The organism is Bacillus cereus group sp. BfR-BA-01330 (assembly GCF_022663885.1).
GTDB classification, from domain to species: domain Bacteria; phylum Bacillota; class Bacilli; order Bacillales; family Bacillaceae_G; genus Bacillus_A; species Bacillus_A cereus.
In genome coordinates this window covers 288358-346028 of sequence record NZ_JAKUGK010000007.1, presented here as the reverse complement: position 1 = coordinate 346028, position 57671 = coordinate 288358, and the positions used below count along the sequence as shown (strand labels likewise).

Below are 57671 nucleotides of genomic sequence, written 5' to 3'. Positions count from 1 at the left end.
GAGTCAAAAACGGAAGCCAAAACTGTATGTTTAGATCCATGTAAAATGAAGTTCATCCAATCCCTCCAATTAGTAACAATCGATAAGTTAGCCTTCTTGAACTTATTATGTGTAGATAATTAAACAAATACCAATGAATACTGTTACTATACACAATATAATAGTTGTTGCAGTATCTAGCAAAATGCTTACGGCTAGGAAAATTATTGATTTAAGGGCAAAAGAAGGTCCTTTTTCTTTCCATTGCCGATAGATTTGTATCATTGCATAAATTAATGGAATCATACCACCTATAATCAGAATAATCCCTATTATTTTCTCCATGTTTCCTCTCCTTTTAAAGATTCGAATCAATAAATATACTATATAATCATACGCCCTCAGAATATATCCTTATATTTTTGGAGTTATTCTACACATGCAAAACTCTCTAATCATAGCTACGCTCGTATTAAGCGCATTGTTAAAAATTATATAATCTTTCATTCTGTAATTAACGGAACTTTCCATCTGCTAAAAACGTTGCCATATAGCTTAACATTTTCTAAGGTATTAAATTTCCTAAGATATCAATTAGCTCTTCTAATGCTCTTCCCAAATCGTTTATATTGTCTCGTTCATCAAAACCTTTTTCCATTAATTCATCTACTATAATATCTCTCAATTTATTTATTTTTTCAGTTTCTATCATACTTAAGTCTTCATAAACATTTAACCATAGTAAATGTTTATTTTGTGATTCTAATGTCTGTTTCAATAAAATCTGCATCTCTTTATTTAATTTAAACAACCTTATCTTCTCCTTTCCCAGTTTATTTTGAACCCTTAGCAAAAGTTGTAATTACTTTACCTTTTTTATTTAAAACTACTACAGCCTGTTTACTAGTAGATTTAGTTCTACCGCCACTTTGTATAACTTTTTCGCCAGTTTTAACAGCATTTAAAATGGCCTTAGATGATACTCCTACACCATTACGACTAATTGCCTATACCATTTCTTTTCTTTCATAAACTCACCTCGCTGAAATATTTTTTAACACAATAATGTTACATATCCAAATCTAAATAAAATAAAGAGTAAAGTAAATACAGTTTAAAAATAAATACATCTATCATAAAAAAGAAAAGACGATTTCTTTTCTCATTAATGCTTGTAGTATCCCAATCCATTTAACGATTGATAAAATAAGACAAGGGCTTTTTTGGAATCATCGGTTAAACTTGCAATTTAGTTGAAGAAGGAACGTAACTGATGATGCGGAAAAACGTAGTATATAGAAGACTATGTAAGGAGTTTGTCATATGATTGATAACAGAATTTCGAAAGATTATGATCATGAAATAGATGATTCTTTAAAAGAAATTACAGATACAACCATCTTACTTAATTTTCAAAAAGCGATTGTAAGTTTATACCCTCATCTAATACCAATTCATGCTTTTGCCTATGACGCATGGGATGATATTGTAATGCCATTGTTTTATGAAATGGTATATAAAACTTTTGCTTTTAAATACGGGATAGATATTAACTTTAAAGAAACTCATACCTATATGTTTTCGCTTAATAGTTATAAAGGAATACATCACATCGAGTGTGTTCCAAAGTGCACGACATTTAAGATTTATATTAACGAAGAATGGATTGAAATGGATAATAAAAGTTTGAAAGAAAATGTATTTGTATTTAAGTCATTTGGGGATGGATTGCATTTTCTAACTGGTGAAATTGAAATTGAAGATGCTTATCGTGTAGGATTTGACCTTGTTGAGGTTGATATTGTTTCTACCATAACAGGTCTTCCATCTAAAACAAGTATTTTTATTGATAAAGAGCGTGTAGACTTTGTGTTTGTCGCAGAAACATATGATACAAATATCCAAAATTAAAAATTTTATGTAAGAAAGTAAGAGGAATCTCTTCATTACTACTCGTACCAAATAGTTGTGTGAACACGCTCCGCTATTATATATGCAAACTTCCGACTACATTTCATATGAGAAAAGTTATTACGATAAACAAAGAAAAGGTCTCCTAAAATATCTTTTAGGAGACCTTTTCTTATTAATAGATTTTGTAATTTAAGAGTGAACACTCTTAAATTACAAAATCCTCCGGAATAAACACTTTCACTTCTTTCGGCTGTACGTATACGAAATCACCCGCTTGAATGTTCAGCTGCTTGAACTGTTCTTTCGTAATTTCTGCTTCTAAATATTCATCTGTTCCGTCTCGTTTTAATTCTACATATACGATATTTCCGACTGCGTGAGAATAAGATACTTTTGCCGGGATTGCATCTATGCTCTGTTTCGTACGAGAGATTGATAAGTCATGCGGCCTTACGTAGGCTATTCCGTCTACGTTGGAAACGTGCTTATGCTCTGGTGCTTCTAGTTCGACCGATCCTACATTTAGCTTTCCTTTATGAACGCGGCCGTGAAATAAATTTACATTTCCTAAAAAATCGTAAACGAACGGGCTTGCTGGGTTTTCATATACTTCTTCCGGTGTTCCCATTTGTTCAATGCGACCTTCATTCATTACAACGATACGGTCTGCAACGTCTAACGCTTCTTCTTGATCATGCGTTACGAATACGCTCGTAATTTGAAATTCGTCATGTAATTTTCGGAGCCATCTTCGTAATTCTTTTCTCACCTTTGCATCGAGTGCACCGAACGGTTCATCAAGTAATAAAATTTTCGGTTCGACTGCAAGTGCCCGGGCTAGTGCAATACGTTGACGTTGTCCACCAGATAATTGCGCTGGATAACGTTTAGCAAAGCCATCCATTTTTACGAGCTTTAATAATTCTGTTACCTTTTCTTCTATCGCTTCTGCTGACGGTCTTAAGCTTTTCTTTCTTACTTTTAAACCGAAAGCGACATTCTCAAATACATTCATATGTTTAAAGAGCGCATAGTGCTGAAAGACGAAACCGACTTGCCTGTTTTTCACGTGAATGTCTGTTAGATCTTCCCCATCAAATGAAACAGAGCCTCCATCCGCTTCTTCTAATCCTGCAATAATGCGTAATAACGTCGTTTTCCCAGAACCTGACGGGCCTAATAAGGCAACAAGTTCACCTTTTGGAATATCCAAATGAATGTCTGTTAGTGCTTGAAATGTACCATATTGCTTTGATACACCTTGAATTTGAATACTCACCGTAATCCCCCTCTTATTGTCGTTTTTCCATTCGCCATTCAATCCAGTTTTTTATAACGAGTGTAAACACTGCAATTAATGACATTAACGTCGCTACTGCAAATGCTGCTGAAAATTGATATTCATTGTACAAAATTTCAATATGGAGCGGCATCGTGTTCGTAATGCCACGCACGTGACCTGATACGACAGAAACGGCTCCAAACTCACCGATAGCACGGGCATTACATAGAATCATGCCGTATAAAAGACCCCATTTTATATTTGGAAGCGTAACGCGCCAAAACATTTTCCAGCCACTTGCGCCAAGTGATAAAGCTGCCTCTTCTTCACTTTTCCCTTGCGCCTGCATAATGGGAATTAATTCACGTGCAACGAACGGGAAGGTTACAAAGATTGTTGCGATAATAATGCCTGGTACAGAGAAAATGAGTTTCACTCCATGTTCAAGTAACCATTCGCCAAGAGCACCCCTCGGTGTGAAAAGTAAAACGAATACTAATCCTGCGATAACTGGTGACACAGCAAACGGCAGTTCAATAAGAGAGAGTAATACTTGTTTTCCTTTAAACTGAAACTTTGTAATAAGCCATGCGGCCGCTACCCCAAATATCGTATTAAGCGGCACAACGATTAACGCAACGAGAAGCGTTAATCTAATTGCTGAAAATGCTTCTTGATCTGTAATAGCGGCAATGTATACATCCATCCCTCTTTCAAAGGCTTTTAGAAAAATAGTTATGAGTGGCAGTAATAGAAAGAGAGATAAAAATAAAACTGTAATCGCAATTAATATGCCTGGTACAAGCTTAGATTCTTTTTTAGCTGATACGCTTTTTACTATTTTCTTTTCTAATAATGTTGGTTCCATTTTCTCTCCCCCTATTCACTTTTTAGTTCATGCCTTCTACTCCAGCTTTGAATCATATTAATCAGAAGAAGGAAAAGGAGGGAAATAATAAGCATCACGGTCGCTACAGCTGTTGCCCCCGCGTAATCATATTGTTCTAGTTTTGTCATAATCATGAGTGGTGCAATTTCTGTTTTCATCGGCATATTACCTGCGATGAAAACGACAGATCCGTATTCTCCTAATGCTCTTGCAAATGCGAGTGAAAAACCTGCAAGAAGAGCGGGAAAGATTTCTGGTAAAATGATTTTCACAAATATTTGCAAGCGGGATGCACCTAAGCTCGAAGCTGCCTCTTCTACTTCTTTATCAATATTTTGCAGCACTGGTTGCACCATTCGAACGACAAATGGTAAACCGATAAAAGTAAGCGCAACGATAATTCCGAGTGGTGTAAAAGCTACTTTTATATGCAACAGACCAAATATTTTCCCAATCCATCCATTTTCCGCATAAAGCGTTGTAAGTGTAATACCAGCTACAGCTGTCGGAAGTGCAAACGGTAAATCAATGAGTCCATCTAATAGTCGTTTCCCTGGAAATTTGTAGCGTACGAGCACCCAAGCTATTAATAAACCGAAAATGGCATTTACAATAGCCGCTACCAATGAAGTTGTAAAACTAACTTGATAGGAATGCAACACACGCTCGTTCGTTATAACCCCAGCGAACTTCTTCCAACCTAACTGTGAAGTTTGAATAAATACGATAGAAAGTGGTATAAGTACGAATAAACTCATGTACAACATTGTAAATCCAAGCGATAATCCAAACCCTGGTAAAACACGCTTCTTCCTCATCCTCTTTCACCTCTTCCCCCTTTAGCAGTGCATTATTTTTGATAAATTTTATCGAATACGCCGCCGTCATTAAAGTGTTTTTCTTGTGCTTTTTTCCAACCACCAAATAGTTCACCTACTGTAAATAATTGAACTTTCGGAAATTGGGATGCATATTTTTCTGCTACTTTTTCATTACGCGGACGATAAAAGTTTTTCGCCGCAATTTCCTGTCCTTTTTCTGAGTACAAATATTCAAGATACCCTTCTGCTACTTTTTTCGTTCCTTTTTTATCAACGACTTTATCTACAACCGCTACTGGTGGTTCTGCAAGTACACTAATAGAAGGGGTTACAATTTCAAATTTATCTTTTCCAAGCTCTTTTTGAGATAATAACGCTTCATTTTCCCATGCGATTAATACGTCACCAATTCCTTTTTCAACAAATGTTGTCGTTGCTCCGCGCGCTCCTGAATCTAATACTTCTACGTTTTTATAAATTTGGCTAACAAACTCTTTCGCCTTATCTTCACTATTATTATATTTTTTCAATGCGTATCCCCACGCCGCTAAATAGTTCCAACGTGCTCCGCCTGATGTTTTTGGATTTGGTGTAATGACAGACACACCTTTTTTCGTTAAATCATCCCAGTCTTTAATTCCTTTCGGGTTTCCTTTTCGAACAAGAAATACAATTGTTGACGTGTATGGAGTGGAATTATTCGCAAGTCGCTTCTGCCAATCTTCTGCTAGTTGTTTTTTCTTACTAATGGCATCAATATCATAAGCAAGTGCTAGTGTAACAACGTCTGCTTCTAAGCCATCAATAACAGAACGCGCCTGACTTCCAGATCCCCCGTGTGATTGTTTTACATTTACTGTTTGCCCGTGCTTCTCTTTCCAATACTTCGCAAAATCTTTATTAAAATCTTGATATAACTCCCTAGTTGGATCATAAGAAACATTTAAAAGCTCAACTGTTTTTTTATCCCCACTTCCTTCAGAATTACTAGTGGATGTTGCCGAACCACACCCTGATAAAAGTACAACTGCTGATAATAAAACACCTGTACTTTTCATAAACGCTGCCTTACCCCACTTTTTCATCGTTAAGCCCCCTTAGTTTATACAATAGAAAAAGGCACACAATATATTCACAAATGTGAACATTGTGCGCCTTCAGTTTATCTGATTAGCTTCTAATGTATTGTATTCGATTTCTTTTCATTTTAATTCTGTAATTCATACGTGTCAACTTGGATTTTAAATTTTCTTGCTAAACTAAAATATTGGCATACTTCGAGCCCAATGATTTTTCAAATCAGCAAATTCTTTTGGTAACTTACTATTTTCATTCCATTCTAATTTATATGCATTTACTAACACCGTAGCCATTGATTCACGGTTCATTACTCCATTTTGATTAAAATTACCGTTCTTATCATTTTCAGAGTTCATCCATAATTTCACAAATAAGATATTGCACTCGCCGTAAGCGTTAATCCCTTCTGTTCTATGTATATCTCCTCCTTGTTGGTCATATGAAGCTTTAAATATATGGCACCACAGCTTAATCAATGCACAAAAAAATGAGGCAACCACCTTCAAAGATGGTTGCCTCATTTTTACACTTGCATCGCTTTCTCTCTCAATGCTCTTCTTAACAACTTACCAGTCGTATTCTTCGGTAATTCTATTAAAAACTCAATGCTTTTCGGCACTTTATATTTCGCTAAATGTAACGTGCAGTAATGCATTAGTTCTTCTTCTGTTACGTTTGCTTGCTTCAAAACGACGTACGCCCGCACAGCTTCTCCTAAGTTTTCATCAGGAACACCGATTACAACAACTTCCGCTACTGATTCGTGCGTATATAATACTTCTTCTACTTCACGAGGATATACGTTATAACCGCCAACTAAGACGATATCTTTTTTACGATCAACGATATAGAAGTAACCTTCTCCATCCATTTTCGCCAAGTCACCTGTATATAGCCAGCCGTCTTTCAATGTCGCAGCTGTATCTTCTGGTGCATTATAGTATCCTTTCATAACGTTAGGTCCGCGAACGATTAATTCGCCGACTGCGCCGACAGGTACTTCTTCCCCAAGTTCATTTACAATTTTATTTTCTACATGCCAAATATTTGTGCCAATCGACCCTGGTTTACGAGGACGATCTAGCGGATTGAAACAAGTAACTGGTGATGCTTCTGATAAACCGTATCCTTCTGAAACAATAACGTTAAAACGTTTTTCAAAGTTTTGTAGAAGAGCAACAGGCATCGATGCGCCACCGGAAATACAAAGACGAAGCGTCTTCACATCTTCTGCGCTTGCTTCTTCAAATAAATATAAATAATTGTACATCGTCGGTACGCCAGCAAAGATCGTTGGTTCGTACGTACGACAAATACGGAATACTTCTTTCGGACTAAATTTCGGTAACATTAAAATCGATGCCCCGTTCACAATCGGTGCATTTACCGCCACTGTTAAACAGAATACATGGAACATAGGCAGTGCCGCAACAACACGGTCATCAGCCGTATATTGTAAATACGAAGCCACATCGCTCGCATTACTATATAAATTTTTATGTGTAAGCATAGCGCCTTTCGGTTTTCCAGTTGTGCCCGAAGTGTATAGGATAACCGCTACATCTTCTTCATCTAGTTCAGGACCTTCGTAAGTTGTATCTCCAGTCCCCACAAAACTAGTAAACGTTTTCATTTTTTCGGTTTCTGTATGGTTAAAATCTGATGAGGTTTCGCATATGATGATGTTTTCTAATGAAGGAAGTCTTGTTGTAAGAGATTGTATAACAGGTAGAAGGACGTCGAGTACGATGATTGTTTTTACATCTCCATTTTGTAAAATATAATGCATTTCGTCTGCTGTATAAATTGGATTAACTGGAATAACAGTTGCTCCGGCTTTCATTGTTCCGTATAAACCGACCAAAAAATGTGGTGAGTTCCCAACAACTAATGCGACATTGTCCCCTTTTCCAATGCCCATTTCTGCTAAATTGCCAGAAAACCTTGTGACCATTTTGTTTAATTGGTCATATGAGACCGACTGATCCATAAATATATAAGCCGGTTTATCCCCCTTCTTTTTTGCCGTTTCAGCCAAAGATTGAACGAGATTCACAAAAACCCCACCTTTATAAAATTTAGAATATTTAAAAATTCTAAATTAATTATATTAAAAGAAAATTAAAGTGGCAAGTGATATTCTATTAACTGCATATAGACAGACCACCTACTCTTAGTTTACTTTGGAAGAATAAGGGGATTTTATTTGTAAGTAATTTATGAAACTAGACCAGAAATCATTTTAGGATAATATGCATTCATCTTTTCTCTAAGTTTATTAAGTTCCTCTTTATTTAACGTCGTATGCTCGCCGTGCAAGTTAAGAGCGTCCGCTCCATCTTCATGAAAATACACCGTAACATATAACGTCGGTAACCCTTTGTTGTTTTCATCTATTGATAAGACGACATCTGGTGTTTTATTAACAGTGCTGAATGTTTCATTTCTTTTCCACTTCTTATTTTGAAACATGTCTTGTATATCATGTATCTTTCGTTTGTTATCTGTATGCGTAAAATATATAACATTATCCTCAGCCGGTTTTCCGATAGACAAAATTGTACGACTTGAGGGCAATCCACTGTTACACGCTGTCATTCCGATGACGAAGCTGAGCAATAATATAACGTACATTACCCTTTTCATTTCGATTCGCCTCCTTTTGAATATATATATTCCTTTACGAGGGGCAAATGTCCTGTGATTTTATGTTTTTTGGTAAATGAAATTATATGAGCGATTTTTCAGTTATATCAGCGCAACTCAATTTATATCGGCGATTTTCCAAATATATCAGCGCAACTCGGTTTATATCGGCGATTTTTCAAATATATCGACTTACCGACAAAACCTGACAATCTACGCAAAAAGAAAGAGGCTGCCCGTTATGGAAGCCTCCCTCATTTTTAGAAGAATAAATGTAAGAAATCTTCTGTTGTAATGTTACCGAAGTAGCGTGCAATATCTACGCCTTCTAAAGCTGCAGTGAATGCATCTTTATCGAACTGAACGCCTGTTAGACGCTCTTCGATATCATGAACATCTAATGAACCGAAGAAGTCGCCGTAAATTTTACATTCTGTTACTGTTCCTTTTTTCACTTCAAGACGAACATCAACTTGTCCAACTGGGAAGCGGTGTGAATGTTGTAAGTTGAACTTCGGTGATTTTCCGTAGTTCCAATCCCAATTTTGGTAACGTTCTTCAGAAAGTTTGTGGATCTCTTTCCAATCATTTTCTGTTAATTCATACGTTGGGATTTCTGTTTCTCCTTCGAAAATTGTTTCTAGAAGAAGTTGTCTAAACTCCTCTGTCGTCATTTCTTCGTTTAGGAACTCTGTAATGTTCGCAACGCGGCTACGGATTGACTTAATTCCTTTTGATTGAATCTTATCCATTTTTACTTTTAACGCTGATACGACGTGATCGATTTCAGAGTCAAATAGTAACGTACCGTGGCTGAACATACGACCTTTCGTTGCGAACTGTGCGTTACCTGAAATTTTTCTGCCTTCAGCTAAAATGTCGTTACGACCACTTAGTTCTGCATTTACGCCTAATTTACTAAGCGCTTTCGTTACAGGCTCTGTGAATTTTTTGAAGTTGCTGAAACTGTCTCCATCATCTTTCGTAATAAAGCTGAAGTTTAAGTTTCCTAAATCGTGATATACTGCGCCTCCGCCTGATAGACGACGAACGACATGAATACCTTTTTCTTTTACGTAATCTGCATTAATTTCTTCTACTGTGTTTTGGTTTTTACCAATGATAATCGAAGGCTCATTAATGTAAAACAGTAAATATGTTTCGTTAATATCTAAATTTTTCACACAATATTCTTCAATTGCTAAGTTTATTCTAGGGTCTGTAATTCCTTTATTATCAATAAATAACATCGTATCACCTCATGAGTTCCATACGTAGCCACTATGCGCTAGCGTAATGTGACCACTGAAAATTTGTTTTGCTTCTGTTACTAAATCAGATGGGTTGCCTGTATGCGGTAAGTGCGTTAATAAAAGTTCTTTTACATTCGCATCTTTTGCAATACTTGCTACTTCTGTACTATTCATATGCCCTGCTTTTGCAGCCTCTTGATGTGCATACATATTACACTCACAAATGAAAAGATCAGCATCTTTTGTGAATGGAATGAATTCAGGAATATAACTTGAATCAGCGCTGTATACTACAGCATCATCTCCAGCTGTAATACGCATCGCAAAGCATGTAACAGGATGAACAGTTTTTAAGAATGAAATCGAGAACGGTCCAATTTGAAGTGTTTCTTCTGGATTGTACGGGATTCCTTTCGTATGCGGTTCATGCGTTAAAGAATGGAATCCATTCTCATCAAATGTATGACCGTATATTGGTAGTTCTGGTAGTTGCCTTGTTGTCGCACTCGTAATTAGTCTCGCATATTGCAATACCCCAATGTCTGCAACATGATCGTGATGATAGTGCGACAGTACAACTGCATCTATATCAGACGGTGTTATATATTTTTGAAGCTGTGCTAGTACACCACTACCACAGTCTACAAGTAAACGAAAACCATCGTGTTCAAACAAATACCCCGACGTTGCTTCTCCCGCTTCTGGAAAGCCGCCCCAAAAGCCGACAACAGTCATTTTCATATGTATCCATCCTTTCTAAAACCGAGTAGAAATGCATGTTTTGCTTACATCCTACATTGTTAACTATAATCCATTTCCTAAACTTTTTCATTAATTTTCAATTTTGTTATAAAACAGTTGTTGACTTTTATTTTTTGTACTAATACAATAATAGTAAGAAATGGAAATGGAGGGATTGACATGATCGATCAACCAATGGAGTTTTTCAGAAATTTACCGACGAAAACTTGTGCGCACTGCGGGAAAGAAATTGATGAGCAGCACGAAGCATACCATAACAAATGTGATGATTGCGTTCACGAAGAATAGTAGTTTGTGAACATAAAAAAAACCTAGCAGATATAGTCTACTAGGCTAATAACATCTTATCCTTCATCGTTGAACCTTTCACCAAGAGCTCCAGTTCAAACTCATACAATTCTTTTTTTCGATAATTTTTCGTATGGATTTTATCCATCATTAGGTCGACAACTTTTCGGGCCATTTCATCAATTGGCTGTTCAATTGTCGTAATACCTGGTTCTGTAATCTGCGATAATATTTGATTATCAAAACCGATAACAGCGAGATCATCTGGAATGCTCCAGTTATGACGTTTCGCCTCTGAGATAATTCCAGCTGCTACCTCATCGCCTCCTGCCAAAATCGCGGTAGGATTTTTTTTGTCCTTTAATACTTCATGGAATATTCGTTTTCCATCTTCCCAAGAGAAAGCGTTTTCAAGAAAGTCAATCGCTTCTACTTGGCGGCTCTTCTCAGTTATTGCACGTAAAAAGCCCATTTTTCGCTGCTGGCTAACGACTTTGGTTTCGTTACCACGGCAAAAAATAAGATTACGATATCCTTGATCTAACACATGCTTCGCAGCTATGTATGCTCCTTGCGCATGATCAAACTTCACTGTTGGAATATTTGCTTCCTCAATATATTCATTACACAACACGATTGGACCGTGCTGTAAGTATGGCTCTACATCTTCCCACGGATTTTCTAGTGAACATAGAATAATCCCATCTACTTGTTTCGTAGATAATAATTGTAAATACTCCATCTCTTTTTCCGGTAAATATCTTGTTTGACAAATAATCAGTTTATATTTATGTTCAGAAGCAGCAATCTCGATTGCTTCGATAAATCTACTGAAGAAAGGATTTGTAATCCTTGGAACGAGCACCGCAATTGTTTCCGTTTTTTGTTTACGAAGCCTTCTCGCCGCAGAATTAGGAACAAAGCCTAAATGCTTCATTGCTAATTGAACCCTTTTTTTCTTCTCATCTGAAACATATGGATGATTATTAATCACCCTAGAAACCGTTGTCCTTGATAACCCCGCTAATTTCGCCACGTCCTCTATAGTCGACACGAAATTCTCCCCCTTTGCATGAAAACGTTTTCTTAAATTGATTATATAGTATATTATTGGAAACTGCAATATCGGTTGTTATGATTTTACTATATTAATATTATACATAGGTAAAAGTCTGTTAATGCAGGGGAATTTATACTGCTTTTAGAAGTTTACAGTAGGTATATTTATAAAAATTTGAAGGTGATATTCCATGAATCGGACAGATCGTTTATTAGCTATATTAATTGAATTACAAAGAAGACAAACTGTTACAGCACAAAGCTTGGCTAAAAAATTCGAAACTAGTATAAGAACTATTTATCGAGATATGGATGCACTTAACGAATCGGGTGTTCCTATTTATTCAATGCCTGGCTACGGCTATTCATTAATGGATGGTTATTTCTTACCACCCATTCAGCTTACGCCTGAAGAGGCTGTTACTCTTTTATTAGGCGGTGATTATATCGAGAAAACTTTCACTTCTTCTTTTTCTGTACATGCACGATCAGCAAAAGAGAAACTTGAAATTGTTCTCCCTGCTGATCAACAAAAGAAAGCCCGGGAATTACGAGGAACTTTTCGTTTTCTTTCTCCTATATTTTCGCAGCAACAACCTGAACAAAAAAAACTTGAAAACCAACTGATTCTGTTGCAAGAATCTATACAAAAAGAACAAGCTGTCTCTTTTTCTTATCGTAAACCGAGGGAAAATACAAAAATGCAGCGGACCGTCCATCCTTACGGCTTAGTCAATATTTCGGGAATTTGGTACATCGTTGCACATTGCTTACTTCGAAAACAAATACGCAATTTTCGTTTAGATCGTATGGATACGTTACAGCAAGAACAAGAATTCTTTACAAAGCCAAAAGACTTTTCTTTACAAAACTATAAACCTGAAAGCAATCGGACTGTTACGGTTCATTTACTATTTCCATCACATATTGCGCATAAGATTATTGAATCCCGCTACTTTTTTATAGATTCATACGAGCATAGAGATAGCAGTTTTCACGTTTTTTTGAAATCAAGAAACATAGACGAAGTATTTCAGTGGGTATTGAGCTGGGGAAGCCAAGTAAAAGTACTTGAGCCAAAAATTCTTTCTGAGAAAATTCGTGATGAAGCAAAAAAAATGTTAAAACTTTAATTTCACTACTGACATAATGTTGTCAGTAGCCATCCTTTATATTAGGTATTAACAAATACATTTTTATAAAAAGGAGTTAACACTATGAAGAAATTTGAGGAGTTAGCAACGTATTACATAGAGGAATTAGAAAAGTACTCTATAGAGCAATTTAGGATGAAGCCTTCTAGTGAGGAATGGTCTCTTGGTCAAATGTATAATCATTTAATTGCCTCCACATACATGCAGTTAAATGCAATCACAAAATGTAAAATAGAAACACCATCAATAACTAACATAAAAACAGAGATGGGTGAAAAAGTATATAAACTTGGTGCTTTCCCAAATATACAAATTAAAGTACCAAATCATCCTGGATATACACCTGAAAATCCAGCCACCAAAGAAGAAATGCAGAAACAATTTCTAGAATTAATTACAATTGTAAAAAATACAGAGCTAACACTTTCTTCTATTCCAAGTGATTGTAAAGTCGAACATCCTGGGCTTGGTTACTTAAATGCAATAGAATGGTTTCAACTTATTTCTATGCATTTTGCTCATCATCTTCGTCAGAAAGAAAGATTGGAACTTAAGATTCGCTAAATTTTAACATTTTCACTAAAAAGAGACTGCCAATATTGGCAGTCTCTTCACTAAAATATGTACCGCCTATACAATTACTCATAAATTCCCACTTTCTATCAATAGAATACTTCTCTTTTTTATTCAATATAAAACCCCATCAATACGTCATCTCCATATGATCCATCTTCATATTTAATTTGCTTTCGTTGTCTGCCTTCTTCTACAAAGCCCATACGTTTGTACACTTTAATTGCCCGATCATTAACAGAAACTACACCTAAACAAATTTTCTCTAAACCTTTCTGCCCTTTCGCCCAACTAATAAGAAATTCAATTAATTTCGTGCCGATGCCTTGATTACAATACGCCTCTTTAATCCCCATTCCCATTGTGCCTGCGTGTTGTAACCGTTCTAGTTCATATCGGTTGAAAATTAAAAAGCCAACTACCTTCCCATCTACTTCATACACGATATAAAGATTACCTTTCTCATTACTTTTCCGTATCTTTTCTCTTTCTGCATTCATATCATTCGGTAACTTCTTTGGGGATACTATGAAAAATTTTGTAGTAGTTTCCGATAATATAATTTCTTTTCTAATATTCATAATTGCTTCTGCATCAGTCTCTTTTACTAACCGTATCATTGAATCACCTCGTACTTTTTCTTTTTAAAAATAATATTACAACTATAAAACGGCCAATATGCAATATTACATATTGAGAATCTTTTTACTCTTGATACAATATTCATATATCAAAATAAAAGGAATGTATACAATGAATCCAATCTTAACAGCTGCAAAACAACTATTACATAAAGAAGAAAAAATTTTATCTACTTTAAAATGTTCACTTACTGGCTATATGATTACGCATAAAGTCCCGTATCCTGGCATGTTACTTGCTACTAATCAAAGACTTCTCTTTTTTAGCCAATATAAAAACACATTCATTGCCGAATTTGATTATGAAAAAATTCTATCCATAGAAACGAAGAGAAGAATCTTTGACAAAAAAATAATATTTTACTATGAAGATGAATATATAACGCTTGGATACATTACAAGTTCGAATGTTGAAGCGTTCATAGACTTACTACATAGAACGTAAGTATTCCAAATGCATCTTTCATACTTGTATATACTTCTTTATCAAACAATATAGGTGAAAGGGCAAACAAGAAAGATTATTAGCGGATTTACGATAAAATAATAAGTAAGATTGCCTTTCATCATATCAACTCCTCTACCCTATGTTTCTCTGTAAATTGTTGTAATTCCTTTTCTTTCGTTTCTATAGCTTTTAGAAAGATTTATAGATGAACTAAGGAAAAGATGTGCCCTCTATTAAAATAAAAAAGCACCAAAAAGGTGCTTTTTTCTATGCTTCAACCGATTGATTTTCAGCAACATTTCTAAATTGTCGTTTGTGCATCCAAGTTAATGAAGCGATTGTTCCAAGGGATAATACAACGATAAAGATCATAAGTACTCCAATGTTTTGCCACATGAAGTTAAAGTCTCCACTTGATACGACTGCTTTCAATCCTGATACAGAGTATGTCATTGGTAGCCAAGCATTAAAATGTTGTAAAAACTTCGGAATTAATTCTAGCGGGAATGTTCCTGCACTAGTTGTAAGCTGCATAATTAATGTTAGGATTGCAATGAAACGGCCCGCATCACCGAATGCTGTTACTAAACATTGAATTAATGCGATAAATGCTAAGCTTGTAACGATGCTAAAGAGTATGAAATACGGAATACTTTGTACTTCTACACCTAATCCGAACAGTAATATAACATCTGCTACTATCGCTTGAATAATACCGACCGATAGTAAAACACCGAACTTACTAATAAACCAGCTAAACCCTGATTTTGGAACACCGACTGTATCACGTAATGGATATACAATTGATAATAGTAATGCCCCAACAAATAAACCGAGTGATAGGAAATACGGCGTAAATCCGGTTCCGTAGTTTGGCACTTCCGCCATTTTCTCCGTCTTCACTTTTACAGGACTTGCAAACATATCATACGTTTTATCCGTCCCTTTTACTTCACCAGTTTTTTCTGCTCCTTCGCCAAGTTTCTCTGCAAGTTCACCTGAACCATCGTTTACTTTCACTAGTCCATCAGTTACTTTTCCTGATCCGTCTGCTAGTTTATTTACTCCGTCGATTAGCTGGGTTGAGCCGGTTGACATTTTATTTAGGCCACCATTTAGAGTACCTAAGCCAGTTGTTACTTGATTAGATCCATCTGCTAATTGATTTACGCCACCTGCCATTTGGTTTGCTCCTACAGATAATGTTCCTAAACCATCTGTTACTTGGCTTGAACCATCTGCTAATTGATTTACGCCACCTGCCATTTGGTTTGCTCCTGCAGATAATGTTCCTAAACCACCTGTTACTTGGCTTGAGCCATCTGCTAATTTCGTTACACCTACAGATAATGTCCCTAAACCGCCTGTTACTTGACCAGACCCATCTGCTAATTTGGATACTCCTGCAGATAATTGACCTAATCCTGCTGTCACTTTTCCAGAGCCACTTTGTAATTGCGTTACTCCATCAATTAATTGAACTGATCCATCTTTTAATTTATCGGCACCTATTTTTGCATTATCTAATCCCTCACCAAATCCATGAAACTTACTAACAAATTCATTTTGTGCGCTCGTTAGTTTCTCAATACCACCTGCTAGAGTTTTTATCCCTGCTGGATTTGGTAAGTTTTTTTGCAACCCATTTGTTGTTTGATGTATTTCGCCCTTTAATTGTTTTACTTCTTCATTTAGTTTATTTGTTCCACCTGCTACTCCGGCAGCCTTTTGCTGAACTGTCGCTGTACTTTTTACAGCACTTGTTATGAACGGTTGTAACTGCTCTTGATATTCTTTTGGTAAACTTTCAATTTGCTTTTGTAAATTCGCTACCTCTTGTGCTGCATTTTTTGCATCTCCTGCTGTTGATTGTGTAAGTTCATTTAACTGATTTACATTCGCCCCAGCTCCATCTATTTTTTCATTTACTGTATTCAATATAGAAGGAACTTTCGACTGCATTTCCTCTAAGCCTGCAGCAGACTTTTGTACGTTACTATTTAACTCTTGCAATCCCTTTTGAATTTCTCGAGACCCTTTTTCTAATTGACTTTGCCCTTCAACAAGTTTTCCCATACCATTTGATAGGTCCGTTGTTCCTGTTTTTAATTCACCGGATTTACTTACTAATTTGTTCAAGCCACCGGTCACTTTCTCAGATCCATCACGCAACTCACCCGTTTTACTATTTAACGTATTTAAACCGTCTGTTACTTTGCCCGATCCGTCTACTAATTTCCCTATACCTGCATTGCTATTTAATGCATGTAAACCATCTGTTACTTTACCTGATCCATCTACTAGTTTCCCTATACCTGCATTGCTATTTAATGCATGTAAACCATCTGTTACTTTGCCTGACCCATCTACTAATTTCCCTATACCTATCTGCATTTCACCTGTTTTGCTATTTAGTGTATTTAAACCATTTGTTACTTTGCCTGACCCATCTACTAATTTCCCTATACCTACCTGCATTTCACCTGTTTTACTATTTAGCACATTTAAACCGTTTGTTACTTTGCCTGACCCATCTACTAATTTATTAGATCCATCCGCTAATTTCTGAACTCCATCCTTCATCTCCCCAGATTTCCCTTGAAGCGTATGAAGGCCATCCGTCACTTTACTTGAACCATCATGCAATTCACTTGATCCGTCATGTAGTTTATTTGCTCCTTCCGCCCCATCTGCTAATCCTTTTGAGACATCTTTAATAGAATCAAACATTTTCTCTGCATATGTTTTCGTTAACGTGCTTGATACTTCAGTTTTAATCTTTTCAATGGCTGTTCCTCCAATTTGTGAAGATAAGAAGTTTAAACTTTCGTTTGGAATGTACTCTAAGTTTAATGGCTTTGGATTGTCTTTTAGTAACGTTGTAGCGTTACTGGAGAAGTCATCTGGAATGCGCACTAACATGTAATACTTTCTACCTTCCATTCCTTTCTTCGCTTCTTTTTCACTTACGAACTCCCATTTAAAACTTTTATTATCTTTTAAATTATCAACGAGCCCTTTTCCAACCTCAATTGGTTTTCCATCAAATACTGCGCCTTTATCTAAATTGACTACTGCAACTGGTAAGTCATCTAACTGTTTATACGGATCCCAAAAGGCCCACAAAAACATCCCTGCATATAAAATCGGTACGAATAAGACCGCAATAATTGGAATTAATATTTTTTTACTTTTTATAATTTCCGTGAACTCTTTCCGAAGTAACTGATTCCCTTTCATAATTCCTCCCCCTTTTATAAAATGACCAAAATGTTCATATAGTCATTTTTACCCAAACAAAAAGGCTATACTTGTTCATACATATGCCTTATTCCCGAATTTATTACTATGCAACTTTTTCTCATTATGATTATAATTTTTCTATATCCCCCCTTAACTTAAATATATGACCATATTGTTCATTCGGTCATTTTTTATAAAATTAAAAGGATTATCTTAGTTTGACAATCCTTTTAGTAAATAAAGTTCAAATAACTCTGCAATTTTTTCTTTTTCTAGCGGTTCATGATTTTTTTCCCAATCAAAAATAAGCGATACATATAGACGAAGCATAATAAATGCTGTAATTTCTGGATCACATTTGCTAATTTCACCTTTTTCAATCGCAATCTTTAAATACGATTGAATAACAGAAACGATTTCCACATCAACTTGTTGCATAACTTCTTGTACTTCTTTCGTTCCCATATCGCGCTCTTCTTGAATTAATTTAATCATAAGCTGATGTTCTTTTCTAAATTCCAAGATGCTATATAATGCTCTATGTACATTTTCAAAAAATGAAACATCTGAACGAATTGCACTTTCTGCAACTTGCTTCATTTCTGTAATTAAATTAGAAATAATTTCACCAAATAGCTCTTCTTTATTTTTGAAAAAAGTATAAATCGTTCCTTTTCCTACATTCGCTAACTTCGCTACTTGATCCATCGTTGTTGCTTTATAACCGAACGCTGAAAAAGACTTTGTTGCAGCTTCAATAATAGAACGTTTTCGATCTATCGCCACATTGTCACCTCCAAAAATGACCAATTGGATAATATAGTCAATCAGTACATCTTTGATATTACCACACGCTTACATTCTATACAAGTTCTCTTTTTATTATTTCCAGTATAAAAAAATTTCAGTCAAGTTATATCATACTGTCCATAGTTTATCAAAAAGTATACTTGTATGGAAAGCTAGAATATATTCGTAAATAATTGCTGACTAGATCCCACTAGAAACTTAATAAAATAGACAGTGTTCTTAAAACCAAAGTTTTAAGAACACTGTCTATTATTTTGACATAGAAAGTAATATTTTCTCCATCTCTTTCTTAGTTAGATCATCATCAATTATCTCTTCGTATATCTTTGTATCTCTTGTAAAAATATCATTTACTATGACAATTTGATAATCACTATTCTTACCTTGTGCTGGTACAAACATTTTGAGTCCTTTTAACTTACTCTCTCCTTGAGAATATTTATTATATACCATTTCTTTCCCGTCTAAACTATAACTTTCTAGATTCTCTTCTCCAGGCATCATGTAGTGTAGTGGATCCTTACCACCATTAACATTACCATCCATATACATCCTTGACTGGTAAATTGTAAAACCATATTTCCCTTTTGTATATTCTGATTTAATAACTAATTCTACATCTCTTCCAAAATATGAATCAGCCCATTCTCTCTTTAATTCATAACCTTCAGGTATATAAGTTGGCTCCTTAATTTGATACGGTACATGTTCTTTTGCTTCTTCTATAGTATATGTTAAAGACTTCTGCAATTTATCATTAAAAGGGTTTAATTTCTTCTGAATACTAGCTAATTTTTCTTGATTAGTTTTATTCAAACGTTCAAGATTAATTTCCTTTGTATCTCCATCATAATTCTCAGGCACATTTTTCTTAACCATTGCTTGTTTCTGAATTTCGCTAGCCTCTTTAAATAATTGGACATATTGTTCAAATTCTTTTTTTGTAAAATTCTTTTCTGCCAAATACAAAAGATCTGTATCTCTTTTATATGACTTTATCGACATACCCCATTCTCTACTTGCATTCTCTGGTGTACCATATACTGTTTCTATCGCTTTTTCAAATGCCGCTTTAGATTGCTTATTTTCTACAACCTTTTCCTTCTGTCTTTCATCTCCCTCGGTTATCCTTGCATTTAATAAAAATCCGCCTGCTATAGCTGCTATCGCAATCACTCCAAGTAAAGAAAGACGATACGATTTCTTTTGGAATTTTTTAATCATAATGATTCTCCTTTTTAGTGTTCGTTTATTTCTACTTAAATTTGCTAGGCTTGGTACTTGATAGGAATAGTGTTGTAGAAGGGTAATAATTGTATGACCGTATGCAATTTGTTCCTCTTTATCTATAAAAGTAAGTGCATATGCATCACAGGCTAATTCTTGATCTTCTCGCATACAAAAATAGGCGTACCAAAGAATCGGATTGAACCAATTTAATAGGATTAAACTGTACATAATCCAATTTACAGCTACATCGTTTCTCTTAATATGAGCTAACTCATGGTAAAAGACATATTGTAATTGTTGTTCATTTAATACTTTCATATGTTTTTTTGATAGTAATACTTTCGGGCGAAAGAAACTAAAAACCGTTGGACTTGCAATCTTTCCTGCAAGACGTAATGAAACTGCCTTCTTCATTTTCATAGACTGCTTACAGCGATTAAACACTGTAGTGACCTGTTCGTCCGTAATATCCGGTTGTTTCTTTATGTAAGAATATAAACGTCTATTTGTAAGAAACGTGATGGCTGCTACTATGATTACCCCAGCTAGCCACACATACAAAGCAAGTTTGTATAAAGAAAATGTAGTCTGTTTTTCCGAACTGACTTTTACTTCCGGTTCGCTAGTTTTTGTCACCATTTTAGAATTTGATTCCAATTCCACTTTTCGGTCGCTTTCTATGTTCACTATATTCTCAGTAGCCGGCATATTTTTTGGAATAACTTCCGATACGCTAGAACTATAAGAAAGTAATGAGTAAATGCTATAAGAGCTATCTGGCGACCACGGTAAAAGGAGTCTTATCATTAATACGATCCACAGCATATATTGCCACCGGGGGGTTAATTTATTTCTAAATAGAACTTTTATACATAAAATAAATCCGACTAATATGCTAGCCATAAGTGACGTTTCTATAAGCCAATCAAAAAAATGAGGAAGGTATACATTTATAAGCGTGTTTATCATTTTTATCGATCCTTCCTCTTATTCTCCTCTGTCTTCTCATCTAAGATGCGTTTTAATTCATTAATATCTTCTGAAGATAATTTCTCCTCTTTTAAGAAATTAACAAGTAATGGCTTAAACGCTGCACCGCAAAAACGTTTTAGTAAAGATTTCGTTTCCACTTGCAAATAATTATCTTGTGATACTAACGGATAATAAGCGTACATACGCCCTTTATCTTGATGGTAAGAAACGGCTTCCTTTTGTACTAATCGATTAATTAATGTGCGGATTGTTTTCGGTTTCCAGTCCATTGCATCTTCCAGTTCTTCTATAATTTCATTCGCTGTTTGCGGAGAACTCGACCAAAGTACTTTCATAATTTCTAATTCCGCTTCAGATATTTTAGGTAATTGATTTGTCATCGTATGTTTCACTCCTAAGTATTACATTTGTAATCTATAATTAAGATTACAAATGTAATACTTAATTGTCAACCATATTTTAGAAAAATTAATTTCAGCTAAACCTTACTTCACAACAACAAAATTCCTCTTTTTCAAATAATCAAATAAAAAAACAAGAAAATCTTTACAATTAATAGTAATATAGAAAATAGACAAGTTTATCAAAATAGTGGAGGCTTTTTCAGTCATGATGCGTGCGCTTCGTTTAAATATAAAGCAAGCTTTTTGTAATCGTGTTTCTTTAATTATTATGTTTAGTGGATTTGTTCTTATTTGTATTTATCATTATTATTATGTAATTCGTTATTTAGGAGACGCTGCGAATGGACCTATATCGACGGATATTAAATGGATTGGATTTCGTGGCAATGAAATGGATGTTTATTTATTATTAATGCCAGTTATTGCAAGTCTTCCCTTTAGTACAAGTTATAACTCGGATAAGTCCGATGGTTTTAAACCGTTTGTCAGTAAAGAAATTTCTTTATTTTCTTATTCAGTAACGAAATATATCGTTACATTTTTTTGCGGCGGACTTCTTTATACATTTCCATTCATCTTATCGTTATTATTTTGCAAATTAACCATTCCAGACGGAGTACCAACGGCTGGTTCAGGCATTATAAATGATAACGGGATGTTCGCAAACTTATATGAAACTTCTCCCATCACTTACATTGCTGTATATATCGGAATTAATTTTTTATTTGCAGGTTTGATGGCTCTTTTAGGACTTGCTGCATCTGCATGGTCCCAAAAGGACTATATGGCGCTTCTATTTCCATTTGCAACTACCTCTATTCCTTACGTCCTGCTAAATACGGTACTCCCTACAATAGGCGGAGCACCTATTCATTTATATGATCCAAGGCAGCCGCTGCATGGCATGTCACCATATATTTTGACAATACAATGTGCCTTCTTCCTCTTCGTTAGCTTAATCATGTATATACAAGGAGTAAAACGTGATAGAAAAAAATATAGAAGAAGGTTGCAAAAAAGAGAGCGGTGCAGAAAAGCGTTTCAAGTATAATAAAACCCTAATTTCCTTACTATATTGGAAATTAGGGTTTTATTTACTATTCACTTACGGTGTACCTGCCAATCCCCATAAAATAACAACCGCTACAAAATAAATCGCTTTAATCGCTATTACTAAACATAATGAAACAATTGCATATTTACTTAATTCTCTTCTTGCACCTATTAAAGTGAAAATAACCGCCAAACTAAATGTTATATAAGAAGCTGCTGTATGTATTAAGTTATACGTAATATCTAGATTGCTTGTAAGTCCTGTTATATCAGCTACAAACTGAAGCATGATGATCGTACTAAAAAAAATTGCAAACTGATTCATTACCTTTCCATTTATTTGTAACTGCATTGTTGTCCTCCTTATTAAAAACTAAATATTCAATCAATTTTATCATTAGATTACAAAAAAAGGAATCATCTCTTTATACTATTCTATAACGATGCAAACAAAGAACGCTTAGTCACCTAAGCGTTCCTTTCTTTAAGAAGCTTTCTTCAAATCAATTTGAGCAAGTACTGGGTCATGGTCGCTTACACGTCCGTGCTCTTTCATTATATTTGAGTTTAAGTGCACTGGATCTACAATTGTGTGTGGTGCGATATTATTTGTTACTAAAATATGATCTAACACTTGTGCATTTCCTTCGTGAATGTACGTGTAACGATTCTCTTTTGGCACTGTGTTTAACATATCTTTTAAGATTGTTCCCTCTAGTGTTTTTAGTGGTTTAGAGAATTCGAAATCGTTCATATCACCTAACACGACAACTGGTGCATTCGTATTCTTTTTCTGAATCCCTTGCACGAAATGATTTACTTCTTGTGCTAACTGAATTCGTTTGTCTTCACTTTTTAATACGAGCGGCTGCACTTTTCCAAATGGCGTTGCATCTCCTAGTTTTGAGTTTAAGTGATTTGCAACGACAACAATGTTTTGTCCTTGGAACGTAAATTCTGCCGCTAACGGTTTACGTGTACTTTCAAATAATGGATTTTCGTCTCCAATACGAACAACATTTTTATCAAGTAACTTCGGTACCGGCGCTAATTTCACGCGTGATGGATTATAGAAGAAGCCGACGCGAATATTCGCTCCTGGTGCTCCTCCGTCTTGATTATTGTTTGGAGCGATTTCTACATACTCATACTTCGGTCCACGAATTTCTAGGACTGCATCAATGATACGTTTTGCGCTTAATGACGCATCTGTTGTACCGTCATTAATTGATCCGTTATTATCTTGCATTTCCTCTACACCGATAATATCTGGCATTTTTAAGTTGTATTTAATAGAATACGCTAACGCTTTTACCTTTTCATCTGTTGTTTCTTTTTTATTCGCTGAGAAGTTTTCAATGTTATATGTAGCAACCGTTAACTTATCAAGACGTGGCTGAATATTTGCGCCTACTTGCTTAAATCCACCATCCACTACAGCTGGCAGTTCTGTTATTGGCGAAATACGGAAAGAACCGTAATCATATCCTACTACCCCTGTTATATCTCCAGTGAAAGTATCTCCTACTTTTGCTACATAATCACGAGGTACTTTTACAGAAAGGCGCTCTGGGTTTAATTGATTTTCATCTAATAGAGGTGTGCCATATTGTGTTACTACTTTATCTCCACCATTTTTTACTGTTACATATAAATTTCCGTTTTTCTGAGGTGCAATAATTTTTGGTGTTGGCATCGTAACACGCATACCTTCTATACTTTCATAAAAGTCGATTGCATCTTCATTTGGATCAAATAAACCGAATGCATCATTATCAATAATCTGGTCCGGGATTTTCACACCGTTTTCCCCAAGTACAATCGGTGCCGGCAAAGATTGATCTTTTGCGATTACAACAACGCGACTCGCCTTAATTTCTGTCGTCGTTAAGTCTGTTTCAAATCGCTCTGCATATCCTGGTCCAACATATTCTTCTACTACTCCATCAACTTGAATAAGATCTCCTACTGCTACATTCGCATCTTTTTTGTATACGTACATACCTTCTGAAGTAGCTGGATCATTATCTGGCTGATTGTCTTCTATATAAAAACCATTTTTATCAAGCGCTGTTACAACGCCTTCCACATTGTATACTTTCTTCCCGTTGTAAGGAGACATATGTGATTTTCCTTGAATATCATGAATACGAACCTGTTCATTATTTACGATAATAAATGAAAATGTCGAAATTGCTGAAGAAGTAAGTCCTTCTTTTTCTGCGATTGCTTTCACTACACTATTTTCATTCACTATAATTTGTCCATTATAACGAACACTTTTATTAGTAGGATTAGAGCCATCTAACGTATAGTAGATTGTTGCGCCTTCTGTATTCGTCGTTAATGTTACCGCTGTTCCTTTAGCAACTTCTCCGCCGTTCGGTGAAGCTACTACATCGCTAACACGGTTTTGTCCTTCACCTTGAAACTTATAAGCTGTTACTGATTTTAGACCTGGGTTACTAAAATATAATTCAAGAGTCCCAGTCAAACTAACTTTCTTCCCGATATTTTCAGGGTGATCTTTTACATTCACTGCCGTTCTCACATCACCTTTTGGCAACTGAACGGGCATGATTTTGTCTGGATTCGTTTCGTTTGGCGAATCTGCAATTGCTACGTTTGTATCATCAAACTTAGCTGGATCCTTCGTATATTTAGAAGAACTTTGCGTATATCCGACAATATATCCTTCCACAATCCCCTTCGTTTTCCCTTGCAGCTTAAATACTTGAATTGCTTTTTCTACTGACATAGAAGCAGTTTCTTCTGCTTGCGCTAAAGTTCCAGTAAATGAAAGCAATAGCAAGAATGATAAAAAGACGCTTAACAATTTCTTCACAGCCATTTTCCTCTCCCTATTTCATATTTTCTCAGCATTTCTATCATAACAAATGATTCGTTATATAGAACTATTTTTCGACAAATTTTACAAAAGATTTATTTAATTTACAAGCTTTCAAACTATAATACAAAATAATAATTTTACACCTTCTACAAATGCACTCTATAATGTTAGAGAGAGAAAACAGAAAATATCGACATTTGATTGGCATGTAAAATGGATTCATTTGAATAGGAGTGATTGGATGGAAGTGCAAACAGAAACATACCGCGCAGCTATGAATGGAACATTAGAACGTCATTTTTCAGATATGATTGCTGTTATACCAACTAGAATTACAATTGAGCAGTTAAAACAACGGCTAGAAAATATCGCTACTAAAGTTGATGAGTTAAAAATTGTTTATAGTGATGAGACAAGCCTTATTGTTGAGTTACATATGGATGAAACAATCATACCGTATGAACTGCATATTGATGAGGCGAATGACCCAGAAGAATATAAAATGTACAATAGACAAGATTCTACAATTGTAGATCGTAATTTTGAAGATGCGGCTTTCGGTACTGAAATTTTCACTCGTACGCTATTTGTAGGCGATGTACTCGACTGCTTTTTCCAGCAAATACAATTTTTATGGAACCTCGCCCCAGATTTGTTATTTGTAATCGATTCAAGTGCAGCAATGAAAGTGATATCTAGAAACTATATTGAATATCACGTTGAAAATGAATTATTACCTGACATTCCTGACTTATACGTTATTCATTCCGTTTATGAAGACGATAAAGAAGGCGAGCCTACGCAATATTGGTTTCATACACACGGCCTTTTAAGAGCGGGCGTAACTGAAATAGAGTTAATTATTCCAAATCGTATTTCTTCCTACTACGGCATTGGCGATCTCTTTCAAACATTTGCTAATAATGCCGTTGAGAATGGACAAGTCCCTATGAATGAGCCTATCGTTATCGCGCATAGTCAGCAAGGTTCTATACATACAGTCGCTGTTCCGTGGGAGAAAGGATTATCTTATATAGGGCATAAAACGAGTATGGACCAATTATCTTCAATCAAGGATGAAGAAGTGAAATTACAGCCAATAGATGCACAAAATACATTCTTAGGCGGAATGGATGCCCGAGATGAATACCATCAATCTCCATCCGTTCTCTTATTCAAATTTAATACTTCAGAAGAATATATTGAAAGTTTTTTCAAAGAACACGAGGAAGCTACAGGGCTCATGTTCTATAAAACAAATAGTGAAACCGATCGTATGGCTTATAATGCGAAAAATACTTTCGGGTATTTCAGCAACATTTTTCAAATTGAAAAATCCAATGAAGAGTTTCGTTTTCTCGCTAAGTTTGGTGTTTCCTATGAAGAGGGTAAAAGCGAACATATGTGGTTTGAAATGCAACATATTACAGAAGACCTGATTCAAGGAATACTCATCAATGAACCATATTTTATAGAAGATATGAGTGAAGGAAATAGTTATCATTTAGATTTTGATAACTTAACAGATTGGGTTATTTATGCAGGAGATGCTGTTATAAAGCCAAATAACTTATATATGTTTATTGGCGAATAAGTATTTTATATAATAAACGAAACGCCTTCAATATGATTGAAGGCGTTTCTTATAATTTATTGTGCGATTAATTCAGCATCTATTACTTTCTCCAAATGAGATAATACACGCTTTGCAGCTTCCTCACCTTGATTCATACAGTCTGGAAGTCCAGCACCAGCATAGGAGCTACCTGCCAAGTATATACCTGGCAACTCTTTCTCCATAAATGTTGTGAGCTTTTTCATTCGCTCGTTATGGCCTACTGTATATTGAGGCATCGCTTCTTTCCAGCGACTTACGATTGTAAACTCTGGATCCTCTGTAATATCCATCGTCTTCCTTAAATCTTCTAGTACGAGCTGAACGAGTTCTTCTTCAGTTTGTTCTACAACCGCTTCATCACCAGCACGTCCAACGTAACAGCGAAGGAGTGTTTTTCCTTCTGGCGTTGTATGTGGCCATTTTTTATGCGTCCACGTACATGCTGTAATGGTGTAATCGCTATTTCGTGATACGACAAATCCTGTACCATTAATATCGCGCTGGATTGCAGACTTTTGGAAAGCAAGTGCCACATTCGCAACGGATGTGGCTGGAATATTACGGAAGAAACGAAACTGCTTGTACTGAGCAAACATGGACGGCAATACTTTATGCGAAGTTGCCACTACGATGGCGTCCGCTTCTATTTCTTTTCCGTTACTAAGAGTAATCGTATAACCATCACCCTGTTTTGCAACTTTTTCAATGCGAGTTCCCTTTATTATCGTACCTTCATGCATCTTTGCTTCGAGAGATTCTACGATAGATTCTAAACCTGTTTTCACTGTTTGGAACATTCCCTTTTTCGGTTCAGCTTTCTCTTCTTTCGGAGCGAGCGTACGCATACCGAGTGAAATACTGCGATGTTTCTGCTCAATTTGATACATTTGCGGGAATGTTGACATTAAGCTCATTTCATCAATATCCCCTGCATAAATACCCGATAATAACGGCTCTATTAAGTTTTCAACCACTTCGTTTCCAAGACGATGTCTGAAAAATTGTCCGAGTGATTGGTCAGATACTGGCTTTGACCTCGGCATTAATAGATCAAAGCCAGCTCTTAGTTTACCAATTGGGGAGAACAGCCCGGAAAATAGAAACGGCGTAATTTGCGTTGGAATTCCCATCATTGATCCATTCGGCATTTTATGTAACCGATTGTTTACAAGGATAAATGATTGACCGGCTTGATTATTTACAAGTTCATCGCCAAGACCTAATTCTTCCACTAATCTAGCTGCACTTTCTTTTCGTGCTAAGAAAGAATCTGGTCCGCGCTCAATTGTAAATCCATCTTTTCGAACGGTTTGAATTTTTCCGCCAAGTTTACCCGATGCTTCTATAAGTAATGTATCAATCGGCAAGTTTTTTTCATGAATATTTTTTTGTAAGTTATACATTGCTGTTAATCCAGTGATGCCTCCGCCGACGATCACAACTTTTTTCCTCAAGCAGGCTCCTCCTTTCTTCTTACAGTACAGATTCTTTTTTCTTTAATACAACATCTGTTAAACAATCAATAAATGCCTCCGATGCATTTGGCATTTCTGGACGATAATATTTTGCACCAATTTCATCCGTTACAACTTTACACTCAAAGTCGTTATCATATAAAACTTCTAAATGTTCCGCAACAAATCCAACTGGTGCATATACGAATGAAGTATAACCGTGCTTTTCATTTAGTTCTCTCGTTAAATCTTGTACATCTGGACCAATCCAAGGATCTGGTGTGTTTCCAGCACTTTGCCAGCCTACTGCATAGTTTGCTACTTCAGCTCCGCGCGCGATATAATCCGCTGTTTCATTTAATTGATCTGGATATGGATCGCCCATTGCAATAATTTTCTCTGGTAAGCTATGTGCAGATACGATTAATACTGCTTTTTCACGCTCTGCATCTGACATACCGTTATATATACCTTTCACTGCATCAACCCAGTACTGGATGAATTTCGGCTCTTTATACCAGCTATCAATGCCGTGAATTGTTAAGTTTCCAAGTTTCTCAGCTTCTTCTTGTGCTCGTCCAACGTACGATTTCACGCTAAACGTAGAATAGTGAGGTGCAAGAACAAGTGCGATTGCATCTTGTATTCCGTCGTTATGCATATCTTTCACTGCATCTTCAATAAACGGTTCAATATGTTTTAAGCCAAGATACATATGATACTCTACTTCATCTTGTACTTCATTTAAACGCTGTTCTAACTTCTTAGCTTGCTCTAATGTAATAGTAGCTAAAGGAGAAATACCACCAATTGCACGGTAACGCTCTGTTAAATCTTCCAGCATTTCAGGACTTGGCTTTCTTCCTCTGCGAATATGTGTATAGTAACGTTCAATATCTTCTTCTTTATATGGCGTTCCGTATGCCATTACAAGCAAACCAATTTTCTTTTTCATACAGCAATGCTCCTTTACTTCGCTAACTGCCCTTTAGAGTATTCATGAATAAATGTAGTTAAACGTTTTAATGTATCTGGATTTACTTCTGGGAATACACCGTGACCTAGGTTAAAGATATAACCCGGCTGTTTCATCCCTTGATCTAAAATACCTTTTACATGTTCCTCAATAACAGACCATGGTGCAAGTAAGAATGAAGGGTCCATATTACCTTGTACCGCCTTATGAATACCGCGTGCACGTGCTTCTTCAATCGGTAAGCGCCAGTCTAAGCCGACTACATCAAGCGGTAAGTCGTGCCACTCATTCACTAAGTGTGCAGCTCCTACGCCGTGCATAATCATTGGAACACCCATCTTACGAACTTCTGCAAAAATACGCTCCATTGCTGGTTTAATAAATACGCGATAATCTGCTACATTTACTGTTCCAACCCAAGAATCGAAAATTTGAACTGCTTTTGCCCCTGCGTTAATTTGCGCTTTTAAATATGTAATAACCATATCTGCTAGTTTATCCATTAAAGCGAACCAAGCTTTTGGCTCTGCATACATGAACGCTTTCGTATTATGGTAGTTACGAGATGGACCGCCTTCAATCATATAGCTCGCTAATGTAAATGGAGCTCCTGAAAAACCGATTAACGGTACGTCTAACATTTCTGTCGTTAATAAACGAATTGTATCTAGTATGTACGGTACGTCATCTTCTGGATTGATTTCCCCTAGTTTTTCTACATCTTGTAAAGAACGGATTGGGTTATCGATAACTGGGCCAATACCTGATTTAATTTCTACATCCACACCAATTGCAGGTAGTGGTGACATAATATCTTTATAAAGAATTGCTGCGTCTACGTTATATTGATCAACTGGCAATTTTGTAACGTAAGCACATAACTCTGGATTGTGTGTAATTTCAAATAAAGAATACTTTTCTTTTATCTTTCTATATTCCGGCTGCGAACGACCTGCCTGACGCATATACCATGCTGGTACATAATCAGTACGTTCCCCCCTACATGCTTTTAAAAATGTCTCATTTATATTTCTTACCAAGACCCTTGCTCCCTTCCTTACCAATGCTTCGAATACGTTCGATATTTATCTTTTTTTACTATACAGCTTGTAAAAACAAAATGCATAATATTATGTACGTTGTTCATTAAATTGACACAAACATTCGTAAAAACGCTTACTATTTTCACAACATTCTTATTATAACACAGAGAAAAACTATGGTTTAGCTACTTTTGACTTTTCTCCTTCACGATTCGTTTGTGTATTATATGGTACAACGTAAAAGCTTGGTTTTGAAAATATGTTAATGAACTTTTCCTCATATTCTCCAGCACCATTTACAGTGCTAACATGCGTATGAATTCCATTCTCCACTCTATAGATTCGGTACATAATTCTGTTATCTGGAAGTGGTGTCCAGCTTAATTTTACTTTAAATAAACCGAAAGGGCTAAATGATAATTTCATTTTTACATCTTCAATTTTGCGCAGCCGAATCGGAGCGCCGATTGTTTCCACACCTTCAGGCTTCATAAACTTCTCTTTATGTTCTACATTAGCCTTCGTTAAAATTTTCTTAAACAATTTTGTCGCAGATGCACTTTCTCCTTGCAACTGATGCTCCTTATCCGTACGGTCATAACCAATCCAAACAGCGCCTACTAAGTTCGGTGTATAACCAACGAACCACATATCTCTTGCTCCCTTATCGTCATTTGGCAATGAAGTTGTACCCGTTTTTCCAGCTAACGCACCGTTATATACACCAACTCTTGCTGTTCCTTCCTTGACAACTCCTTCTAACATTTTCGTCATATACCATGCTGTCTGCTTCGAGAAGATTTTCGTCTCTACTTTTGGAGATTCCCCAATGACTGCACCGTGTCTGTTTAATACTTTATCAATAACGTGCGGCTCGATAATATTTCCATTTGCTAAAAATGAACGGTACATTTTTACAAGATCAAATGTTGAAACGCCATTTTTCAATCCGCCAAGCGCTGTACTTAAACCAGCATCTGCAATATGAACATTTCCTTTTTCTAAATATTGCTTTCCTTCTTCTACCCCTAACTCATTTAATAAAGAAACTGCCGGTACATTTGCCGACTCTAAAATCGCATCATACATCGTCATTTCTTTTGAATACTCATGATTATAATTTCGAGGTTCATACCCTTCAAAAGAATTTCTTTCATTCGTTAATAAAGAATACGGATTATACTTTTTCGTTTCTAGTGCTGGTGCATAAACGATAAGTGGTTTTAAAACAGATCCAGGCTGCCTTTTGGCAAAAACACGATTAAATCCTCTCGGGACGTACTTTCTTCCCCCAATCGCCGCTTTAATCCCTCCCGTACGATTATCCATTAATAAGAAAGCACCTTGCGCCCCCTCTTCTTTCCCAGGGAAATTCCTTGCATCTTGAAACTGGTTATATGCTACCTTTTGAATCTTTTCATCCATAGGTACGACAAACGTATATCCTCCGCGAAGTACTTCTTGATGAGACAATCCGTATAAACGAGCGGCTTCATCTATGACCATATCAATATACGGCATATATGCAAGCTCATTCTCATCTAAATTTTTATATAGAGCAATTGTCTTCCCTTGATAACGAACGCTTTCTTCTGCAGTCAAATAGCCTTGTTTATGCATAAGTGACAACACTAGATCACGGCGTTCCTTACTCTTCTCTGCAGAATAGTACGGTGAATATCCGTTTGGTGACTTCGGAAGGCCTGCAAGCATTGCCCCTTCCTCTACTGTTAAATCCTCAACATTTTTATTAAAATACAACTTTGCTGCCGCTTGAATGCCGTAAGCCCCATGACCAAAATAAATATGATTCATATACATTTCAAGAATTTGTTGCTTCGTATATTTTTGCTCTAATTGAAGAGAAATTGCGACTTCCTTCAATTTGCGCGTAAATGTTTTTTCACGAGTTAAAAAGACGTTTTTAGCGAGTTGCTGCGTAATGGTACTACCGCCCTCTACCTTCTCTCTAGCTAACGTATCTTTATAAAGAGCACGGAATATAGACGGATAATCAATCCCTTGATGCTCATAAAAACGAGAATCTTCCACCGCAACAAACGCCTGCTGCACATACTTCGGAATTTGCTCGATCGGTACGAGCTCTCTATTTTCTACGTATAATTTCGTAATTTCTTTCCCTTTCTGGTCAACGATACGTGATGAAGAGTGGAAAACGAGCTGCTTTTCATCCATCATATAGCCACCAGCTAACACGATAAGTTTATAGATTACAATCGCTACTACGAACGTTGCGACGCCGCCTAATAAAGTCCACTTTACTTTCTTCATACATCGTCCTTCTTTCCAAATGATGGTACATTTATTATTTGAAAAAGAAGTATCTTTATGTATATAATCTTCGAAGTTTTTTAAGAGAGTTGATATAATAGAAACAAACTATTAAGGGGGCATTAAAATGAAGGCTATTATTTCATACGAAACACCTCTAGAACAAGCACATTTCACTGCAAAAAATGATGAAAAAAATATGTTTTATAAAGAAAATACAGAAGAATCTGTAGAAGGTTCACTTCAATATGATGTACTAGATGCTGTCGGTGAATTTAAAGGACAACCTGGCTATATCGTTTGTAACAACATTTCTGTCACAGACGAAGGTCGCCCAGTATTTGAAAACCGCTTTAAAAACCGCGCAGGCCTTATTGAAAACGAACCAGGATTCCAAGCGATCCGTGTTCTACGCCCATTAAGTAACGATACATACGTCATCTTAACGATGTGGGAAACAGAGCAAAACTTTAAAGACTGGACAGAATCACGTTCATTCGAAAACGCTCATAAGAAACGCCCTGTACAAGCAGAAGGACAAGCTCCAGCTCATCCACATGCGGAACAGCAAAAGAGTATTTTCTCTCGTCCGTCGTTCGTGACTACTTTTGATGTGTTAGTTTAATTAAAAATTAATACAACACTAGCAGTACGTGAAATTATATTAACGATTTTCCGAATATATCTATCATATCTTTGAATATATCAACGATTTTCCGAATATATCTATCACATCTTGAAATATATCAACGATTCGACTAAAGATATCAATTTAATGACAAAAAGGAAACACCATTACACACCGGTGTTTCCTTTTTCTTTGTACCAATTATATATACGAAGTGAATCTTTTTTTCTCATATGCTTTACTTCATAACCCCGCCCAGCTACCGCTACAAGAGTTGTACATAATTCATCTTTTCTTTGAAAATACGATTGATTATAACCTACTGCTTGAACATGTCTTCTTCGCATTATTCCTGTATATTTCGAAAAATTACGATATACAACCGTTAGTTGATTTTCTCTTAATTCATAACCGCCACTTTTATATCTAGCATACGCAAGTAACGAAAACACGATAAATAACGGTAAAATGACAAACAACGCAATATATTGTTTAAAATATATACTCACGCTGGCAATTAGAACTGTGAGTATGATACTTATTAACCAGCCCATAATGAAATAACGACGCAACGCTGTTTTTGGTAAGTGAACGATCTCCGCTTCGATTTCATATGGTAACTCTAAATATGTGATCAGGTGCTGTACATCTTTTTTCTTCATAAATGGATGCAACATTACTTCGTTACTTGCTGCTCCAATACTTTGAATTGCTTCCACTTCAACAGCACAATAGCCAAACGGCTGGCGAAGCATACCTTCTTTTACAGTAATCGCTTGAATGCGGTGCAATTTTAAGACAAACTCTTTCTTTTCAAATAATCCTTGAACGATACGAATCTCTTCCCCTTTTCGCTCAATTTTAAAGTTTGCATATTTCAACACATATCCAGCCGTGGAAATAATCCACGAAATTGCCATTAAAATTAATGCAATTACAATTAGTTTATAAACACCGTTTCCCATCACATACGCTTCTACTTTACTTGTGAATCCTTCAGGAAGAACAAAATCAAACTTTGTGTAAAGAAGTACCAGTCCAGAGAACACTAGTCCGAACCGACCAGATGTAATCGCTGCGGCTAAAACCTCTTTCGCTGTTAACTGATAAACCGTCTTGCTTTCTTCCTCTTCTATTTCTTCTTTTACAGTAGTTTCTTTCTTATGTAATAAAGAGATTAAATGTTTTGCCTCGTCTTCTTTAATACCAGCCAACATCACTTCTGGTTCATTACCACCACCGGCTACTTCTATATTTAACTTCATAAGTCCGAGCATTTGATAAATGATGTTAGAAGACGTACTAATATTTTGTACACGCTCTTTATTTAAATAGCTTTCCTTCTTTACAAAAACACCGTGCTTTATATGTAAAATATTATTCTCAATCCAGTACACTTTAAAATACCATTTAATTGCTGAAAAAATAGCCATGATGAATAAAACAACCAGAAGAAAAAGATAAAATAAATACCAAGGTTCCACTTGTTCATCAGGTTTAAATAAAACAAGAATAATAAGTGGCAACAAACTCGCAATCCTAATACCTAACAATATCGTAATCGGATGTTGCCTCTTATACATCCTTATCACTCACTTTCGCAAGTTCTCCAATTTGTCTTTTCAGCTGTTCTGCTTCTTCTTTCGTTAAACCTGGAATACTATGAGAAGTTGCGGCTGTTGAAATATGTAATTCTGCTAAATTATACTTTCTCATGATCGGCCCTTGCTCAATCGTTACGTGCTGCACACGGATCATCGGAATAAGTACGCGTTTTACAACAAACATTCCCTTTTGAATCTCAATCTCTTCTTCATTTAATCTGTAACTATAATAGCGTTGACGTAAATTTGGAAACACAAAATAATCAAGGGGAATAAATGTAATAGCTCCTGTTACTAATAGTCCGAACAACCAGCCCCACCAGTTAAAGTTAATCATAAAAAAGAAATACGCAATTACGACTGTTAGTATAACTACCGCCCCAATTAAAGCGTGCATCCTCCACACTTTCAGCATATTAGAATGAATCTCCCTTTCTAACGGCTGCATCTCATCACTCCAATTCTATGAATTTATTACTTATATATTATCAAAAAATAAGGTTTTATATACATTTTTGTAAATTTATAGTCAAATAAAAATAGTTGAATCAAAAGCATATTAAAGAAACACATACCTCAGTTTTGAAAATTATGTATTATAAATATGAATTATATTGAACTAAAATAAACCTTACATGATTCATGCAAGGTTTATCGTTTTATACACAATATATTTCATTATTGTTGAGATATACTAGCATCGCTTTCAATTCGCTTTTCTTTTTGGCTTAGTTTTTTATCTTTAGATTTTTTTAATGTTAAAGTCATGCCAATAAAAATAAAAAGAATTCCTGTTATTTGCATTAAAGTTGGGCGGAATCCAGTAAGTACAGTATCTAATAATATTGCCACTGCCGGATCTAAAAAAACTAATATTGAGATGGTTTTTGTAGATAAATAGCGTAAACTATCAAAAAACAGATAATATACTATCCCTGTGTGAATAAAACCAGTAGCTATAATATATGTCCAATTGCTTTGAGTGAGGCCACTAAAAGCATCTAAATCTATAAATGGTATTAAAAGAAATATCCCCAAGAATGTTTGTAAAAATGTCATTGCATACGCACTCATTTTGTTAATCCCTTTACCAAATAAAGTTGTAAATGCATAAAAGAGAGCCGCAAGAAATCCCCATATCATACCTGAAGACATTAATGAGCCGACAGAGAAGCTTCCATCAATACCAGCAATTAATAAAGCTCCTGCAAAACACACAATTATTGAAATGATAGATATGAATGTTAATTTTTCTTTAAAGACGATACTTCCAATTAACAATACAATTACTGGTGCAAGATGATAAACTGAGATAGCAATGGTAACTGACATATTTTCAAAGGCTTTAAATAAGAAAACCCAATTAAATACTAAGAAAAAGCCACATATTAAAACTTGAATAACTTCTTTTCGTTCCCATTTATCTTGTTTATATTGCCCTGTAAGCAACCAGCATACACTTAAAAATATTGTCGCAAAAATACACCTTACAAACACTAATTCAAACGAAGGTAAGTTTGTTTGAACAGAAAAAAATCCAACTGATCCAAAGATAACCATTGATGCTATCATCTTTAAAGCCGGTACCGTTTTCTCTTGCTTAAAACTCTTTTGAAGCAAATTAATCCCCCTCCAATAAAAACTCGGTTTATAGTGAGAAAAACACCAGCCTAAAAAAAGGACAGGTGCTTTTCCTCAAAAACACTCAATTATAAATTTTTCCCAGCAGTCCAACCACCATCAATTACAAAATTAGAACCAGTAATAAAGCGGGCCTGATCAGAAATCAAGTACTCAATACATGAAACAATATCCTGCGGCAACCCCCAAGTATCTAAAGATTGATTACTTTTTATCATAGACATCAAGGCTTTATTACTAAAGTATTCTTCTGTAAGTTCGGTTCTAATAACACCGGGAGAAATGCTATTTACCCTTATATTTTGCTTCCCAAATTCCATAGCCATCTGTTTAGTCAATCCGATTAAAGCATGCTTTGATGCAACATAAGCAGCTCGCTCTGGTTCAGCCATTAATCCAGAAACCGATGCTATATTCACAATACAACCTTTTATTTTCGATTCACACCATCGCTTAGCTACTTCCCTAGAAAGGATAAATGGGGCTACTAAATTTACATCAATTACTTTTTTAAACATATCATCGGATAAATGTAAAACAGGTGTTATCTCTCGAATACCAGCTGCATTTATTAATATATCAGGAGAAAGCTTTTCTAAATCTAATTGAGTAAAAAGATTATGAATCGCTTCGCTATTACTTAAATCAATTTGCACTACTTTCAAAGGCATATCTGTTTTCATATAATCTATTAAATTATTATTATGAATATCAAGTGCTATTACATAAAATGATTTTTCTAAAAAGTATTTTATACAAGCATGACCTATACCGCTATTGGCTCCAGAAATCATAATTATTTTATTCTCTCTCATTTTGTCTCCTTATAAGAAAATGTTACTAATAAAATATCACGAAAAGCCTCCGTACTACATTCTGTTCCAAGTGGCGTTACGGCATGGAAGACCTTTTGTCCAAATACTAAAGTTTCTAAAGGCTCCTTCAAACTTATAAACTGATTAATTTCTCGAGGAGAATTAGCTATTAAATTATCTCCACCAATAGCTGTATTACTTAAATTCATAAGGTGTAAAAACACTACTGGTTCATCATCTTTATGTAACCAAATAGGTGAACTAAAAGATGGTCTTTCTTTAGTAGCTTTATATCTTACTTGATGTAAACCTATAATTAAGTCTTTACTTGTATCTATTATATTTGTTTTAAATGCAAATTCAGTATCGAAACGCACGATATTCTGAATTAAAGGATTGCATAAAAAGCTATCATTTATGCTATTGAACTGTCTAACTTTCCCGCCATCGTCATAGTTATATTCTTTAGATTGGAAGTAATCATTACTATTATCTAAAATATAATCTGGTGAATCAACATACTTTATATACCTTGAATAAGATCTAGCACGGCATTCACCGTACGCATCATCTTCCAAATTATAATAATCTAACTGTGCTTGTGTTAATAAACGATGATTCTCTTCCTCTTGTAAAAAGATTTCATTTGAGATTTCAAGGAATCCTTTAGATTCAAATTCATGTACCTTTTCTTCTATGCTAAACCCATTCATTTTACTAAGAACAAACGTCATTATCAAAACCTCCACACTATTGTATTTTTCTATCTCACCCTATGTTAGAAATGCAATAAGTAACCGAGATTCTTGCTTAATAAAATTGAAAATTATGATATTCAATTAATACACCAAATGAAATATATGTAATTCATTAAAATTATTTATTAAGCAATATTATATATCCTTTTGGTTATATTTTCTAATTATCTGAAGATTTATCAACATTAGTCTTAATATTCGAAATTAAAGAAATGGATTTTTCAGAAAGATAAAACTGCGCGTATTGCAATTATTTATGTATATAACTTTTTTAAAAATTATATTTTAAATATAGCTAGTTTTTTATAAATTTTTTGATATAATTACATACGGGAAAAGGGAAGAATTTTGTCTTCCCTTGTGTTTTTATTTGCATCTAGTACTTTTGCTAGATGCTTTTTTTTATGCTAAAAAAGGTATCCTCAAATACTTTGAGGATACCTTTTCACCTTTATTATCTCTGCTGTTTTCTACCTAATACGAGTAACCCAAAACTCATCATTACAAGAAGTGCTCCCATATATGGTTCCACAGGCATTTTCTGCCCTGTCTTCGGTAATTCTTTTTCAGGTTTCTCTGGATTCGGTGTCCCTGGCTTTTCTGGATCTGGTGTTCCAGGTTTTTCTGGATCTGGTGTTCCAGGTTTTTCTGGATTCGGTGTTCCAGGTTTCTCCGGATCCGGTGTTCCAGGCTTTTCTGGATCTGGTGTTCCAGGTTTTTCTGGATCTGGTGTTCCAGGCTTTTCTGGATCTGGTGTTTCTGGACCTGGTGGTGCTAAATGATTCAATTTGTTTAATACTTCTAATTGAACTGCATTTATCATTCCATTTGTAATTTCAAATGGAATTGGATTAGTTAATTTTTCATATCCCTTTGGTGCTTCTACTTCTACTAGTGTGTAGTTACCTACAGATAGATCTGTGATTTTTGCCTTTCCATCTTTATCTGTTGTTACTTTCACTACTACTTTTCCCTTTTCATCATGAACTTCAAACACAGCTCCTGATAAGACTTCCTTGCTTTCAGCGGCCATTTTTGTAATCTCCACTGAACCTTTGTCTAACTGTTCGTTCTCTACTTTCAATGATAAGACTTTTGTCATACCTTTTGTAATTTCGAATGATACTGGTTCCGTTAACTTTTTGTAACCTGGTAAGCTCTTCGTCTCTACTAATTTGTATTTTCCTACTGATAGATCTGAAACGTTTGCTTTTCCTTCTTTATCCGTCGTTACTTTCGCAACTACTTTGCCTTTTGAGTCACGTACTTCAAATACAACATTTTCTAATGGTGCTTTACTGTCTTTATCTATTTTTGTGATTTCTACATTCCCCGTATCTACCATTTCATTTTCTACAGTGAACGCTAAAGATTTTGTCATACCTTTTGTAATTTCAAATGGTACAGGCTTTTCTAATTTTTTGTAGCCTGGTAAACTCTCTACTTCTACTAGCTTGTACTTTCCTACTGATAAACCTGAAACTGTTGCTTTTCCAGCTTTATCTGTCGTTACTTTCGTTACTACCTTGCCTTTGTCGTCTTGTACTTCAAAGACTACACCTGCTAACGGTGCCTTACTATCTTTATCTATTTTTGTAATTTCTACATTTCCCGTATCTACCATTTCATTTTCTATGTTTAATGATAGAACTTCTGTCATACCTTTTGTAATTTCAAACGATACTGGTTCTGTTAATTGTTTGTAGCCTGGTAAGCTTTCTTTCTCTACTAATTTGTACTTTCCTACAGATAAGTCTGAGATTTTTGCTTTACCATTTTTATCTGTTTTTACTTCTGTTACTACTTTGCCTTGCTCATCTTGTACTTCGAAGACTACGCCTTCTAATACTTTTTGGCTATCTTTATCTACTTTTGTGATTTCTACTGAACCTTTGTCTAACTGTTCATTCTCTACTTTTAATGATAAGACTTCTGTCATACCTTTTTTAATTTCGAATGATACTGGCTCTGTTAGCTTTTTGTAGCCTGGTAAGCTTTCTACTTCTACTAGTTTGTAATTCCCTACAGATAGATCTGAAATTTTCGCTTTTCCTTCTTTATCTGTTGTTACTTTTGTTACTACTTTTCCTTTTTCATCTTGCACTTCGAATGTTACGCCTTTTAATAACGCGCCACTTTCTTTGTCCACTTTTGTAATTTCTACTGAGCCTTTATCTACTAATTCGTTCTCTACTTTTAGTGATAAAACTTCTGTCATACCTTTTTTGATTTCGAATGATACTGGTTTCGCTAGTTTTTTATATCCTGGTAAGCTTTCTACCTCTACTAGCTTATATTTTCCTACTGGTAAATCTGAAATTGTTGCTTTTCCTTCTTTATCTGTTGTTACTTTTGTTACTACTTTATCTTTTTCATCTTGCACTTCGAATGTTACGCCCGCTAATACTGCGCCACTTTCTTTGTCTACTTTTGTAATCTCTACTGAACCTTTATCTAACAGTTCGTTCTCTACTTTCAATGATAAAACTTTCGTCATACCTTTTTTGATTTCAAATGATACTGGTTCCGTTAATTTTTTGTAACCTGGTAAGCTCTTCGTCTCTACTAATTTGTATTTTCCTACTGATAGATCTGAAACGTTTGCTTTTCCATCTTTATCTGTCGTTACTTCTGTTACTACTTTGCCTTTGTCGTCTTGTACTTCGAAGACTACGCCTTCTAATGCTTTTTGACTATCTTTATCTACTTTTGTGATTTCTACTGAACCTTTGTCTAACTGTTCATTCTCTACTTTTAATGATAAGACTTCTGTCATACCTTTTTTAATTTCGAATGATACTGGCTCTGTTAGCTTTTTGTAGCCTGGTAAGCTTTCTACTTCTACTAGTTTGTAATTCCCTACAGATAGATCTGAAATTTTCGCTTTTCCTTCTTTATCTGTTTTTACTTTTGTTACTACTTTTCCTGCTGCATCTTGGATTTCAAAGACTACGTCTTCTAATACTTTTTGGCTATCTTTATCTACTTTTGTAATTTCTACTGAGCCTTTATCTACTAATTCGTTCTCTACTTTTAGTGATAAAACTTCTGTCATACCTTTTTTAATTTCAAACGATACTGGTTTCGCTAGTTTTTTATATCCTGGTAAGCTTTCTACCTCTACTAGCTTATATTTTCCTACTGATAAATCTGAAATTGTTGCTTTTCCTTCTTTATCTGTCGTTACTTTTGTTACTACTTTATCTTTTTCATCTTGCACTTCGAATGTTACTCCCGCTAATACTGCGCCACTTTCTTTGTCTACTTTTGTAATCTCTACTGAACCTTTATCTAACAGTTCGTTCTCTACTTTCAATGATAAAACTTTCGTCATACCTTTTTTGATTTCGAATGATACTGGTTCCGTTAATTTTTTGTAACCTGGTAAGCTCTTCGTCTCTACTAAATTGTATTTTCCTACTGATAGATCTGAGATTTTTGCTTTTCCTTCTTTATCTGTCGTTACTTCTGTTACTACTTTGCCTTTGTCGTCTTGAACTTCGAAGACTACGCCTTCTAATACTTTTTGACTATATTTATCTACTTTTGTTACTTCCACATTTCCCTTGTCTAACATTTCGTTTTCTACTGTTAAAGCAAGAGATTTTGTCATGCCTTTTTCAATTTGGAAAGTAATCGGATCTACTAATTGTTTATACCCTTTTGGTGCCTTTACTTCTACTAACTTGTATGTGCCGACTGATAAATTAGTAACTTGTGCTTGTCCTTTTTTATCTGTCGTTATTTTAGCGACTACTTGTCCTGCTTCATCTTGAATCTCAAATACTGCATCAGCTAAAGCATCTTTATTTTCTTTATCTACTTTTGTAATTTCTACATTTCCTGTATCCACTAATTCATTTTCTACTGTTAGCTTTAGCGCTGTTACTCTACCCTTTTCAATTTCGAATGAAATTGGCTTTTCTAGTGGTTTGTATCCTGCCGGTGTTTCTACTTCTACTAACTCATACTTTCCAATAGGTAAATCTGAAACGTTTGCTTTTCCTTCTTTATCCGTCGTTACTTTTGCAACTACTTTTCCTTTTGAATCACGTACTTCAAATACAACATTTTCTAATGGAGCTTTACTATCTTTATCTATTTTTGTTATCTCTACATTCCCTGTATCCACCATTTCATTTTCTACTTTCAATGATAGGACCTCGGTCATGCCTTTTTTGATTTCAAATGATACTGGTTTTTCTAACTTTTTATAACCAGGTAAACTTTCTACCTCTACTAATTCATACTTTCCTACAGGTAAATCTGAAACATTTGCTTTTCCTTCTTTATCTGTCGTTACTTTCGTAACTTCCTTACCCTTTTCATCTTGTACGATGAATGTTACTCCCGCTAACGGTGCTTTATTATCTTTATCTATCTTTGTTATCTCTATATTTCCCGTATCTACCATTTCATTTTCTATTTTTAATGATAAGATCTCGGTCATACCTTTTGTAAGTTCAAACGATACTGGCTCTGTTAATTTCTTATAGCCTGGTAAACTTTCTTTCTCTACTAATTTGTACTTTCCTACTGATAGATCTGAGATTTTTGCTTTACCATCTTTATCTGTTTTTACTTCCTTTACTACTGTTCCAGCTTCATCTTGCACTTCAAAGACTACGCCTTTTAATGCTTTTTTGCTGTCTTTATCTATTTTTGTAATTTCTACTGAACCTTTATCTAACTGTTCATTTTCTACTTTCAACGATAGGACTGTTGTCATACCTTTTGTAATTTCGAATGATACTGAATCTGTTAGCTTTTTGTAGCCTGGTAAACTTTTCGTCTCTACTAATTTGTACTTCCCTACTGATAAGTCAGAGATTTTTGCTTTACCATCTTTATCTGTTTTTACTTCTGTTACTACTTTGCCTTGCTCATCTTGCACTTCGAAGACTACGCCTTCTAGTACTTTTTGGCTATCTTTATCTATTTTTGTAATTTCTACTGAGCCTTTGTCTAACTGCTCATTTTCTACTTTTATTGCTAAAGCTTTTGTCATACCTTTTTTTATTTCAAATGGTACTGGTTCTGTTAGCTTTTTATAACCTGGTAAGCTTTTTGTCTCTACTAATTTGTACTTTCCTACTGATAGATCTGAAACGTTTGCTTTTCCATCTTTATCTGTTACTACTTTTCTTACTACTTCATCTTTCTCATCTTGGACTTCAAATTCGACACCCGCTAATACTGCTCCGTTTTCTTTGTCCACTTTTGTAATTTCTATATTACCTTTGTCTACCATTGCATTTTCCACTTGTATTGGGAATATGCCGTCCCCTGTTACATTTACTTCGAACTCTGCTTCTTTTAATTGGTAGCCTTCAGGCGCTTTCGTTTCTTTTAAAATATATTTCCCTGGTGCTAACGGTTTAGAGATTGCCTTACCATCTTTATCTGTAACAATATGTTCGACTACTACACCGTCTTTTACTATATCAAACTCTGCATTTGCTAATGGTTTTTCACCATTTTCCGAATCAATTTTCTTTACTTCAATTTGACCCTTTTGCATAGTATTTTTAATTTCAATTGTTTTTGTTTCTCCAGCTTGAAGTGTAACCTCTACTGGTTCTTTTAATTTTTGATATCCTTCTGGTGCTACTGTTTCATAAACTTTATACGTTCCAGGAGCTAAAGTTTGAGGTACTGAAAAACCTTTTTCGTCCGTTTTCAGTTTTGCAACAACTTCATTTGCACTATTTCGAACTTCAAATTCGGCACCTTTTAACCCTTTGTTCAGATCCTCAGAATCTATTTTATGAATCGATACTGTACCGTCTTTTGGAGCTTCAGGCGGCGTAATAGTTACTTCTTTTGAAGTTAATGTTTTATCATCAAAATGTAATTCCGCTTTATTAGGAATCTTCTTATCTACGTAAGAAGATAAGTCTGCATTATTTTTAATTTTCGCCTTGATACTAAGATTGATTCTCTGGTCTTCATATGACTTATAGTCAAAATTCTCACCAAACGTAAATGTTACTTCACTTCTTTGCTTATCTATCTTTAACGTCCCTTTAGAAGTAATATCTTGGCCATTTTGATCATATACTTTTGCCTCTAATACTTCTAAAACATCTTCTAAATCATCACGAATTACCATTGATGTGTATTTAGGAGGATCGTTCGGTATATGTGTACCAACTTGGTATTGAATCACTTGATCCATTTGTGTTAGCTGCTCATTCTCTACAAGCTTGCCATTCTCATCAACTATATTTTTTTCAATACTAGGTGGATTATCGTCACCTGAACCGGTTCCCCCTCCACCACTTACGAATACTTGTCCTACTTTTTCTTCAGTTTTAATATTTTTACCTTCTAATTTCACAGTATTTTTATGAGGCTTTGCAGAAGGATTAGTAATCTTTGTTTTATATCTTAAAATATAACCTTTTGAACTGTCTGGAAACTCAATTGTAAATCCAGCCTTTGTTGCATTAATTTTAATGTTAGATAAATCTGCTGGCTTAATATTTGTTGGTGCATAACCATCTTCAAATACAGCCTCTTCTAATATTACGCTGTCTGTAATTAACTCATGCCCAGGTCCTAATGTATCTGTTAATTTAAGATCTTGCATTTCTGTTCCAGTTGCATTTACATATACAAGCCAATCAGCAATCGAAGAATCTTCTTGATTATAAGAACCCCATTTCAATAGATTATCTGTATTGGGCTGTGGCTTCGGTCTCTCTGTCGTATTACTTACATTTACTTCTTTATTGACGATTTGACCATCAACGTTAAATTCTAATGGAATTTCTTTAACACCATCATATGCTTCTAGACCAAAGTAGAATTCTACGAATAAAGAACCTTTAATGTTATTCTTTCCTTCTACGTAATCTCCCATAGTACACGTTAATAGACCATTTTTCATCTCACATGTACCAACTGTTTTTCCTTCAGCATCTTTTAAAGGAAAACTCATATTCATAAGGTCTTTTCGAAACTCTTTTGGCATATCAATTGTGAATTGATCTCCACTTTTTATTTTTTCTTTAGCTGACCACTTCACTTCTACTTTCATACCATCTGAGGCTTGATACGGTTCAGATGTCGTGCCATCAGTACGGGAAATATTAATTTCGTCCACTGGACTTTTCATCACAGCAGCTTGAATAACTGGAGCCCACACATTCAGCACTGAAAATAATACTAGAAAAACTAATGAAACCATTGAAATATGTCTTTTAGTACTTTTCATTTGCATAGTTCCCTCCTATTTTTTATATTTATATAACAAAAAAAGACCGTCCGGTTGCATCAAAAATGTGCAACCAGACGATCTTAGTAACCAATATGTATTACCGTAGACTCTAAGCTTTGCGGCCTATCCTTTCGAATAGTGTGCTAAAAATATCTTTTATTCTTTTTTTGTTTCATTTTCCTCTTAAACCAAATATTACTATACCGTCTGGACGGTTATAATTCAATACTCTATAAAATTGTTCTATTTTTCTAATAAAAAAAATAATTCACCACTACATTAAAGAAGCAACGGTGAATTATTTTCACATTATATAGTTCGTATATTCTATTTATATGAATTTCTAATAAGAGCTTGAATCACTTTTTCTCTTAACTCGAGGCTTAGTCTTCCAACCCCTAAATATTCCGAATACCATAATCCATCTGCTGCTAATCTAATAATTGTTGCACAAACTGCATCTATCTCATCGTTTTCTATATTCTTTTGCAGTTGCTGAAATGATTGTTGTAATGGCTCAAGTAATTCAGGTTTTAACATGAATGCTGCCATCATACTACTAGATAACTCTTCTGTTCTTCTCTCATTATTTAATCTTTCCTCTACAAAAGAGCGAACCCATCTCCCTTTCCTCTCTGAGTCTTCCGCTACTTTATTGTAAATGGCCCCTTCATAATCCTCTACCCCTCTGACTATCATACCTTCTATTAAAGCTTCTTTATTTGAAAAGTGATACAATAATCCCCCTTTACTTACACCCGCCTCTTTTGCCACTGCTTCTAAGGTTAATTTAGCAACCCCTTTACATTGCACAATTTGAGAAGCGGCCGCCAAAATCTTTTGCCGCGTTATGCTTATACTCATTCCTTTTTAAAACCCCATTTCTACTAAATTTATATAAATACGAATCTTATTTTTAATATTGTTGATTACTACTAAGTATTTTCTTTATACAACAAAAGCTTCATTACCTTTGAATTTTTAGTTACTTATTCTATTAAAAATTTCCATATCATTCAATATGATAACATTAAACACACAAAGCTGACTATACATCTATACTTTTGTATTTATTGAAAATATATCCATTAATAAAATTTACCAATTTAGTCCTTCTTATTACTTTATAAGACGGCAGTAATTCTTTCAGCACTAAATAAAAAATGTTATTACTCCCATTGAATTGAGTAATAACATTTTACTTAACAAATTCGCTGCCAACTAGCATCCTTCACATCTTCACTAGTCGGTTTTCTAACTAATCCAACAAAACATTCCTCGCAAGCACCAAATGCAATAAAATTTTTCTGTGCTTGTCTTAACGAGACTTCATTTGCACCGCCTTCAAAGTCAGGATCGTTAAACTGTACCTCATCATCTTCCCAGTAACATATATTACAAATTTCATATGTACCTGGTGGTTCTTCTTCTATTGTTCTATACCCGCAGCACGGACATGTATATTTCATTCTGTTACTCCATTATTCATTTCTTTTTTCTCCCATATATTCCGGCCCATAAAGAATGTAACAGCGCAAATCATAGTTATTACCATGAAAGTAGTATTAGAATCCTCATATGTAGTTGGAATTCCAACCGTTACAGAAACAATACTAAAAGCTAAAAGTAAATATAATAATAAAGATAGAATATAGCTTAGTCTAAATCGTAAAATGATACCTCTAAACAATAGCTCACCAAGTAGACAGCCACCTAAAATAATAGGTACTCCGAAATACAATGTAAGGACTCCCATTTGCGCAGTAGATTGAATTATCTTTCCAATTATGTTCGGCGAAACCAGCTCACTATTGTTTCCCATCCTATCATATAAATCAAGTGCTGTTGCTGAAATAAAGAAACTTAATATAGAAAATGAATACGGTATTAAAAATTTGCTCACTCTCATTCACCTCGCTTGTTTCTTTACATATATTATTCATTATTTTCGCATAAAAAAATAGCCCGTCTTCCGCGAAAGGCGAGCCGTTCCACTTAATTCTCACTTAACTTCTTCTTATACCAATCCTGCATTCTCTCCGCATCTTCTACTCTCGTATGCTCTATTTTATAACTAGATGATGCACTAGAAAACTTATACGTACATAAATCCGCTCGGCGCTGGAAATATGATTGTGTCTTCTCCATTGATTGGACATGTCTTCTTCTAATAAGTCCTGTATATTTTCCGACGCTACGATAGACAAGTGTAATTTGTTCTCCGTTAACACTGTAACCATTTGTTTTAAATGTTGCGTATCCAAGTGTAAAGATAAGGATTGCGAGCGGAATTAATGCCCACATGATGAAGTGCTTTTCAGAGTATATACTTATTCCAAGAAGCGGGATTGCTAGCATTGCGAAGAAAATGAAACTATCAATGAGATAGCGGCGTAATGCTGCTTTTGGTAATGCAATAATGTTTGCATTCAGTTCGTATGGTAATTGTAAATGGGCGAGTAACTGTTGTACTCGATCTTTTCGAATGATTGGGTGCAGTGTAACCTTTTCTTTTTCGTCACCCATTCCTTTACTTTGAATGACTTCTACTTGCACAGCACAATAACCGAATGGTTGGCGTAAAATACTTTCTTTTATCGTAATACCTTGAATACGATGCAATTTTAGTACGAGCTCTTTTTTCTCAAGTAATCCTTGCGAAATGCGAACTTCGTCATTTCTTCGATTCACTGTGAAATCGCCATGTTTTAACGCGTAACCGATTGTAGATATAATCCAAGAAAGAACGAGTAACATGGCTACCATGAAAATCCAGCCATATATATCATGTTCCATTACATACGACTTTACGCTATTCTCTATCCATTTCGGAATGTACTCATCTACTTGGTGATACACAAAAAAGATTAATGAGAATAATAATCCAAATTGACCAGATGTAACAGAGGCTATTAAAATCTCTTTCCACGTTAATTTGTATTCTCTCGCTTGTTTTTCCTCTGTAATGATTTCTTTTACTTCTACTTCTTCTGATGTTTTTTCTACTTTCAATTCTGAAGCCGGCTCATTTAACATTGCGATAAGCTCTGTCGCTTCTTCTACCGTAATTCCAGCTAAGCTAACTTCTGCTTCATCGCCCCCGCCAGCTGTTTCAATCTGAATTTTTTTCAAACCGAGCATTTGATATAGTACGTTAGAACTTGTATTAATCGTTTGAACACGTTCTTTATTTAAGTAGCTCTCCTTTTTCACAAAGAGACCTTGTTTCACATGTAATACGTTATTTTCAACCCAGTATGTTGTGTAATACCATTTTTCAAACGCTGAAAAAACGGTGAGTAAACCAAATGCAGCGGGAATTAAATACCAAAACGGGAACTTTCCGTTTAAGCTAAACATGAAAATAATGAGTGGTATAAAGTCTGTTATTTTCAACTCTAATAACATCGTGATTGGATGCTGCCTTTTATACATCCTCATCACTCACTTTCGCTAATTCTGCTATTTTCGTTTTCAACATTTCAGCTTCATACATCGTTAAACCTGGGATGCTATGAGAAGTTGCTGCTGTTGAAATGTGTAATTCTGCTAAGCCATATTTTCTCATAATTGGTCCTTGTTCAATCGTTACGTGCTGTACACGAATCATCGGCACTAATACACGCTTAACAACGAAAAGGCCATGCTGAATTTCAAGTTCTTCTTCATTTAGTTGGTAGCTGTAATAACGTTGACGTAGTTTCGGGAATAAGAAGTACGAAAATGGTGCGAACACAACTGTCAGCCCAATCATTACATACAAAATCCACGCCCACCAATCAAACTTTATCATGAGGAAAAGGTAAGCTAAAATGACGAGTATACCGATCCCTTCTTCAATTACAGCACGAACTTTCCACACCTTGACCATGTCAGGGTGAATTTCATTTTTCAATGGATCCATGTAACCACTCCAAATCTAGTAATCTAATATATGAATACTCTTAATCTATATTTTACGTAACTTTACAGAAAATTGGAATTTAATCTTCTTTCTTCTCAGGAATAAAATATCCGAACCAAAGTAGCCAAATGAAACCGATTAACTTCATCCAATTTCCATCCGCTTGAAAAGCTTCAATCATACCTGGTATTTTATAAACCCCAATAAATCCAAGAAAACCGAGCCACCAGTTTTTTTGCATTTTCATTTTTACTCCTCCTTCATTACGTTTTTCACATTTCGAATCCAAATTTCTTTATACTTTAACTGGAATCCCATGAGCATATAGTTGCTCATATTATCGATCACGAGTGCTAGCGTATGAGCATTTTCTTCCGTTTCATGTTGTGACACAACGCCCAGTCTCGCGCCTTTCTTCAATAAATCGTGGAAACCATGTAAGAAATCCTCTTGTATTTCAAATAAACGTTTCTGGTACTTTTCATTTCGCGATGCAGTTACGATAAATTCATTGATAACGCGTAGTATTCCTTCTTGCCCTTCATACTCAGAGAGCATATGTAAACCATCTGCGATTAGCTTTTCTGCAAAGTTTTCTTTCGTATACCGCTCTTCATTAAAGTACTTTGTAAAATGATAATCAGAAAAAATCTCTTCAAATAAAAAATCAACTAACGCTTCTTTAGAAGAAAAATGATAGTAAATAGCCGGTTTTGAAATACCTACCTCTTTCGCAATCATGGAAAGACTCATCTTCTCAATGCCGTGTTCTGCCATAAGTTTAAATGATGCCTCTACAATGTTCTGCGATGTTTGTAAATTCTTCGTCATACTGTACCTCACTTATTTTTACTTACCGGTCGGTAAGTAAATTATAAAACAAAACGAAATGATTTTCAATTTAGTTAGCACTACAGAAGGTATTTATTGGAAAATACAGAAAGTTATAAAATAAAAGCAACATATAACAATAAGGAGGATATCATATGGGACTTGGTGGTAATGGCGGTAGTGGTGGTAATGGCGGCGGTGAAGCGGGACAAGCTGGTAAGAGCGGATTTTCATTAATCATTGTACTTTTTATCGTATTGATTATAGTTGGAATTAGCTATATCGGACTTAGCTTCTAAGAAAAGGCGTCCTACATTACATATGTAGGACGCCTTGTTTTTAATCCCTATTCAGCAATCGCATACGATAGCAATTCATCGTCACTTCTCCAAGCCTTTGCAGTAATTGATAGTTCGCATATGCGCCGACTGGGGCACCGATTACTGGGACGAGCTGAAGCATTTTCGCTAAATCAATATAGTCTCGGTACTCTGTTTGGAACTTTTCCCAGTCCATATGATTTTCTTTTTCTGTATCCCACGTTTCGATTGCTTTCCATATTTCTTTTCTGTGATCGTCACTTGAAAAGGCAAGTTGGAAAACGTGAAGGATAAAAAGACGCTCTTCTTGTTTACTCGTATCAAATCCGTACAATGTCGCTGCATCGAATAAAAATTTAATTTTAATTGTAAGTAAAAGCGGAAAGTCAGCAAGACCGAGGAGAATACCACCAGCTCCAGTCCCTGCTCCTTCTGCCGCTGCTATTTTTTTGTACTCATCCATTTTTTTACGAACTTCATCGTCACGTCTTTGCAGTGACCATGTCGTCTCTTTTAGCTTCGGCTTTATAAAGTTTGACCCGGCGCTAATCGTTTGCACCATCATACGAATCGTCTCTGTTAGTACCTTTTGTACTTTCGCCGGAATGAGCTGTTGCACCTTCGTCTGCACTTTTTTGGAGAACCGTGTCATCATAGAAGAATCTTTCATGAATGTAGCTTTCCACTGCTCCAATTCTTTTATAACCTTCTCTTCGTATGTAATCATAGGTTCATTCCTTTCAATTTAAACGCTCAATGCGCTTCGCCCCGTATTGGTAAACGAAACCGATACTAAATAATATGCTTACGATAAGTAAAATTCCTGTCATCATGAAATCTTTCGTTGCTAGTGCAAATATAATTGTAAATATAACGCTACCTGTAATAAGAATTGCATTTAATAAAGTAAGAAAATCTTTCTTCTTCTCTTCTCCGCCTACTGGGTACAAATCAAGCCAAATTTTCATGCGGTGATGTTTCCATAAAGTTAATAGCTGATAACCGATTAAGTATAGGAAGATAAGGCTTACGATAAATCGTCCATATAAAAACGGAATGAAGTAAAGAATAACTCCGCCTAGAGCGAGCAGGCGCACATATAATCCAAAATAGTTACCTGATCTTAAAAATGTTCTCGTATATAAGTATAAATATGTACGCTTTTCGCCGATTATCGAAAGAATGAAATCAAGCCATTTTCGGCGAGATACTCTTTCTTTTAATGCTGGTACATCAACGAACATGTTCGCAATGCGGTACAGTAGCATCATCTTCTTGCCTTCTTCGGAAATTAAATACTCCCAGTTTAGTGGCTTTCCTTTGACCATTTGATGAATGATAGCAAGGTATAACACCATGAGAAGGACGATTCCACCAATGAAAAGAACTGAAGTACGTTCTACAAGGAAATATACAAATAAACCGTTTAGGATAAAACGAATAAACCAATCAGCCCTTTGTATATTTTGATCTGTTAAAAATGACTTTTCCCACGCTACAAATAAATTCCACGCTTTTACAATGACAAATGCGAGTACGATCCATATGTAGCCAGCTCCTGTTTGCTTCATTTGTTGGAAGTATAACGGAGCAAGCGCGGCTGCTACGATTGCGATTATGTATAACTGAATCATAAATGTAAAAAGAAATGCCTTTGTGAAGTAAGGTTTTAACTTTTCTTCAACTGGCAGTAAGTAAACGAGATCCGCTTCTTTTAATAATGTTTGAATGGATCCAGCCGTTAACACGAGTCCAATTAATACTGCCATTACGAGCGCAGTTGGAAACGAAGTTGTTAACGTTTGTAACCATTGCTGGTAATAATACGCTCCCGCACCGATGATGAACACGAAAATAAATTTCAAATGATCATTAAATACGTATTTACTATATGTACGAACTTCTTTTAGAAAGTGACGAAATCGTTCTTTCCATAACGCTGTGCTATTCATAATCTTCTTCCTTTGTTAGCGCGATGTAAATATCATCTAACGTTGCACCTGGCATATTAAACTGTGATTGCAGTTCAGATAGCGTTCCCTTCGCTCTTACTTCACCTTGATGCAAAATAATGAACGAATCACAATAACGCTCTGCCGTCGCTAAAATATGTGTGCTCATTAAAATACCGGCACCACTCTTTTTCATTTGGTCCATCATTTGAAGAAGGGATTGAATCGCTAACGGATCTAATCCAACGAAAGGTTCATCTACTATGTAAAGAGATGGCTCCACTAAAAATGCGCTCATAATCATTACTTTTTGTTTCATCCCTTTTGAGAAATGAGATGGAAACCATTTTAAACGATTTTTCATACGAAACTCTTGTAGTAGTTGTCCTACACGTTCTTCATATTGTTTTTCATCCACGCCATACGCCATAGCTGTTAATTTCAAATGCTCTTCTAACGTTAATTCATCATATAATACCGGCGTTTCCGGAATAAATGAAAAGCTAGAACGGTACGCTGTCATATCATCACGAATTGTTTTCCCATTAATTGTGACAGTTCCTTTTTTCGGTTCCATTAAACCGATAATATGTTTAATCGTCGTACTTTTACCAGCTCCATTTAAACCGATTAAGCCGACAAGTTCGCCTTTATTAACAGAGAACGAAACGTCTTTTAATACAGGTCGTTTCGTATATCCTCCTGTAACATTTTCTACACGCAATAACTCGCTCATACGACACCACTTTCTTCATTAGTATTCATTCTATATTCATCTTACCAAAAATTATGCTGTACTACATAGTATCCATGTACTCAAAAAAAATTTTTAAATTTATTAGCATATAATTTCCCGAAAGCGGACATCATAATTATTGAAGAAGGAACACATTGAAAAAGCAACCACCAATTGATGAGTACAACAACATAGTGAAGTCATCATGAAATGGGGTGTCCAAGTTGGACAATGAAATTTACACATAACCAGATCATTTGTTTCATTTTCGAAACGGGGTGTCTCTGAAAGAGCATATACTGTTTTAAAAAATAAACAATTTCATTTAAAAAAAGATTGCAATTCATTTCACTTGAAAATGGGGTGTCTACGGCAGAAACTTTAGCCGATTTACCGTGCATTTCTTAAATAAATGAGGTGTCTGCGAAACGTAAATTACGATAATGCTTTTTCAATCCCTCTTCAGAAAACAGGAAGCTGAGTCAGCTTCCTGTTTTTCGTGTTTGTTCTCTTATGTAATTATGGTAAAATACGGCTAAGGATATTTGAAAGGATGAGATCAATGAATCATACAGCAGACAATTGTATTTTTTGTAAAATCATTGACGGGCAAATCCCTTGCTCAAAAGTATACGAAGATGAACATGTGCTTGCATTTTTAGATATTAGTCAAGTAACAAAAGGACATACTCTTGTTATTCCGAAAGTTCACAAACAAGACATTTTTGCGTTAACGCCAGAAATCGCATCACATATTTTTTCTGTCGTTCCAAAAATCGCAAATGCGATTAAAACAGAGTTTAATCCAGTTGGCTTTAACCTACTTAACAATAACGGTGAAAAAGCTGGACAAACTGTGTTCCACTTCCACCTTCATTTAATTCCACGCTACGGTGAAAAAGATGGTTTCGGTGCTGTTTGGAAATCACACCAAAATGAATACACTATGGAAAATTTACAAAACATCGCAAGTACAATTGCAAATAGTGTGAAATAATGACACTATAAGAAGGCGTAATACATAACAAGCCACTTCCCTGAAGTCATCAAATTCCGCATGGCTTGTTTCTTCACCTAAAATGCTCAGGGATGATTGTTTGTGCATAGCACATATAAGAAAGATATGCATATTTTTTCACATCATGAATACGAACAAAAAATAAGGAGGTCTCCTTTTATGTCAAAAGCTAAATCCTTTATTACAGGTGTTATTTGCGGCGGAGCAGTTGCTGGACTAGCCGTTCTTTTCTCAACTCCTTCTTCTGGTAAAGACATGCGCGGCAAGTTAAAAGAAAAAGGAAATGATATTAAAAAGACTTTAGCTGATATTACAGCTGATACGAAATTATTAAAGCGTCAAATTGTTGAAACTGCTTCAGAAGGTAAAGAAGTGTTTCAAGAACTAAAAGATGACATGCAAGACACGCTTTCTAATTGGAAACAAGATATTTCTCAAAACAAGCGCCATATTGAGAAAGAAATTTTGGACATCCAAAAGTCAATTGAGAAACTGCAAGAAGCTGTTCCAGAAAAAGCGTAAACAAATTCCTGCTTAGTTTTTTGCATATAACAAATATTTTTTATATAAATTGACCTTGACACGGCATATCGTATAGATATGCCGTGTTTTTATGCATTTACAATATATGTTATCAATTAACATGTAAGGACAACGCATGTATTCACGACTCATAAAACGCTTCCATAGTTATGCATGATTTGTATAGAATGTCATTTTGTTAAAAAATTTTCACAATTCTTACAAAAAGACTTTATTAATTTTTATTTTACTGGCATAATAGATAGTAATGAAAAAGAATGTTAAAGTGGGTGAGTAAATGAAAAGTGGAGAAAAAGATTACTCGGTAAAAGAAGCGATGATTTTCAGCCAACGCATTGCTCAATTATCGAAAGCGTTATGGAAATGTGTAGAGAAAGATTGGCAGCAGTGGATTAAACCTTACGATTTAAATATTAATGAACATCATATTTTAACAATCGCTTATCATTTAAAAGGGGCTTCTATTTCTGAGATTGCTAAGTTTGGAGTTATGCACGTATCAACGGCATTTAACTTCTCTAAAAAGCTAGAAGAACGCGGCTATCTTGTATTCTCAAAAAAGGAAGATGATAAACGAAATACGTACATTGAAATTACAGACAAAGGGGAAGAATTACTACTTCGCTTAATGGAAGAGTATGATCCTGAAAATAATTCAGTGTTTAATGGGGCTCTTGCACTTCGTAATTTTTATGGGAAGTTCCCAGAAAATATCGAACTGATTGCAATCCTGCGTAATATTTACGGACAAGACTTTATCGATATTTTTGAGAAATCATTAGAAGATATTGAAGAGAACTTTACAGAATCCGATCAAAAGTTAGTTAAGAAATAATCTATTTATTTTTTCGCAATCATGCTTAAGAATTCATTCATAAGCGGCTTAAATAAACCCTGTTTTGCTAGCGCTTCCGCAGTTTCGTGTACTTCGAGCTGATGTGGAAGCGCTTTTTCAAATTGATCTAACAGCGCATCGAACAAAAGAAGCCCTTCTGCTTTCTCCACTACATATTGCTCGTTCAGTTTTTCACAAAGATTTAGTATACGTTCAATATCTTTTTTACGAGCTTTTTTCTTTATGATCAAAGAATAAAATGGACACTTCTCTTCATCAATCATTTTAAATAGTAGGTCTACATAGTATTCAGCTTGTTCTAATCTTCTAACAACGTCCATTTTCTCCCTCACTTTCTAACACAAAGTCTTCTATTTCTGAATTTTGTAACACGAACAAAATATCGTGTGATACAATATATGTATATGTATTTTAGCCAAAAGGAGGTCTCGCCTCATGACACTTATAACAGTTGTTTTTGTCGCATTTGCACTTCTTGTTATATTTTACACGAATTTCATGACACATACACTGTGTGAACGAAAACAAATAGCTGCGAGCCGCCAGCCCGGTGTCTTTCGGGTTATTAATGTATGTATAACAATTTTATTAATTTCTAGTTATATAGAAATTATATTTCATGGAAAGTGAGGAAGGAAAGCCCCTTCCTCACTTTTTTCCTCTATAAGCAAATTATACCTACAATAACCAATAAAATAAACAGTACAAGTAATAAAATAAGTTGAGAATTCATCCCCATCCCCTCCTCTATTCTGTATATGCGGCATACGCCCAATATGGCACACTTTCAAAATCTGACACGTGCTGGTTAATTTTTCTTTATCAATATGAAAACGGTTCGAAATATGATATATTAAATTTTGTACATATTGCTTATACTATAGAACAAAACATTCATCAAAACTTTATCCTCAGCCTCGGTAAGCCCTGTTAAGCGCGCTTTACCAATATAAAAAAGCAAAAGTATCAGTGAGACTTAATCGGGCTCCTATGAATCAAAATTCATTGGTGTAGGATAAATTAAAAATACATAATAGTAGGAGTGTTTATCGAATGAAGAAAGCTATGCTTGCCTTAGCCGCAACAAGTGTAATCGCATTATCAGCATGTGGAACATCATCATCAGACAAAATTGTTACATCTAAAGCTGGTGACATTACAAAAGAAGAATTCTACGATCAAATGAAGACACAAGCTGGTAAACAAGTACTAAACAACATGGTTATGGAAAAAGTACTTATTAAAAACTACAAAGTTGAAGACAAAGATGTAGACAAAAAGTTCGATGAAATGAAAAAACAATACGGTGATCAATTCGATACACTATTAAAACAACAAGGTATTAAAGAAGAAACTATAAAAACTGGTGTGCGTGCTCAATTAGCTCAAGAAAAAGCTATCGAGAAAACAATCACTGATAAAGAACTAAAAGAAAACTACAAGCCTGAAATTAAAGCAAGCCACATTCTTGTAAAAGATGAAGCTACTGCGAAAAAGGTAAAAGAAGAACTTGGACAAGGTAAATCTTTCGAAGAGTTAGCGAAACAATACTCTGAAGATACTGGTTCAAAAGAAAAAGGCGGAGACCTTGGCTACTTTACTGCTGGTAAAATGGTTAAAGAATTCGAAGATGCTGCTTACAAGCTGAAAAAAGATGAAGTAAGCGAACCTGTGAAATCACAATTCGGTTACCACATCATTAAAGTAACAGACATTAAAGAACAAAAACCATTTGATGAAGTAAAAGGCGACATCAAAAAAGATCTAGTTCAGAAGAAAGCACAAGATGCTGCATTCATGAATGATCTTATGATGAAAGAAATCAAAAAAGCTGACGTAAAAGTTGACGATAAAGATTTAAAAGATCTTTTCGAAGAGAAAAAAGCTGACGATAAAAAAGAAGAAAAGAAATAATGAAGTAAAAAGCTTGGGCTTCGGCCCGAGCTTTTTTTATCTCCTCTTCTCCCAGTAGTTAATCTAGATTCGGTAAATGAAATTATATCGGCGATTTTTCAAATATATCGACCGCAACTCCAATTATATCGGCGATTTTCAAAATATATCAGCGCAACTCCAATTATATCAGC

The 57671-nt window shown here is 35.2% G+C and carries 55 protein-coding genes and 1 riboswitch (1 of these 56 running past the window's edge); of the genes, 14 read left to right on the top strand and 41 right to left on the bottom strand.

Going from position 1 to position 57671, the window contains the following annotated elements; translation table 11 throughout:
• The 3 genes from MR112_RS21380 to MR112_RS21370 form a co-directional block, all read right to left on the bottom strand.
• Positions 1-56: the start of a hypothetical protein gene (locus tag MR112_RS21380; RefSeq protein WP_242245281.1), read on the bottom strand. 409 nt of this gene lie to the left of the window's left edge; only the first 56 of its 465 coding nucleotides appear in the window; the start codon lies at positions 54-56; its stop codon lies beyond the left edge, outside the window.
• Between the two features lie 49 nt (positions 57-105).
• Positions 106-324 carry a hypothetical protein gene (locus MR112_RS21375; RefSeq protein WP_000411162.1) on the bottom strand — a complete coding sequence of 73 codons (219 nt, stop codon included), beginning with the start codon at positions 322-324 and terminating at the stop codon, positions 106-108.
• A gap of 220 nt (positions 325-544) precedes the next feature.
• Complete coding sequence (locus MR112_RS21370; RefSeq protein WP_000475564.1) at positions 545-790, bottom strand: hypothetical protein; 246 nt, start codon at positions 788-790, stop codon at positions 545-547.
• Positions 791-1302: 512 nt separating this feature from the next.
• On the opposite strand from MR112_RS21370, the gene MR112_RS21365 reads away from it, so the two are divergent.
• Entirely contained in the window at positions 1303-1890 is a 588-nt protein-coding gene (locus MR112_RS21365; RefSeq protein ID WP_242245280.1) for a hypothetical protein, read from the top strand.
• 208 nt (positions 1891-2098) lie between these two features.
• On the opposite strand, the gene MR112_RS21360 is transcribed toward MR112_RS21365, so the two are convergent.
• The 9 genes from MR112_RS21360 to MR112_RS21320 all read right to left on the bottom strand — a co-directional run bounded on the left by MR112_RS21360 (position 2099) and on the right by MR112_RS21320 (position 10605).
• Positions 2099-3172 (bottom strand): sulfate/molybdate ABC transporter ATP-binding protein, encoded by a 1074-nt coding sequence (locus MR112_RS21360; protein ID WP_000027105.1) that lies wholly within the window; start codon positions 3170-3172, stop codon positions 2099-2101.
• A gap of 13 nt (positions 3173-3185) precedes the next feature.
• Positions 3186-4043 carry a sulfate ABC transporter permease subunit CysW gene (gene cysW / locus MR112_RS21355; RefSeq protein ID WP_242245279.1) on the bottom strand — a complete coding sequence of 286 codons (858 nt, stop codon included), beginning with the start codon at positions 4041-4043 and terminating at the stop codon, positions 3186-3188.
• Positions 4044-4054: 11 nt separating this feature from the next.
• Entirely contained in the window at positions 4055-4882 is an 828-nt protein-coding gene (gene cysT, locus MR112_RS21350) for a sulfate ABC transporter permease subunit CysT (RefSeq protein ID WP_048534210.1), read from the bottom strand.
• A 32-nt stretch (positions 4883-4914) separates the two neighbouring features.
• The gene (locus MR112_RS21345; RefSeq protein WP_016122071.1) at positions 4915-5970 is read right to left on the bottom strand and encodes a sulfate ABC transporter substrate-binding protein; all 1056 of its coding nucleotides are present in this window, start codon (positions 5968-5970) and stop codon (positions 4915-4917) included.
• Between the two features lie 174 nt (positions 5971-6144).
• Entirely contained in the window at positions 6145-6321 is a 177-nt protein-coding gene (locus tag MR112_RS28940; RefSeq protein ID WP_001986183.1) for a hypothetical protein, read from the bottom strand.
• A gap of 167 nt (positions 6322-6488) precedes the next feature.
• A complete protein-coding gene (locus MR112_RS21335; RefSeq protein ID WP_242245278.1) occupies positions 6489-8021 on the bottom strand; it encodes a fatty acid--CoA ligase family protein in 1533 nt (510 codons plus the stop codon).
• Between the two features lie 161 nt (positions 8022-8182).
• On the bottom strand, positions 8183-8611 hold the full coding sequence (locus MR112_RS21330) for a hypothetical protein (RefSeq protein ID WP_000832612.1): 429 nt from the start codon (positions 8609-8611) through the stop codon (positions 8183-8185).
• Between the two features lie 260 nt (positions 8612-8871).
• Positions 8872-9861, bottom strand: a complete 990-nt coding sequence (locus MR112_RS21325) for a lipoate--protein ligase (protein WP_000897277.1) — start codon at positions 9859-9861, stop codon at positions 8872-8874.
• A gap of 9 nt (positions 9862-9870) precedes the next feature.
• Entirely contained in the window at positions 9871-10605 is a 735-nt protein-coding gene (locus MR112_RS21320) for an MBL fold metallo-hydrolase (RefSeq protein WP_016122068.1), read from the bottom strand.
• Between the two features lie 180 nt (positions 10606-10785).
• Between MR112_RS21320 and yhfH the strand changes: the two genes are divergently transcribed.
• On the top strand, positions 10786-10914 hold the full coding sequence (gene yhfH, locus MR112_RS21315) for a protein YhfH (RefSeq protein WP_000567010.1): 129 nt from the start codon (positions 10786-10788) through the stop codon (positions 10912-10914).
• Positions 10915-10954: 40 nt separating this feature from the next.
• Here yhfH and MR112_RS21310 read toward each other — a convergent pair whose 3' ends face one another.
• Positions 10955-11968 (bottom strand): LacI family DNA-binding transcriptional regulator, encoded by a 1014-nt coding sequence (locus MR112_RS21310; RefSeq protein WP_000103715.1) that lies wholly within the window; start codon positions 11966-11968, stop codon positions 10955-10957.
• 196 nt (positions 11969-12164) lie between these two features.
• Between MR112_RS21310 and MR112_RS21305 the strand changes: the two genes are divergently transcribed.
• Entirely contained in the window at positions 12165-13106 is a 942-nt protein-coding gene (locus MR112_RS21305) for a helix-turn-helix transcriptional regulator (RefSeq protein ID WP_049107262.1), read from the top strand.
• A gap of 84 nt (positions 13107-13190) precedes the next feature.
• Entirely contained in the window at positions 13191-13691 is a 501-nt protein-coding gene (locus MR112_RS21300; protein ID WP_049107261.1) for a DinB family protein, read from the top strand.
• 119 nt (positions 13692-13810) lie between these two features.
• Here MR112_RS21300 and MR112_RS21295 read toward each other — a convergent pair whose 3' ends face one another.
• A complete protein-coding gene (locus MR112_RS21295; protein ID WP_000620467.1) occupies positions 13811-14320 on the bottom strand; it encodes a GNAT family N-acetyltransferase in 510 nt (169 codons plus the stop codon).
• 133 nt (positions 14321-14453) lie between these two features.
• Here MR112_RS21295 and MR112_RS21290 point away from each other — a divergent pair, with 133 nt between their 5' ends.
• Entirely contained in the window at positions 14454-14786 is a 333-nt protein-coding gene (locus tag MR112_RS21290) for a PH domain-containing protein (RefSeq protein ID WP_001068219.1), read from the top strand.
• Positions 14787-15056: 270 nt separating this feature from the next.
• On the opposite strand, the gene MR112_RS21285 is transcribed toward MR112_RS21290, so the two are convergent.
• From MR112_RS21285 to MR112_RS21270, 4 genes are all read right to left on the bottom strand, one after another.
• Positions 15057-18029, bottom strand: coding sequence for a YhgE/Pip family protein (locus MR112_RS21285; protein WP_242245277.1), 2973 nt, complete (start codon positions 18027-18029; stop codon positions 15057-15059).
• Positions 18030-18245: 216 nt separating this feature from the next.
• Complete coding sequence (locus tag MR112_RS21280; protein ID WP_000963381.1) at positions 18246-18818, bottom strand: TetR/AcrR family transcriptional regulator; 573 nt, start codon at positions 18816-18818, stop codon at positions 18246-18248.
• A 273-nt stretch (positions 18819-19091) separates the two neighbouring features.
• Positions 19092-21041 carry a M56 family metallopeptidase gene (locus MR112_RS21275; RefSeq protein WP_242245276.1) on the bottom strand — a complete coding sequence of 650 codons (1950 nt, stop codon included), beginning with the start codon at positions 21039-21041 and terminating at the stop codon, positions 19092-19094.
• 2 nt (positions 21042-21043) lie between these two features.
• A complete protein-coding gene (locus MR112_RS21270; RefSeq protein WP_000184509.1) occupies positions 21044-21445 on the bottom strand; it encodes a BlaI/MecI/CopY family transcriptional regulator in 402 nt (133 codons plus the stop codon).
• A 229-nt stretch (positions 21446-21674) separates the two neighbouring features.
• Here MR112_RS21270 and MR112_RS21265 point away from each other — a divergent pair, with 229 nt between their 5' ends.
• Positions 21675-22520: a hypothetical protein gene (locus tag MR112_RS21265; protein ID WP_000984145.1), complete on the top strand. Its 846-nt coding sequence runs from the start codon at positions 21675-21677 to the stop codon at positions 22518-22520.
• Between the two features lie 54 nt (positions 22521-22574).
• Here the strand turns inward: MR112_RS21265 and MR112_RS21260 are convergent, their stop codons facing one another.
• Together MR112_RS21260 and MR112_RS21255 are read right to left on the bottom strand one after the other, a co-directional pair.
• Positions 22575-22874: a hypothetical protein gene (locus MR112_RS21260; protein ID WP_001176843.1), complete on the bottom strand. Its 300-nt coding sequence runs from the start codon at positions 22872-22874 to the stop codon at positions 22575-22577.
• A 132-nt stretch (positions 22875-23006) separates the two neighbouring features.
• Positions 23007-25373, bottom strand: a complete 2367-nt coding sequence (locus MR112_RS21255; RefSeq protein WP_242245275.1) for a DUF6359 domain-containing protein — start codon at positions 25371-25373, stop codon at positions 23007-23009.
• Positions 25374-25614: 241 nt separating this feature from the next.
• On the opposite strand from MR112_RS21255, the gene MR112_RS21250 reads away from it, so the two are divergent.
• Positions 25615-26967: a DUF4026 domain-containing protein gene (locus MR112_RS21250; RefSeq protein WP_242245274.1), complete on the top strand. Its 1353-nt coding sequence runs from the start codon at positions 25615-25617 to the stop codon at positions 26965-26967.
• 56 nt (positions 26968-27023) lie between these two features.
• On the opposite strand, the gene hemY is transcribed toward MR112_RS21250, so the two are convergent.
• The 4 genes from hemY to MR112_RS21230 form a co-directional block, all read right to left on the bottom strand.
• Positions 27024-28445 (bottom strand): protoporphyrinogen oxidase, encoded by a 1422-nt coding sequence (gene hemY / locus MR112_RS21245; RefSeq protein ID WP_242245273.1) that lies wholly within the window; start codon positions 28443-28445, stop codon positions 27024-27026.
• 19 nt (positions 28446-28464) lie between these two features.
• Entirely contained in the window at positions 28465-29400 is a 936-nt protein-coding gene (hemH, locus tag MR112_RS21240) for a ferrochelatase (RefSeq protein ID WP_000726801.1), read from the bottom strand.
• Positions 29401-29414: 14 nt separating this feature from the next.
• Positions 29415-30461: a uroporphyrinogen decarboxylase gene (gene hemE, locus MR112_RS21235; protein ID WP_086395911.1), complete on the bottom strand. Its 1047-nt coding sequence runs from the start codon at positions 30459-30461 to the stop codon at positions 29415-29417.
• A gap of 177 nt (positions 30462-30638) precedes the next feature.
• Positions 30639-32756, bottom strand: coding sequence for a transglycosylase domain-containing protein (locus MR112_RS21230; protein WP_242245272.1), 2118 nt, complete (start codon positions 32754-32756; stop codon positions 30639-30641).
• Between the two features lie 127 nt (positions 32757-32883).
• Between MR112_RS21230 and hmoB the strand changes: the two genes are divergently transcribed.
• Positions 32884-33381, top strand: a complete 498-nt coding sequence (hmoB, locus tag MR112_RS21225) for a heme-degrading monooxygenase HmoB (RefSeq protein ID WP_000644067.1) — start codon at positions 32884-32886, stop codon at positions 33379-33381.
• Positions 33382-33551: 170 nt separating this feature from the next.
• On the opposite strand, the gene MR112_RS21220 is transcribed toward hmoB, so the two are convergent.
• The 13 genes from MR112_RS21220 to MR112_RS21160 all read right to left on the bottom strand — a co-directional run bounded on the left by MR112_RS21220 (position 33552) and on the right by MR112_RS21160 (position 50159).
• Complete coding sequence (locus MR112_RS21220) at positions 33552-34967, bottom strand: PH domain-containing protein (protein ID WP_000278131.1); 1416 nt, start codon at positions 34965-34967, stop codon at positions 33552-33554.
• Entirely contained in the window at positions 34960-35436 is a 477-nt protein-coding gene (locus tag MR112_RS21215; RefSeq protein ID WP_001182728.1) for a PH domain-containing protein, read from the bottom strand. Before MR112_RS21215 ends, MR112_RS21220 begins: the two co-directional genes overlap by 8 nt.
• A gap of 230 nt (positions 35437-35666) precedes the next feature.
• Positions 35667-36608, bottom strand: coding sequence for a DMT family transporter (locus MR112_RS21210; protein ID WP_000939625.1), 942 nt, complete (start codon positions 36606-36608; stop codon positions 35667-35669).
• 89 nt (positions 36609-36697) lie between these two features.
• Positions 36698-37444 carry an SDR family NAD(P)-dependent oxidoreductase gene (locus tag MR112_RS21205; RefSeq protein ID WP_001208947.1) on the bottom strand — a complete coding sequence of 249 codons (747 nt, stop codon included), beginning with the start codon at positions 37442-37444 and terminating at the stop codon, positions 36698-36700.
• On the bottom strand, positions 37441-38178 hold the full coding sequence (locus MR112_RS21200) for a 2OG-Fe dioxygenase family protein (protein WP_000144813.1): 738 nt from the start codon (positions 38176-38178) through the stop codon (positions 37441-37443). The genes MR112_RS21205 and MR112_RS21200 overlap by 4 nt, the downstream gene beginning before the upstream one ends.
• A 478-nt stretch (positions 38179-38656) precedes the next feature.
• Positions 38657-45427 carry a SpaA isopeptide-forming pilin-related protein gene (locus MR112_RS21195; RefSeq protein WP_242245271.1) on the bottom strand — a complete coding sequence of 2257 codons (6771 nt, stop codon included), beginning with the start codon at positions 45425-45427 and terminating at the stop codon, positions 38657-38659.
• A 59-nt stretch (positions 45428-45486) separates the two neighbouring features.
• Positions 45487-45579, bottom strand: a riboswitch (cyclic di-GMP riboswitch).
• Positions 45580-45751: 172 nt separating this feature from the next.
• Complete coding sequence (locus MR112_RS21190; RefSeq protein WP_086404443.1) at positions 45752-46288, bottom strand: TetR/AcrR family transcriptional regulator; 537 nt, start codon at positions 46286-46288, stop codon at positions 45752-45754.
• 338 nt (positions 46289-46626) lie between these two features.
• Entirely contained in the window at positions 46627-46893 is a 267-nt protein-coding gene (locus MR112_RS21185; RefSeq protein ID WP_000877836.1) for a CPCC family cysteine-rich protein, read from the bottom strand.
• Positions 46890-47333, bottom strand: a complete 444-nt coding sequence (locus MR112_RS21180; protein WP_002025431.1) for a hypothetical protein — start codon at positions 47331-47333, stop codon at positions 46890-46892. The genes MR112_RS21185 and MR112_RS21180 overlap by 4 nt, the downstream gene beginning before the upstream one ends.
• 86 nt (positions 47334-47419) lie before the next feature.
• Positions 47420-48859, bottom strand: a complete 1440-nt coding sequence (locus MR112_RS21175) for a PH domain-containing protein (protein WP_242245270.1) — start codon at positions 48857-48859, stop codon at positions 47420-47422.
• On the bottom strand, positions 48852-49328 hold the full coding sequence (locus MR112_RS21170) for a PH domain-containing protein (protein WP_000371358.1): 477 nt from the start codon (positions 49326-49328) through the stop codon (positions 48852-48854). Before MR112_RS21170 ends, MR112_RS21175 begins: the two co-directional genes overlap by 8 nt.
• Positions 49329-49407: 79 nt before the next feature.
• A complete protein-coding gene (locus tag MR112_RS21165; RefSeq protein WP_000783813.1) occupies positions 49408-49575 on the bottom strand; it encodes a hypothetical protein in 168 nt (55 codons plus the stop codon).
• Between the two features lie 2 nt (positions 49576-49577).
• Complete coding sequence (locus MR112_RS21160) at positions 49578-50159, bottom strand: TetR/AcrR family transcriptional regulator (protein WP_000164838.1); 582 nt, start codon at positions 50157-50159, stop codon at positions 49578-49580.
• A gap of 155 nt (positions 50160-50314) precedes the next feature.
• Between MR112_RS21160 and MR112_RS21155 the strand changes: the two genes are divergently transcribed.
• Positions 50315-50458 carry a YjcZ family sporulation protein gene (locus MR112_RS21155; protein ID WP_000522759.1) on the top strand — a complete coding sequence of 48 codons (144 nt, stop codon included), beginning with the start codon at positions 50315-50317 and terminating at the stop codon, positions 50456-50458.
• Between the two features lie 40 nt (positions 50459-50498).
• On the opposite strand, the gene ecsC is transcribed toward MR112_RS21155, so the two are convergent.
• From ecsC to ecsA, 3 genes are read right to left on the bottom strand one after another with little or no spacing between them, the layout of a single operon-like run.
• Complete coding sequence (gene ecsC / locus MR112_RS21150) at positions 50499-51206, bottom strand: ecs operon protein EcsC (protein WP_000634142.1); 708 nt, start codon at positions 51204-51206, stop codon at positions 50499-50501.
• 13 nt (positions 51207-51219) lie between these two features.
• Entirely contained in the window at positions 51220-52431 is a 1212-nt protein-coding gene (gene ecsB, locus MR112_RS21145) for an ABC transporter permease EcsB (RefSeq protein WP_001089130.1), read from the bottom strand.
• The gene (gene ecsA, locus MR112_RS21140) at positions 52424-53167 is read right to left on the bottom strand and encodes an ABC transporter ATP-binding protein EcsA (RefSeq protein WP_001292603.1); all 744 of its coding nucleotides are present in this window, start codon (positions 53165-53167) and stop codon (positions 52424-52426) included. The genes ecsB and ecsA overlap by 8 nt, the downstream gene beginning before the upstream one ends.
• A gap of 562 nt (positions 53168-53729) precedes the next feature.
• Here ecsA and MR112_RS21135 point away from each other — a divergent pair.
• The 3 genes from MR112_RS21135 to MR112_RS21125 all read left to right on the top strand — a co-directional run bounded on the left by MR112_RS21135 (position 53730) and on the right by MR112_RS21125 (position 55563).
• Positions 53730-54164, top strand: a complete 435-nt coding sequence (locus MR112_RS21135; protein WP_001016841.1) for an HIT family protein — start codon at positions 53730-53732, stop codon at positions 54162-54164.
• Positions 54165-54344: 180 nt separating this feature from the next.
• Complete coding sequence (locus MR112_RS21130; RefSeq protein ID WP_000030302.1) at positions 54345-54707, top strand: YtxH domain-containing protein; 363 nt, start codon at positions 54345-54347, stop codon at positions 54705-54707.
• Between the two features lie 298 nt (positions 54708-55005).
• Positions 55006-55563: an HTH-type transcriptional regulator Hpr gene (locus MR112_RS21125; protein ID WP_000834924.1), complete on the top strand. Its 558-nt coding sequence runs from the start codon at positions 55006-55008 to the stop codon at positions 55561-55563.
• Between the two features lie 5 nt (positions 55564-55568).
• On the opposite strand, the gene MR112_RS21120 is transcribed toward MR112_RS21125, so the two are convergent.
• A complete protein-coding gene (locus MR112_RS21120) occupies positions 55569-55904 on the bottom strand; it encodes a DUF1878 family protein (protein WP_000383655.1) in 336 nt (111 codons plus the stop codon).
• 115 nt (positions 55905-56019) lie between these two features.
• Between MR112_RS21120 and MR112_RS21115 the strand changes: the two genes are divergently transcribed.
• Entirely contained in the window at positions 56020-56214 is a 195-nt protein-coding gene (locus tag MR112_RS21115; protein WP_000172690.1) for a hypothetical protein, read from the top strand.
• Positions 56215-56637: 423 nt separating this feature from the next.
• Positions 56638-57498, top strand: a complete 861-nt coding sequence (prsA, locus tag MR112_RS21110) for a peptidylprolyl isomerase PrsA (protein WP_000710058.1) — start codon at positions 56638-56640, stop codon at positions 57496-57498.
• The last annotated feature ends 173 nt before the right edge of the window (positions 57499-57671 follow it).

Coding starts and splice junctions, on each gene's coding strand:
- MR112_RS21375 (WP_000411162.1), bottom strand. CDS start 324: ATGGAGAAAATAATAGGGATTATTCTGATTATAGGTGGTATGATTCCA.
- MR112_RS21365 (WP_242245280.1), top strand. CDS start 1,303: ATGATTGATAACAGAATTTCGAAAGATTATGATCATGAAATAGATGAT.
- cysW (WP_242245279.1), bottom strand. CDS start 4,043: ATGGAACCAACATTATTAGAAAAGAAAATAGTAAAAAGCGTATCAGCT.
- cysT (WP_048534210.1), bottom strand. CDS start 4,882: ATGAGGAAGAAGCGTGTTTTACCAGGGTTTGGATTATCGCTTGGATTT.
- MR112_RS21345 (WP_016122071.1), bottom strand. CDS start 5,970: ATGAAAAAGTGGGGTAAGGCAGCGTTTATGAAAAGTACAGGTGTTTTA.
- MR112_RS28940 (WP_001986183.1), bottom strand. CDS start 6,321: ATGAACTCTGAAAATGATAAGAACGGTAATTTTAATCAAAATGGAGTA.
- MR112_RS21330 (WP_000832612.1), bottom strand. CDS start 8,611: ATGAAAAGGGTAATGTACGTTATATTATTGCTCAGCTTCGTCATCGGA.
- MR112_RS21325 (WP_000897277.1), bottom strand. CDS start 9,861: ATGTTATTTATTGATAATAAAGGAATTACAGACCCTAGAATAAACTTA.
- MR112_RS21320 (WP_016122068.1), bottom strand. CDS start 10,605: ATGAAAATGACTGTTGTCGGCTTTTGGGGCGGCTTTCCAGAAGCGGGA.
- yhfH (WP_000567010.1), top strand. CDS start 10,786: ATGATCGATCAACCAATGGAGTTTTTCAGAAATTTACCGACGAAAACT.
- MR112_RS21305 (WP_049107262.1), top strand. CDS start 12,165: ATGAATCGGACAGATCGTTTATTAGCTATATTAATTGAATTACAAAGA.
- MR112_RS21300 (WP_049107261.1), top strand. CDS start 13,191: ATGAAGAAATTTGAGGAGTTAGCAACGTATTACATAGAGGAATTAGAA.
- MR112_RS21295 (WP_000620467.1), bottom strand. CDS start 14,320: ATGATACGGTTAGTAAAAGAGACTGATGCAGAAGCAATTATGAATATT.
- MR112_RS21290 (WP_001068219.1), top strand. CDS start 14,454: ATGAATCCAATCTTAACAGCTGCAAAACAACTATTACATAAAGAAGAA.
- MR112_RS21285 (WP_242245277.1), bottom strand. CDS start 18,029: ATGAAAGGGAATCAGTTACTTCGGAAAGAGTTCACGGAAATTATAAAA.
- MR112_RS21275 (WP_242245276.1), bottom strand. CDS start 21,041: ATGATAAACACGCTTATAAATGTATACCTTCCTCATTTTTTTGATTGG.
- MR112_RS21270 (WP_000184509.1), bottom strand. CDS start 21,445: ATGACAAATCAATTACCTAAAATATCTGAAGCGGAATTAGAAATTATG.
- MR112_RS21265 (WP_000984145.1), top strand. CDS start 21,675: ATGATGCGTGCGCTTCGTTTAAATATAAAGCAAGCTTTTTGTAATCGT.
- MR112_RS21260 (WP_001176843.1), bottom strand. CDS start 22,874: ATGCAGTTACAAATAAATGGAAAGGTAATGAATCAGTTTGCAATTTTT.
- MR112_RS21255 (WP_242245275.1), bottom strand. CDS start 25,373: ATGGCTGTGAAGAAATTGTTAAGCGTCTTTTTATCATTCTTGCTATTG.
- MR112_RS21250 (WP_242245274.1), top strand. CDS start 25,615: ATGGAAGTGCAAACAGAAACATACCGCGCAGCTATGAATGGAACATTA.
- hemH (WP_000726801.1), bottom strand. CDS start 29,400: ATGAAAAAGAAAATTGGTTTGCTTGTAATGGCATACGGAACGCCATAT.
- MR112_RS21230 (WP_242245272.1), bottom strand. CDS start 32,756: ATGAAGAAAGTAAAGTGGACTTTATTAGGCGGCGTCGCAACGTTCGTA.
- hmoB (WP_000644067.1), top strand. CDS start 32,884: ATGAAGGCTATTATTTCATACGAAACACCTCTAGAACAAGCACATTTC.
- MR112_RS21220 (WP_000278131.1), bottom strand. CDS start 34,967: ATGTATAAGAGGCAACATCCGATTACGATATTGTTAGGTATTAGGATT.
- MR112_RS21215 (WP_001182728.1), bottom strand. CDS start 35,436: ATGCAGCCGTTAGAAAGGGAGATTCATTCTAATATGCTGAAAGTGTGG.
- MR112_RS21205 (WP_001208947.1), bottom strand. CDS start 37,444: ATGAGAGAGAATAAAATAATTATGATTTCTGGAGCCAATAGCGGTATA.
- MR112_RS21200 (WP_000144813.1), bottom strand. CDS start 38,178: ATGACGTTTGTTCTTAGTAAAATGAATGGGTTTAGCATAGAAGAAAAG.
- MR112_RS21195 (WP_242245271.1), bottom strand. CDS start 45,427: ATGCAAATGAAAAGTACTAAAAGACATATTTCAATGGTTTCATTAGTT.
- MR112_RS21190 (WP_086404443.1), bottom strand. CDS start 46,288: ATGAGTATAAGCATAACGCGGCAAAAGATTTTGGCGGCCGCTTCTCAA.
- MR112_RS21185 (WP_000877836.1), bottom strand. CDS start 46,893: ATGAAATATACATGTCCGTGCTGCGGGTATAGAACAATAGAAGAAGAA.
- MR112_RS21180 (WP_002025431.1), bottom strand. CDS start 47,333: ATGAGAGTGAGCAAATTTTTAATACCGTATTCATTTTCTATATTAAGT.
- MR112_RS21175 (WP_242245270.1), bottom strand. CDS start 48,859: ATGTATAAAAGGCAGCATCCAATCACGATGTTATTAGAGTTGAAAATA.
- MR112_RS21170 (WP_000371358.1), bottom strand. CDS start 49,328: ATGGATCCATTGAAAAATGAAATTCACCCTGACATGGTCAAGGTGTGG.
- MR112_RS21165 (WP_000783813.1), bottom strand. CDS start 49,575: ATGAAAATGCAAAAAAACTGGTGGCTCGGTTTTCTTGGATTTATTGGG.
- MR112_RS21160 (WP_000164838.1), bottom strand. CDS start 50,159: ATGACGAAGAATTTACAAACATCGCAGAACATTGTAGAGGCATCATTT.
- MR112_RS21155 (WP_000522759.1), top strand. CDS start 50,315: ATGGGACTTGGTGGTAATGGCGGTAGTGGTGGTAATGGCGGCGGTGAA.
- ecsC (WP_000634142.1), bottom strand. CDS start 51,206: ATGATTACATACGAAGAGAAGGTTATAAAAGAATTGGAGCAGTGGAAA.
- ecsB (WP_001089130.1), bottom strand. CDS start 52,431: ATGAATAGCACAGCGTTATGGAAAGAACGATTTCGTCACTTTCTAAAA.
- ecsA (WP_001292603.1), bottom strand. CDS start 53,167: ATGAGCGAGTTATTGCGTGTAGAAAATGTTACAGGAGGATATACGAAA.
- MR112_RS21135 (WP_001016841.1), top strand. CDS start 53,730: ATGAATCATACAGCAGACAATTGTATTTTTTGTAAAATCATTGACGGG.
- MR112_RS21130 (WP_000030302.1), top strand. CDS start 54,345: ATGTCAAAAGCTAAATCCTTTATTACAGGTGTTATTTGCGGCGGAGCA.
- MR112_RS21125 (WP_000834924.1), top strand. CDS start 55,006: ATGAAAAGTGGAGAAAAAGATTACTCGGTAAAAGAAGCGATGATTTTC.
- MR112_RS21120 (WP_000383655.1), bottom strand. CDS start 55,904: ATGGACGTTGTTAGAAGATTAGAACAAGCTGAATACTATGTAGACCTA.
- MR112_RS21115 (WP_000172690.1), top strand. CDS start 56,020: ATGACACTTATAACAGTTGTTTTTGTCGCATTTGCACTTCTTGTTATA.
- prsA (WP_000710058.1), top strand. CDS start 56,638: ATGAAGAAAGCTATGCTTGCCTTAGCCGCAACAAGTGTAATCGCATTA.